At 36.1% G+C, this 57671-nt stretch carries 57 protein-coding genes and 4 tRNA genes (2 of these 61 cut by a window edge); 14 read left to right on the forward strand and 47 right to left on the reverse strand.

Annotated features, from left to right (window positions below; genetic code table 11):
* A protein-coding gene (locus tag LKL37_RS14570) for a GH3 auxin-responsive promoter family protein (RefSeq protein WP_431611254.1) crosses the window boundary here: on the forward strand, window positions 1–520 show its final stretch. The gene continues 995 nt to the left of window position 1, outside the view; only the last 520 of its 1515 coding nucleotides appear in the window; the start codon falls outside the window, past its left edge; the stop codon is at window positions 518–520.
* Window positions 521–587: 67 nt separating this feature from the next.
* Here the strand turns inward: LKL37_RS14570 and LKL37_RS14575 are convergent, their stop codons facing one another.
* The 10 genes from LKL37_RS14575 to LKL37_RS14620 form a co-directional block, all read right to left on the reverse strand.
* Window positions 588–1031 (reverse strand): hypothetical protein, encoded by a 444-nt coding sequence (locus tag LKL37_RS14575; RefSeq protein WP_431611255.1) that lies wholly within the window; start codon window positions 1029–1031, stop codon window positions 588–590.
* A gap of 26 nt (window positions 1032–1057) precedes the next feature.
* Window positions 1058–1420, reverse strand: a complete 363-nt coding sequence (locus LKL37_RS14580) for a hypothetical protein (RefSeq protein WP_431611256.1) — start codon at window positions 1418–1420, stop codon at window positions 1058–1060.
* A gap of 4 nt (window positions 1421–1424) precedes the next feature.
* Window positions 1425–2396 (reverse strand): endonuclease/exonuclease/phosphatase family protein, encoded by a 972-nt coding sequence (locus tag LKL37_RS14585; protein WP_431611257.1) that lies wholly within the window; start codon window positions 2394–2396, stop codon window positions 1425–1427.
* A gap of 74 nt (window positions 2397–2470) precedes the next feature.
* Complete coding sequence (locus LKL37_RS14590) at window positions 2471–3463, reverse strand: endonuclease/exonuclease/phosphatase family protein (RefSeq protein WP_431611258.1); 993 nt, start codon at window positions 3461–3463, stop codon at window positions 2471–2473.
* Window positions 3464–3472: 9 nt separating this feature from the next.
* Window positions 3473–4201, reverse strand: a complete 729-nt coding sequence (locus LKL37_RS14595) for a rhomboid family intramembrane serine protease (protein ID WP_431611259.1) — start codon at window positions 4199–4201, stop codon at window positions 3473–3475.
* Window positions 4202–4206: 5 nt separating this feature from the next.
* Window positions 4207–6003 (reverse strand): DNA mismatch repair endonuclease MutL, encoded by a 1797-nt coding sequence (gene mutL / locus LKL37_RS14600; protein WP_431611260.1) that lies wholly within the window; start codon window positions 6001–6003, stop codon window positions 4207–4209.
* A 315-nt stretch (window positions 6004–6318) separates the two neighbouring features.
* Window positions 6319–7146, reverse strand: coding sequence for a YoaK family protein (locus tag LKL37_RS14605; RefSeq protein ID WP_431611261.1), 828 nt, complete (start codon window positions 7144–7146; stop codon window positions 6319–6321).
* Between the two features lie 30 nt (window positions 7147–7176).
* Window positions 7177–7671 (reverse strand): hypothetical protein, encoded by a 495-nt coding sequence (locus LKL37_RS14610; RefSeq protein WP_431611262.1) that lies wholly within the window; start codon window positions 7669–7671, stop codon window positions 7177–7179.
* A gap of 234 nt (window positions 7672–7905) precedes the next feature.
* Window positions 7906–9318 carry a sensor histidine kinase gene (locus LKL37_RS14615; protein WP_431611263.1) on the reverse strand — a complete coding sequence of 471 codons (1413 nt, stop codon included), beginning with the start codon at window positions 9316–9318 and terminating at the stop codon, window positions 7906–7908.
* Between the two features lie 3 nt (window positions 9319–9321).
* Window positions 9322–10029, reverse strand: coding sequence for a response regulator transcription factor (locus LKL37_RS14620; RefSeq protein WP_414846374.1), 708 nt, complete (start codon window positions 10027–10029; stop codon window positions 9322–9324).
* A gap of 194 nt (window positions 10030–10223) precedes the next feature.
* Here LKL37_RS14620 and LKL37_RS14625 point away from each other — a divergent pair, with 194 nt between their 5' ends.
* From LKL37_RS14625 to LKL37_RS14650, 6 genes are all read left to right on the forward strand, one after another.
* Window positions 10224–10793, forward strand: a complete 570-nt coding sequence (locus LKL37_RS14625; RefSeq protein ID WP_431611264.1) for a helix-turn-helix domain-containing protein — start codon at window positions 10224–10226, stop codon at window positions 10791–10793.
* 599 nt (window positions 10794–11392) lie between these two features.
* A complete protein-coding gene (locus LKL37_RS14630; protein ID WP_431611265.1) occupies window positions 11393–14218 on the forward strand; it encodes a TonB-dependent receptor in 2826 nt (941 codons plus the stop codon).
* Between the two features lie 9 nt (window positions 14219–14227).
* Window positions 14228–15532, forward strand: coding sequence for a DUF5690 family protein (locus LKL37_RS14635; protein WP_431611266.1), 1305 nt, complete (start codon window positions 14228–14230; stop codon window positions 15530–15532).
* A gap of 11 nt (window positions 15533–15543) precedes the next feature.
* On the forward strand, window positions 15544–16698 hold the full coding sequence (locus LKL37_RS14640; RefSeq protein ID WP_431611267.1) for a TIGR03364 family FAD-dependent oxidoreductase: 1155 nt from the start codon (window positions 15544–15546) through the stop codon (window positions 16696–16698).
* Window positions 16699–16705: 7 nt separating this feature from the next.
* On the forward strand, window positions 16706–17374 hold the full coding sequence (locus LKL37_RS14645; RefSeq protein ID WP_431611268.1) for an HAD-IA family hydrolase: 669 nt from the start codon (window positions 16706–16708) through the stop codon (window positions 17372–17374).
* Window positions 17375–17772: 398 nt separating this feature from the next.
* Window positions 17773–19626 (forward strand): LamG-like jellyroll fold domain-containing protein, encoded by a 1854-nt coding sequence (locus tag LKL37_RS14650; protein ID WP_431611269.1) that lies wholly within the window; start codon window positions 17773–17775, stop codon window positions 19624–19626.
* A 74-nt stretch (window positions 19627–19700) separates the two neighbouring features.
* Here LKL37_RS14650 and LKL37_RS14655 read toward each other — a convergent pair whose 3' ends face one another.
* The 8 genes from LKL37_RS14655 to LKL37_RS14690 form a co-directional block, all read right to left on the reverse strand.
* Window positions 19701–20186: a GNAT family N-acetyltransferase gene (locus LKL37_RS14655; protein WP_431611270.1), complete on the reverse strand. Its 486-nt coding sequence runs from the start codon at window positions 20184–20186 to the stop codon at window positions 19701–19703.
* A 14-nt stretch (window positions 20187–20200) separates the two neighbouring features.
* The gene (locus tag LKL37_RS14660; protein ID WP_431611271.1) at window positions 20201–21616 is read right to left on the reverse strand and encodes a PLP-dependent aminotransferase family protein; all 1416 of its coding nucleotides are present in this window, start codon (window positions 21614–21616) and stop codon (window positions 20201–20203) included.
* A gap of 41 nt (window positions 21617–21657) precedes the next feature.
* Window positions 21658–22026, reverse strand: a complete 369-nt coding sequence (locus LKL37_RS14665; protein ID WP_431611272.1) for a hypothetical protein — start codon at window positions 22024–22026, stop codon at window positions 21658–21660.
* Between the two features lie 210 nt (window positions 22027–22236).
* Complete coding sequence (locus tag LKL37_RS14670; protein WP_431611273.1) at window positions 22237–22941, reverse strand: hypothetical protein; 705 nt, start codon at window positions 22939–22941, stop codon at window positions 22237–22239.
* Window positions 22942–23100: 159 nt separating this feature from the next.
* Window positions 23101–23184, reverse strand: a tRNA-Leu gene (locus tag LKL37_RS14675).
* A gap of 76 nt (window positions 23185–23260) precedes the next feature.
* A tRNA-Leu gene (locus LKL37_RS14680) sits at window positions 23261–23342 on the reverse strand.
* A 121-nt stretch (window positions 23343–23463) separates the two neighbouring features.
* Window positions 23464–23547: transfer RNA gene (locus LKL37_RS14685), tRNA-Leu, on the reverse strand.
* A 76-nt stretch (window positions 23548–23623) separates the two neighbouring features.
* Window positions 23624–23705 (reverse strand) — tRNA-Leu (locus LKL37_RS14690).
* Between the two features lie 180 nt (window positions 23706–23885).
* Here LKL37_RS14690 and LKL37_RS14695 point away from each other — a divergent pair.
* The 4 genes from LKL37_RS14695 to LKL37_RS14710 all read left to right on the forward strand — a co-directional run bounded on the left by LKL37_RS14695 (window position 23886) and on the right by LKL37_RS14710 (window position 26754).
* Window positions 23886–24263 carry a DUF3127 domain-containing protein gene (locus LKL37_RS14695; protein WP_089693608.1) on the forward strand — a complete coding sequence of 126 codons (378 nt, stop codon included), beginning with the start codon at window positions 23886–23888 and terminating at the stop codon, window positions 24261–24263.
* Window positions 24264–24324: 61 nt separating this feature from the next.
* Complete coding sequence (gene aat / locus LKL37_RS14700; protein ID WP_431611274.1) at window positions 24325–24978, forward strand: leucyl/phenylalanyl-tRNA--protein transferase; 654 nt, start codon at window positions 24325–24327, stop codon at window positions 24976–24978.
* The gene (locus tag LKL37_RS14705) at window positions 24965–25843 is read left to right on the forward strand and encodes a DMT family transporter (protein ID WP_431611275.1); all 879 of its coding nucleotides are present in this window, start codon (window positions 24965–24967) and stop codon (window positions 25841–25843) included. The genes aat and LKL37_RS14705 overlap by 14 nt, the downstream gene beginning before the upstream one ends.
* 47 nt (window positions 25844–25890) lie before the next feature.
* A complete protein-coding gene (locus tag LKL37_RS14710) occupies window positions 25891–26754 on the forward strand; it encodes a hypothetical protein (RefSeq protein WP_431611276.1) in 864 nt (287 codons plus the stop codon).
* 45 nt (window positions 26755–26799) lie between these two features.
* Here LKL37_RS14710 and LKL37_RS14715 read toward each other — a convergent pair whose 3' ends face one another.
* From LKL37_RS14715 to LKL37_RS14755, 9 genes are all read right to left on the reverse strand, one after another.
* Window positions 26800–28182 (reverse strand): tetratricopeptide repeat protein, encoded by a 1383-nt coding sequence (locus tag LKL37_RS14715; RefSeq protein WP_431611277.1) that lies wholly within the window; start codon window positions 28180–28182, stop codon window positions 26800–26802.
* A gap of 207 nt (window positions 28183–28389) precedes the next feature.
* Complete coding sequence (locus tag LKL37_RS14720; RefSeq protein WP_431611278.1) at window positions 28390–29358, reverse strand: quinone oxidoreductase family protein; 969 nt, start codon at window positions 29356–29358, stop codon at window positions 28390–28392.
* Between the two features lie 103 nt (window positions 29359–29461).
* Window positions 29462–30040, reverse strand: coding sequence for a Crp/Fnr family transcriptional regulator (locus tag LKL37_RS14725; RefSeq protein WP_431611279.1), 579 nt, complete (start codon window positions 30038–30040; stop codon window positions 29462–29464).
* A 47-nt stretch (window positions 30041–30087) separates the two neighbouring features.
* The gene (gene glmM / locus LKL37_RS14730) at window positions 30088–31470 is read right to left on the reverse strand and encodes a phosphoglucosamine mutase (RefSeq protein WP_431611280.1); all 1383 of its coding nucleotides are present in this window, start codon (window positions 31468–31470) and stop codon (window positions 30088–30090) included.
* Window positions 31471–31534: 64 nt separating this feature from the next.
* The gene (locus tag LKL37_RS14735) at window positions 31535–32551 is read right to left on the reverse strand and encodes a DUF4421 family protein (protein WP_431611281.1); all 1017 of its coding nucleotides are present in this window, start codon (window positions 32549–32551) and stop codon (window positions 31535–31537) included.
* A gap of 66 nt (window positions 32552–32617) precedes the next feature.
* Window positions 32618–32770 carry a hypothetical protein gene (locus LKL37_RS14740; RefSeq protein ID WP_431611282.1) on the reverse strand — a complete coding sequence of 51 codons (153 nt, stop codon included), beginning with the start codon at window positions 32768–32770 and terminating at the stop codon, window positions 32618–32620.
* Window positions 32770–34803 carry a ferrous iron transport protein B gene (feoB, locus tag LKL37_RS14745; protein WP_431611283.1) on the reverse strand — a complete coding sequence of 678 codons (2034 nt, stop codon included), beginning with the start codon at window positions 34801–34803 and terminating at the stop codon, window positions 32770–32772. The genes LKL37_RS14740 and feoB overlap by 1 nt, the downstream gene beginning before the upstream one ends.
* Window positions 34803–35057 (reverse strand): FeoA family protein, encoded by a 255-nt coding sequence (locus tag LKL37_RS14750; protein WP_034693968.1) that lies wholly within the window; start codon window positions 35055–35057, stop codon window positions 34803–34805. The genes feoB and LKL37_RS14750 overlap by 1 nt, the downstream gene beginning before the upstream one ends.
* A 133-nt stretch (window positions 35058–35190) precedes the next feature.
* Window positions 35191–36117, reverse strand: a complete 927-nt coding sequence (locus LKL37_RS14755) for a GLPGLI family protein (RefSeq protein ID WP_431611284.1) — start codon at window positions 36115–36117, stop codon at window positions 35191–35193.
* A gap of 152 nt (window positions 36118–36269) precedes the next feature.
* Between LKL37_RS14755 and LKL37_RS14760 the strand changes: the two genes are divergently transcribed.
* Entirely contained in the window at window positions 36270–36767 is a 498-nt protein-coding gene (locus LKL37_RS14760; RefSeq protein ID WP_431611285.1) for a DinB family protein, read from the forward strand.
* A 57-nt stretch (window positions 36768–36824) separates the two neighbouring features.
* Here LKL37_RS14760 and LKL37_RS14765 read toward each other — a convergent pair whose 3' ends face one another.
* Window positions 36825–39536 carry a hypothetical protein gene (locus LKL37_RS14765; protein WP_431611286.1) on the reverse strand — a complete coding sequence of 904 codons (2712 nt, stop codon included), beginning with the start codon at window positions 39534–39536 and terminating at the stop codon, window positions 36825–36827.
* Window positions 39537–39988: 452 nt separating this feature from the next.
* Here LKL37_RS14765 and LKL37_RS14770 point away from each other — a divergent pair, with 452 nt between their 5' ends.
* Window positions 39989–40870: a cupin-like domain-containing protein gene (locus LKL37_RS14770; RefSeq protein WP_431611287.1), complete on the forward strand. Its 882-nt coding sequence runs from the start codon at window positions 39989–39991 to the stop codon at window positions 40868–40870.
* 58 nt (window positions 40871–40928) lie between these two features.
* Here LKL37_RS14770 and LKL37_RS14775 read toward each other — a convergent pair whose 3' ends face one another.
* From LKL37_RS14775 to LKL37_RS14845, 15 genes are all read right to left on the reverse strand, one after another.
* Window positions 40929–42653: a hypothetical protein gene (locus LKL37_RS14775; RefSeq protein WP_431611288.1), complete on the reverse strand. Its 1725-nt coding sequence runs from the start codon at window positions 42651–42653 to the stop codon at window positions 40929–40931.
* Between the two features lie 123 nt (window positions 42654–42776).
* The gene (locus LKL37_RS14780; RefSeq protein ID WP_431611289.1) at window positions 42777–43505 is read right to left on the reverse strand and encodes a metallophosphoesterase family protein; all 729 of its coding nucleotides are present in this window, start codon (window positions 43503–43505) and stop codon (window positions 42777–42779) included.
* A gap of 1 nt (window position 43506) precedes the next feature.
* Window positions 43507–44049 (reverse strand): RNA 2'-phosphotransferase, encoded by a 543-nt coding sequence (locus LKL37_RS14785; RefSeq protein WP_431611290.1) that lies wholly within the window; start codon window positions 44047–44049, stop codon window positions 43507–43509.
* Window positions 44050–44059: 10 nt separating this feature from the next.
* Complete coding sequence (locus LKL37_RS14790) at window positions 44060–45001, reverse strand: ADP-ribosylglycohydrolase family protein (protein ID WP_431611291.1); 942 nt, start codon at window positions 44999–45001, stop codon at window positions 44060–44062.
* Window positions 45001–45687 carry an SIR2 family NAD-dependent protein deacylase gene (locus LKL37_RS14795; protein ID WP_431611292.1) on the reverse strand — a complete coding sequence of 229 codons (687 nt, stop codon included), beginning with the start codon at window positions 45685–45687 and terminating at the stop codon, window positions 45001–45003. The genes LKL37_RS14790 and LKL37_RS14795 overlap by 1 nt, the downstream gene beginning before the upstream one ends.
* On the reverse strand, window positions 45684–46268 hold the full coding sequence (locus tag LKL37_RS14800) for a hypothetical protein (protein WP_431611293.1): 585 nt from the start codon (window positions 46266–46268) through the stop codon (window positions 45684–45686). The genes LKL37_RS14795 and LKL37_RS14800 overlap by 4 nt, the downstream gene beginning before the upstream one ends.
* A gap of 15 nt (window positions 46269–46283) precedes the next feature.
* Window positions 46284–46919 carry a DUF4291 domain-containing protein gene (locus tag LKL37_RS14805; protein ID WP_431611294.1) on the reverse strand — a complete coding sequence of 212 codons (636 nt, stop codon included), beginning with the start codon at window positions 46917–46919 and terminating at the stop codon, window positions 46284–46286.
* On the reverse strand, window positions 46916–48148 hold the full coding sequence (locus LKL37_RS14810; RefSeq protein ID WP_431611295.1) for a TIGR02452 family protein: 1233 nt from the start codon (window positions 48146–48148) through the stop codon (window positions 46916–46918). Before LKL37_RS14810 ends, LKL37_RS14805 begins: the two co-directional genes overlap by 4 nt.
* Before the next feature lie 12 nt (window positions 48149–48160).
* Window positions 48161–48637, reverse strand: coding sequence for a macro domain-containing protein (locus LKL37_RS14815; protein WP_431611296.1), 477 nt, complete (start codon window positions 48635–48637; stop codon window positions 48161–48163).
* Window positions 48638–48706: 69 nt separating this feature from the next.
* Window positions 48707–49777 carry an adenylosuccinate synthetase gene (locus tag LKL37_RS14820; RefSeq protein ID WP_431611297.1) on the reverse strand — a complete coding sequence of 357 codons (1071 nt, stop codon included), beginning with the start codon at window positions 49775–49777 and terminating at the stop codon, window positions 48707–48709.
* Between the two features lie 56 nt (window positions 49778–49833).
* Window positions 49834–50688 carry a hypothetical protein gene (locus LKL37_RS14825; RefSeq protein WP_431611298.1) on the reverse strand — a complete coding sequence of 285 codons (855 nt, stop codon included), beginning with the start codon at window positions 50686–50688 and terminating at the stop codon, window positions 49834–49836.
* 2 nt (window positions 50689–50690) lie between these two features.
* Window positions 50691–51026, reverse strand: a complete 336-nt coding sequence (locus tag LKL37_RS14830) for a hypothetical protein (RefSeq protein WP_431611299.1) — start codon at window positions 51024–51026, stop codon at window positions 50691–50693.
* A gap of 77 nt (window positions 51027–51103) precedes the next feature.
* Window positions 51104–51652 carry a 2OG-Fe(II) oxygenase gene (locus LKL37_RS14835; protein WP_431611300.1) on the reverse strand — a complete coding sequence of 183 codons (549 nt, stop codon included), beginning with the start codon at window positions 51650–51652 and terminating at the stop codon, window positions 51104–51106.
* A gap of 28 nt (window positions 51653–51680) precedes the next feature.
* Window positions 51681–52223 carry an NADAR family protein gene (locus LKL37_RS14840; protein ID WP_431611301.1) on the reverse strand — a complete coding sequence of 181 codons (543 nt, stop codon included), beginning with the start codon at window positions 52221–52223 and terminating at the stop codon, window positions 51681–51683.
* Between the two features lie 312 nt (window positions 52224–52535).
* On the reverse strand, window positions 52536–53231 hold the full coding sequence (locus LKL37_RS14845) for an NUDIX hydrolase (protein WP_034694004.1): 696 nt from the start codon (window positions 53229–53231) through the stop codon (window positions 52536–52538).
* Window positions 53232–53354: 123 nt separating this feature from the next.
* On the opposite strand from LKL37_RS14845, the gene LKL37_RS14850 reads away from it, so the two are divergent.
* Window positions 53355–53999, forward strand: coding sequence for a DUF1579 domain-containing protein (locus tag LKL37_RS14850; protein ID WP_431611302.1), 645 nt, complete (start codon window positions 53355–53357; stop codon window positions 53997–53999).
* Window positions 54000–54054: 55 nt separating this feature from the next.
* Here LKL37_RS14850 and lepA read toward each other — a convergent pair whose 3' ends face one another.
* From lepA to LKL37_RS14870, 4 genes are all read right to left on the reverse strand, one after another.
* A complete protein-coding gene (lepA, locus tag LKL37_RS14855) occupies window positions 54055–55851 on the reverse strand; it encodes a translation elongation factor 4 (protein ID WP_209916879.1) in 1797 nt (598 codons plus the stop codon).
* A gap of 130 nt (window positions 55852–55981) precedes the next feature.
* Window positions 55982–57019, reverse strand: a complete 1038-nt coding sequence (locus LKL37_RS14860) for a hypothetical protein (protein ID WP_431611303.1) — start codon at window positions 57017–57019, stop codon at window positions 55982–55984.
* 97 nt (window positions 57020–57116) lie between these two features.
* The gene (locus LKL37_RS14865) at window positions 57117–57632 is read right to left on the reverse strand and encodes a hypothetical protein (RefSeq protein WP_431611304.1); all 516 of its coding nucleotides are present in this window, start codon (window positions 57630–57632) and stop codon (window positions 57117–57119) included.
* 5 nt (window positions 57633–57637) lie between these two features.
* On the reverse strand, window positions 57638–57671 hold the 3' portion of the coding sequence (locus LKL37_RS14870) for a hypothetical protein (RefSeq protein WP_431611305.1). Its footprint extends 449 nt past the window's final position; only the last 34 of its 483 coding nucleotides appear in the window; the start codon falls outside the window, past its right edge — the gene reads right to left on this strand; its stop codon occupies window positions 57638–57640.

The following is a 57671-nucleotide window of genomic DNA, read 5'->3' on the forward strand; positions in this document are numbered from 1 at the left end:
CGCAATGGTAATCACTACCAACGGCGGACTGTGGAGATATCTTATTGGAGACACGGTGGTCTTTACATCTACCAATCCGTTCAGAATAAAAATAACAGGAAGAACAAAACATTATATCAATGCCTTTGGGGAAGAACTAATGATTACTAATGTGGAATCTGCCCTTTCAAGAGCATGTGAAGCAACCGGAGCGCAGATTACAGATTTTACAGGAGCTCCTGTTTTCATGAAAGGAAACGAAGGCGGTGCTCACGAATGGATTTTTGAGTTCAGCCAGCATCCCGATAATCTGGACAATTTTGTTGATGCTTTTGATAAGCATTTAAAGACCATCAATTCAGATTATGAAGCAAAAAGATACAACAATATAACTTTAAAAAGACCTATTGTTCATATCGCTAAAAATAATCTTTTCTATCACTGGCTGGAAGCTAAAGGCAAGCTTGGTGGGCAAAATAAAGTACCAAGATTAAGCAATGACAGAGAATATATCGATCCATTACTGGAAATGAATAAATAAAAGAGAAATAATCTCTTTACAGCTAGAAATAAAAATCCGTAATTCTAATTGAATTACGGATTTTGTTTTATTTACTTAAATCTTCTTTTACTTTTTTCGCAGCTTCTTCTACTTTTGAAGCTCCTTTTTTGGCAGCATCCTTAGCATCCTTCCCTACTTCCTGGGCTCCGGTTTTAATATCTTTTCCTACTTTATTTGCTTCAGTTTTGATATCTTGTCCTGCTTTGTGTAGATCCTGTTTCGTTTTATCTGCTGTTGCGTCAATTTTATCTTTTGCTTTCTGGGCAGCATTGTCAATCTTATTTCCAGCTTCGTCTACTTTTGCTTTCACATCCTCTTTTGCATTGTTGATCTTTGCAGTATCAACAGCATTTGGGGTGTCTGTAACTGTAACTGTCGTTGTGGTAACTGATCCGTCAGCATTTTCTACCTGCTCTGTTTTTGTTGTTGATTTTGTGCATGCTACAGCGAATACCGAGATCGCTACTGCAGCAAAGATTTGTTTTTTCATATTGTCTATTATTAATGATGTTTGTTTTATTGTGTTTTGGTGTCCGGAGCTGATGATGTTTCAGAAGTTTTTTGTTTCTTTTCTGTTTCAGCTTTTTTCTTCTCCTCTTCCTGTTTTGCTTTGTTTTCTTTTTCCAGCTCTGCCTTTAGCTTATTCTCTTCTTCCTGAAGCTTTTTAGCCTGTTTTACAGAGTCCAGATATTGAGGGGATGACATTCTTATCTTTCGGGCAATATCTACTGAAACAGCTCCTGTGGAAAAGGAATCAATAGCAGCAGTATCATACTTCATTTTAACCTCCTGCTCAACAGCGAATCCCGGAGATTCTTTCTTGGAACAGGCAGTAAAAAGGAGGGTAAAAATAAAAATTGCTGACAGTATATTTTTCATGGAACTAATTTAGCAGAAATTCTGCAATTACAGGATAGTGATCCGATAATTTCACAGACTGATCTACCTTATAGCTTAAAGGAATAATAGATTTCGAAGTAAAGATATAATCAATTCTCAAAGGAACCTTATAATCATGAAAACTGCTTGCACTTCCCTTTCCTGCTACCAAAAAGGCATCCTGAAGGTCTTTTCCAAGATTATAATACTCATAAGAATTGGGAACAGAATTAAAATCTCCCGCTAAAATAACCGGGTAAGGTGATAAATCTACCATTTTTCTAATTCTTTTTACCTGATCTTCATGAGCCTGAAATGTAGGGGTCATGTGAGACAATAATGTCGAAACATTTCCAAAACCAAGCGCATCCAACTTCGTAAACATTGATTTATGAAGTCTGAACGGTTCAAGATAAACATTAATAATTCTGATGACTTTTCCATTGATGTCAATATCCGCGTAGAATGAATTTCCACGGGCTTTTTCATCAATCAGTTCTGCCTGTCTTACAATTTTATGTTTTGTTTTCAGAATAACAGAAGGATATTTTATAAGATCCCTCTTGATAGCGCGGTTGGTATCTTTTTCCTGCACAAGGATGATATCCGCATCTTGTTCCTTAATGTAATTTTTTACTTTATCCCAACCATATTCTCCATATTTCACATTGAATGTCAATACTTTAATATCACGTATTGTTTTTACATTTTCTGTTTTGGGTGAAAAATTGATCCATCGTCTGATCGGATTATAGAAAATAAGAGTACCCAGAGCAAAAGCAATTGCTATTTTTTGTTTTTTAAAGATCCATATGAGGGTAAGAATTACATGCGCCAATATCAGATAGGGAAAACCAAGCGACAGCAAATTAAGATTGCCTAAAAGATTAGGCGGAATCCATGCATTCCCCAGTGTGCACAACAGCAAAACAGCAACGGCGATATGTATAAATAGTAATATCTGATTCAACTTCATGAAAAAAACGGTCTTGGTACGGTTTTCTTTCAACAAAAATCCTACCAAGCAGATAACTTTAACTCTTTTTATGATTATTTGCCCTCCCTGAAAAGTTTTACGATGACAGGATAATGATCTGAAATATGTATAGAACGGTCAACTTCATAAGATATTGCCTTTAATGATTTTGAAGAAAAAACATAGTCAATTCTAATGGGAAATTTATAGTCGTGAAAACTAGTAGCACTTCCTTTTCCAGCTGCTAAAAATGCATCTTCAAGCCCGTCTGACAGATGGTAATATTCGTAAGAATTTGGAACAGAATTAAAGTCTCCGGCAAGGATAACGGGATAGGGCGAATTTTCAACAGACTGTCGAATAAAATTTATCTGCTCCTGATGTTTTTTAAAGGTAGGAATCAGTCTTTTAACTACATCTTTTACCTTTTGCTCATTGGCATCGGTATTTCCGTTAAGTCTTACCATATCTTTATCAAAGCGGAATGGATGAAGGTAAACATCAATAAAACGATACACTCTGCCATTAATTTCTATATCCGCCTGTAGACCGGGAACTCTTATATTTTCATCTTGTGGGTCTATTGCTTTCTGGCTGATGATTTTATATCTGGTTAAAATAGCAAAGCCCCCAGCTGGATTCGTTTTTTGATATCCTTCAAACTCATATGACGCTCCGGAATCTTCCTGTAAAAAAATAACATCTGCATTCTGAGATTTCAGGTAAGCTCCGATCTCTTCTACTCTACCACTATTAGCTCTTGTGTTGAAGGAAACGACTTTTATCTCAGAATCTCCATTTTTAGGAGAAGAATAATTCACCCACCTTTTTACCGGATTGATAAAAGCTAAGCCCATAAACATGAATACAAAAGCTCTTTTTTTCCAGCTGAACACCCAGAATACTGTTAAAATGATATAAGAGATCATAAGTACCGGAAAACCTAAAGAAAGCAGATTAAACCACGGAAAAATCTTAGGTGGAACATAGGCATTCAGTAAAGTCCCCAGCAGCAGAAAAAGAATTCCAAGATGCAGGATGAAAAGTATGAGTCGGAAAATTTTCACAAAATTATTTTAATTGAATCTGTACAAATGCTTTTTCCAAATTCGTGCCAACACCCATCCAACCAAAGCACCACCTACGTGGGCAAGGTGAGCAATACCCCCGCCATTGCCGGAAACACCAAGATATATGGAACCAACAACAATAATAGGCAGCAGATATTTTACTTTAATCGGAACCGGAATAAACATGATTCCGATTTTAGAATCCGGATATAAGGTTGCAAAGGCAGCCACTACTCCGAAAATTGCTCCGGACGCCCCCACCATAGGTGTCGCGACGATACCTTTTAAGCTTTCCAGTAATTCTTTTTGTTTAAGAATGGAACCCGTATTTCCAGCAAATTCAACACTTGCGCCGGACAGATATGCATTTACATTAAACCCCAGCTGTTCCAATTCATGGGAAATTTGTTGAACTTCCACAAAGTTCCATGCATTAAATAGGAAAAATGCTCCAAGACCACTTACAAAATATAAAATCAGATATTTTTTATCTCCTAATGTCTGTTCCAGAATGGGGCCAAAGCTAAAAAGTGTCATCATATTAAATAGAATATGCATAATACTTCCATGCATAAACATGTGAGTAATAACCTGCCATGAATGGAAAAAAGGAGAGAATGGATAAAAACCTGCGAGATAACCAATTACCTGGTTTCCCATAAAGTAGGTAACAATAAATACTATAACATTAATGATAATAATATTTCTTGTGATGGGCGGTATATTGTTAAACATATTTTTTAAAATTTGTTTTTAAAGTCGTTAAACGGAACTTCATAAAAGCATCTTTTGCCGTCCGGTAAAAATTCCGGAAAGCCTAATGCTGTAAAGTCTTTAATAAGTTGTTCCGCATCTTTTTTATAAATAAAGTCAAATCTTGACTTCGACTGCATTTTATTCCATTGATTATGGTAATACTGCAAAAATTCTTCTTCCGTCTTATATTCCAGAATCTCAAAAAGGTTTTCCAAGAACTTCATCGCCTGAGTTTCTTTCAGTCCTTCGGGAAGAGAATCTATTCGAAGTACACTTTCATGAGCAATTTTCATGTCAAACCCTAATTCCGGAAGATATTTTTTTATCGAATTATATTTTGTCTTTTCGATTTCATTCATATGATACTCCAGAGAGAAAAGAAGAGCATGGCTGTTTGTATTTGATTTTCTGGTAGATTTATTACCTTCAGAAACCAATAACCTGTGCATTCTTCCCAAATCCAGCATGAGGGTAACGTCTCCTTTATTGAATAGCCAATAACCATTCGGAAGTCTCATCAGATCTTCGTCAAAGTCTTCATCTTCAAATAAATTGATCTTTGAAGGTTCTGCTGTAATATTCTGATGATACATTTCCGTAAGGTTCTGAATTTCCTCCGGATGTACTACATTTTTCTCCTCCAAAAATGGATTGTAATCTTTATCTACAATGATCTCGGGCATTTTGATAATTCCTCCGCTTCTTCCCCCTCCGTTTCCTTTGCTTGGAATCGGTTTATTCATCATTTCATCCAATTCCGGATCTCTATCAAAATCAAGGCTTGGAGAAACATTATAAATTCCCAAAGATCTTTTAATCGTTGAACGAAGCAAAGCAAAAATAAGATGCTCGTCCTCAAATTTCACCTCTGTTTTCTGCGGATGAATATTCACATCTATTTTCTCCGGATCAAGTTCCAGAAAAAGGAAAAACGAAGGCACATATCCTGGCTGAAGAAGTCCTTCAAAAGCCTCCTGTACTGCTTTATTGAAGTAAGGGCTTCTGAAATATCTTCCATTCACAAAAAGAAACTGCTCACCTCTTGCTTTCTTAGCCCCTTCAGGCTTCGCAACGAAACCATGAAGCTTACACCAGATAATATCTTCTTTAATAGGAATCAAAAGTGGCTGAAGTTTTCTTCCGAAAACATCTACAATACGCTGCATCTGACTTCCTTTTCTCAGTCTGAAAACAGCTTCATCATCATGGAACAGGGAAAACTCCAGATTCTCATGAGCCAGCGCAACACGCTGAAATTCATCGATTACGTGTCTGAATTCAATATTATTATTTTTCAGAAACTTCCTTCTTGCAGGAACGTTATAGAAAAGATTTTTTACTAAAAAATTTGATCCGTCCGCTGTCTGAGCCGGGTCCTGAAACTGGAATACTCCGCCTTCGATATAAATATTGGTTCCGATGGAAGTATCTTTCTGTTTTGTTCTGAGCTCCACCTGGGAAACGGCAGCAATAGAAGCCAGCGCTTCACCACGGAATCCTTTCGTAGCAATCTTAAAGATATCTTCTGTCCCTTTGATTTTGGAGGTAGCATGTCTTTCAAATGCCATGCGGGCATCCGTTTCGGACATTCCTTTTCCGTCATCTACCACCTGAATAAGGTTTTTCCCGGCATCCCTGATGATCAGTTCAATTTTCGTTGCATCTGCATCTATAGCATTTTCCAAAAGTTCCTTCACGATGGATGCAGGCCGCTGCACCACCTCTCCCGCTGCAATTTGGTTTGCTACATGATCCGGTAAAAGCTGAATAATATCTGACATAAAAACGTAAATCAACTTACAAAAATAGTCAATGAAAATGGGAATTAAAATACCAAAACCGTGATTTAATATTTAATTATCAACATTTTTGCCTATTTATCCCCAACTGTTTTTTTTAATGTTTGTAATGAAGGGCTTTAGCAAGTTTATTGATCCAATCTGGAATTTTTCATTTCAGTAACCGTGAAAAACAGGACAAAAAGCAATTAATTTATAGATTTTTAAGTTCATTTTTAATAAAAACGCCCTTATTCTATAAAAAAATAAGGGCATTTACAGCTAGTTTATACAAAAAATAATAGTGTGTTTTATATTCTAATCCTCAAAGACAAGCTTTCTTTTCTTCTCTTTTGTAGGAATTCCATGGATTTTCTCATACAGGTAAGCAAAAATATTGGCCTTTCTGTAAATCCTGTTGTATCTGTATTTCGTATTAAAGTGACGGATATGAATTTTATACGCATCGTACCCAATAACAATCAGCAGACATATACTGATGACATAGAACACTCTGAACTCCAGATAGTAATAAGTTAGTCCGGAAAACACCGCTCCCATTACATATGCAAGCATAATACTCATCAGAAGTTTGGCTCTGCCAATCAACTCTCCATTTCTTCTGTATTTTTTCTGTGTAAACATTGATGCCAGGATTCCTAAATCGGTGGTTGTGCCGGTAAGGTGGGTCGTTTTCACAGAGAAGTTGGAGATACTTGCCGTTAATCCGTTTTGAAGCCCGGTAGCAAAAAGCATCAATGCTACTAAATATTCTGTTTCTTCTAATGTTTTCTGGTAATAAAACTGCCCGTATACTCCTACAAAAAGAAGACATATGATTTCCAGCACAATCGGCATAGAATGGGCAAAATATTTACTTTTCTTATTAAAATTGATGACAATAAAGTTGGACAGGAAGCTTCCGAAAAAGAACAAAAAGATCCATCCTCCCACTACTCCTACCTGCGTCCAGTTTCCTTTACTGATCTCAGCGGCTAAAATAGCGTAGTGTCCCGTTACGTTCGACGTAAAAGAGAGGAATATCAATAGGGAAGCAATGTTTATAGTACCTGCCGTGAAGGCAGTCAGCGTCCCCAACCTGATATTGTCTCCCAGTGTCCTGCTGTTACTATAATTTCTTAACATTTTTTATCGTTTTTAAATAGTGTTTAATTTTTAGACCTCTACAAAGATCTCTGCCAGCCTTCCTCTTTCCGGAAGCCTTTCTCTTACTTCTACAGTAATCTCATGAGACTTCAGTTCTTTGCATTTTTTGATATAAGGAATCAGATCAAATTTGCCCTTTCCTTTGCTTTTGATGGATGGAGAATAATAAGCTTCCTCAATATTTTCCGCCTTTACATACTGATTGAATGTTCTTTGGAAACTTCCTGTAAAGACATCACAGATGATTTTGTTAACCAGATGAGGATATTTATTACTGATAATTCCAAAGGCATCACAGAATTCTGCCGGTCTGATTTTATTGAAAACAGATGTTTTGGTGCTGAATAAAAGATCTCTGATAGAATCTCCGGAATCATATCCGGAAGTCAGAAGGATATTATATTGGTTCTGATCTTCTGCTGCATCTTTCTCTTTAAGTACTTTTTTCAATATATTCAATGACTCAAGAGAGTAATCTGTTGCAATTAAAATTGTTTTAGTCATGTTCTTATTATTTTGTATTGTGTTAATCTTTTTTGATGATACAAAACTAGAACGACCATATTAGAAGATCTTTGGAATGAAATTAAAATGTGATTAAAGAGATTAAAATGAGATTAGAAAATTGTTAAGAGAAATTAATATATAGAAAAAACAAAATCAAAAAAAAGGAAATAACATCCTTTTTTTCAGTACAAAACATATTGAAATGATTAAAAAACACTGAAATAGAGATTCTTATTTGTTTATTTCTTCCCCTTTTTGAGTGCTGTAGAAATTAGGAAAACGCATTTGTACGGTTGTTCCTTGATTCTCGTGCGAGCTTACGATCAGTTCACCGTGGTGCATTCTTACGATATTTCTTGCCAGCGGAAGTCCGATTCCGTAGCCTTCATAATTATTGGTATTGGAAGCTCTGAAGAACGGATCATAGATTTTGTTCATTTCTACTTCCGGAATTCCGATACCATTATCTTTTACAATGATATAAACGTCTGTATTTGTAGCCCCAAGTGAAACCTTAACCTGCTGGAAATTAGAATATTTACATCCATTACTGATGATATTAGCCACCGCAAGATGCAATAGCTGTTCGTTCCCCTGTACTTTCAGTTTTTTCGGATTATCAGGAAGCATGCTGATATCAAGATAGATATTATTTCGGGAATCAATTCTTCTGAGGGTTTCAATAACATCCCAAAGCAGCTGGTCAATTCTTACCTTGTCCATTTTCTGAATCTTTCCATCGAATCCGGTTTGGGCAATCATGAGCAAAGCTTTGATTTTTTTGTCCAGCTTTTCGGCTTCATCCAGAATGATTCCAAGAGTTTCTTTGTATTCGTCTGCCGTTCTGCTGATAGAAAGCGCTACATCAGCTTCTCCCATAATGGATGTAAGAGGAGTTCTCAACTCGTGGGAAACATTTCCGATCAGGTGATTCTGGGTTTCGAAAGAAGTTTCTATACGGTTGAGCATATCATTGAAGGTATCTACCAGTTCATTAAGCTCTTTATTATCAGGCTGAGATTCCAGTCTTAAGTGAAGATTTTCAGAACTGATTTCCTTTACTTTTCCGGTAATTTTTAAGATGGGCCTGAATAAAGTTTTAGACAGATAAAAAGAGAAAATCATACTAAAGAAAAGCGATAGCACTATACAGGTAAGCAGCGTTCTTTTTAAAAAGCCCAAATAATAAACAACATAATGGTTTTTGGCGGAAGCGATGGCTATATAATCTTTATCATCATATCTGAAACTCTGCCCTATATAATAGAATTCTTCGTCATTATAATTGGATTCTCCTTCTTTGATAATGTTTTTGAAGAAATATGAAGGAATATGAACCTCCTGAGATATCTTTTTGAAATTGGAATCCGTTGGAACAGCAAAAACATAGTCTTTTTCCATCGGAAGCTCTTCGTCATTCAGGCTGCTCAGAACATAGTTTTCCGGAAGATCAAGATGATCTTTGCTCTTTTCGATCTGGACAATAGTTGCAGTCCTGATCTTCAGCAGTTCATAAAACCTCTGATGTGAAAAATTAACGATAGAAAAGTACACCAAACCACTGAACAGCAAAATGATGGCAGTAAAAACCAACATCAAAAGCACCATCGTTTTGGTCTGATTTGTAATGACTTTGTTAAACATTCATTATGTCTTTTTCAATACATACCCCATTCCTATCACGGTATGAATCAATTTATTATCGTCGTGACTGTCCAGTTTTTTTCTTAAATAGTTCACATACACATCTACCACATTGGTTCCCAATTCGTAGTTTACGCCCCAGACCGCATCCAGAATTTCTGCTCTTGAAATTACTTTTTCCGGGTTATTCAGAAAATACAGCAGCAATTTATATTCTGTTGATGTGAGGGAAATATCTTCTCCGGCGCGGGTTACTTTCTTGGTATAATCATTCACCATCAGATCCGAAAACTGAAATACATGCTCATTATCCGGCTCCGGTTCTGCGATTTCCTGGGGACCGTTATTGTTGCTTCTTCTTAACAGAGACTTCACACGGGCCACCAGTTCGATGAATTTAAAAGGTTTCACCAGATAATCGTCACCTCCGCTTTCCAATCCGAGAACGATATTTTCAGAAGTTCCCAAAGCTGTCAAAAATAAAATTGGAACGCTCTGATTGGTTTTTCTTATTTCTTTGCACACATCCAGACCATTCATTTCCGGAAGCATAATGTCTAAAATTACCAGATCGAAATCATTAGCCTGCACCAGCTGTACTCCTGTACGCCCGTCAAAAGCCACAGAAATTTCATATCCATTTTCCTGAAGTCCCTTTTTAATAAAGGAAACTACACTGGTTTCGTCTTCGATAAGAATAATTTTTTTCATAGATGAAATAAGGAGTTTTACAAAAATAGGGAAATTTTCCTGGGCAGAAAAGGCAAAGGAATCCAAGAAAGCTGAGAAGGCAAATAATAATTTTCAATGAATTGATTCCCTCCCATATCCAAACTCTATAGAATAATATTACCTTTGTTTCAATATAATGATGATAAAATAATTCAGGTTAAATTGCACACAGTATGAATGACTTTTTAATAGGTATCGGCAAGAGATTAAAGGATATTAGAAAAAAGAATAATTTAACCATTAATGATCTGGCTTTCAAAGCCAATGTGAGCAACGGCCTTGTTTCCAGAATTGAAAACGGAAGAACAATTCCTTCACTTCCTGTCCTGCTGGATCTGATCCAGTCGCTTGAAATTGATGCCAGTTATTTTTTTGAAGGGGTTGAGAAAAAATCCAACGCCAAATTCATCTATGTTCCGAAAGAAAATCAGCAAGTTATCGAAAAGGAAGTAGAAGCTGAAGGATTCAAGTATATGCATATTTTCAGCAAAAGTCTCCATTCTTTAGGATTTGAAGCTGTATTGCTGACTCTCGAACCGAATTCTAAGAGAGAAAAGGTAATTACAGATGCCTGGGAATTCAAATACATTTTGAAAGGAGAAGTGAAATATGTGATTGATAATGAAGAAATTCTTTTAAAAGAAGGTGATTCTCTTTATTTCAACGGGAAGTTTCCCCACGTTCCGGTAAGCATCAGTGATGAAAGCTGTGTGATGCTTGTTCTTTATTTTTATACGGCTTAACAGCAATTTTTTAACGCAAAGTTTTTTATGATTTTGCTTTTGTCATTCTGACGAAGGAAAAATCTCTTATTTGCATTAAATAACTTGAGATTCTTCATTACATTTCACTTCATTCAGAATGACAATTGCAGTGTAGATTCGCTATAAATACGCATATAATAATCACACTTCATCAACGACAACGTCGCAATCTTTGCATCCTCATAATATATCCTGTGATTTATTAAACCTTGCGTTTAAATAATCATCTTATTTTTATGCCGTTCATCAATTTTTGATTTTCCGAAACGCACAAAAGTTTACAAATATGCAACTTTTGTTTTCCCGTTTTCTTCCAAGATGAACGAAATATTAACTAAAACAGTCCTGTTTTCAGGAAATTTCTATTTCTGTTATTTTCTGGAAAGATTTGTGAAAAGTATTGAAATAGTGAATTTAAACCTTGTTTCAACTTGTTTTCAAAGATAAACATTAATGATTTTAAAAGTAAAATAAGCGTAACAAATAAGTCTTATTTGTTAAACAATACTTAACACAAAATATTTATATATATTAAAATTATTAGCGTGATTTGCATAAAAAATTTAATATATGTAAAAATGAAAACAAAATTAGAGAAATTACTTACCCTTGTTTTTGTCTGTTTCATGGTCTTTGTTTCAGCACAAAAACAGTTAATTATAGGAACTGTTCTTGATGACAGCCAGCCTCTCCCCGGGGCAACAGTCAAAATAAAAGGCTTATCTAAAAATACAACGACTGATATTGAAGGAAAATTTACCATCAACGATATCAAAGAAGGCCAATATACTTTACAAATCAGCTATATTGGATATGAATCTTCAGATATCAATGTAGATCTAAAACCAGAGCAAACGGTTGACCTGGGAATCATCAAACTTTCCCAGTCCCGAAAAAACATTGATGAAGTCGTGGTTACCGGAACGTTGAAAAATACAGAAGCAAGAGCTTTAAACCTTCAAAAAAATGCCATCAATATTACCAATGTAATTGCCTCAGATGGGATTGGGAAGTTACCAGACAGAAATGCAGCAGAAACAGTACAGCGTGTACAGGGAGTTTCTATTGAAAGAGACCAGGGAGAAGGAAGATTTGTTTCCCTGAGAGGACTTCCGCCATTCTGGGCATCCACAACCATCAATGGAAACAGACTTCCCACTGCCGAGGAAGAAACGACTTCCAGAGCTACTGCATTCGACTTCTTTCCTACGGAACTGATCTCCTATGTACATGTAAACAAATCATTTACCCCGGATATCGAAGCTGACGGAATAGGCGGTGGTGTCAATTTTATCACCAAAACTCCACCGATGAAAACAGAGTTCAAAGCCACTGTGGGAAGCGGTTATAATGCAAAGTCTGATAAGGGAGTTTACAACCTTGGATTCTTGTATGGAGGAAGAACGAAGGATAAAAAATTCGGGTATTTATTCAACTTTGCGCATTTCATAAGAAACTGGTCTACAGATAATTTTGAGGCAAGAAGAAGTGGTGACGAAGGGGTTTTCAGACTGGAACTTCGTGATTACAACGGGGTCAGAAAAACAACAGGAATCAATACCGCTTTTGAATATGTACTCTCTCCAAAAACGACTTTCTATTTAAAAGGAATGTATGGTACATTATCAGATGACGAGACCCATTATAAACACAGAATACGTTTTGATAAATTCAGCAGTACTAATAATACCGCAAGAGTAGAGCTTCAGAATATCCACAACTTACTGATTACGGAACTTACTTCTGTTTCCCTTGGAGCTGTTCATCAATTAAACAAAGGAAAAATCGACTGGGATTTATCGTATTATGACAACAAATTCAAGTATGGAAATATTCCTGATAAACAGAACAATTCTTACTATGTCATCAAGTACACCCAATCTGGTGTAGGCATCAATCCTGATTATATTTCAAATCATGGAAATGGCCCAAGAGCTTACTGGAAAGCAGATGGTGGAAAACTAGATTATAAAAATCCGGATGCATTATTTGGTTTTTACAGTGATCCGAACTTTAAAATGGATGCGTCCCAGATGAGATTTACAGATCTTGAATTTTATAAGGTCTTTGTAGAGGAAAAGGATAAAATCGTAGCGGCTTTCAACCATGAGATCAATGCTTCTGATAATTTGACTTTAAAATATGGTTTTAAATACCGCGATAAAGAACGTAATGCAAAATTCTCCGATATTTTCTACAACTGGAGCACCGGAACAGCGCCTCTTCTGTCTGATTATTCTCAATACATCACGACACAACCTAATGGACCGAAATATTTAAGTGAAATGAATGCCCATATCGGCAATACTTTTGGTCCGGTGCTTTCTACTAAAGGAATGAACCAATTCTGGTATGATCATCAGGGAAATCTGAAAATCAATACTGCAGATTCTGAAGCGCTTGAGTATAATAAAGCATTAGGAAGAAACTTTGATGTATTTGAAAAACATGCTGATGCTTATGGAATGGCAACCTATAAACTGAATGATAAGATTACCATTTTGGGAGGAATCAGGCTATCCAATACCAATACAAAAGTGAAAGGTTACAGCGTGAATGATGATGTATTGACTCCTGTAGAAAATACCAAAAACTATCTGGCTGTTCTTCCGATGATTCATTTAAAATATACACTGAACGATAAAACCAACCTTCGTTTTGCAGCAACAAGAACATTCTCAAGACCGAATTTTGGTGATCTGACTCCCGGAGGAACTTATATTGAGGCAGACAACGAGTTCAAAGGTGGAAACCCTAATCTTAATCCTACCTATTCTTTGAATTTTGATCTGATGGGAGAATATTATTTTTCCAACGTAGGGATTCTTAGTGGCGGCGTTTTCTATAAATCCATTACAGATCCTATTTTTCAGGACTCATTTATCGGAAACTATAACGGAATTACCGGCGTGCAGTTTACAGCTCCCAACAACGGAAAAGCAGCATGGCTTGGAGGTATTGAATTGGGAATTAATAAAAGATTTGATTTCCTTCCGGGAATTTTACAGTACTTCGGAGTACAGTTGAATGCCACATTCATGACTTCAGAAATGGAAAAGCCAAGCAGAAGAACGGTTGCTCTGCCCTACCAGGCAAAGGAACTGTATAACGCACAGCTTTTCTTTGAGAAAAAAGGATTTAATGCAAGATTGGCTTACAACTACAAAGGAAAATATGCTGTAGAATATGCCGAAGAGGATATCAATGATTCTTATTATGGCAAATACAGCAATCTGGACTTCGGAGGTTCTTACCAGTTTACGAAATACCTGACTTTGTATGCGGATGTAAACAATATTCTGAACAAACCTCTGATCTATCACTTCGGTAAAAACGAAGACCGTCCGGAACAGGTGGAATACTATGGAGTACGATTTAATCTAGGAATAAAACTGAACTTCTAACCCATTACCATGGCAAGAACTATCAATAAAAAAACACTGGTAACACTGAAGGCCGCTTTTGCTGCTTTCGGTGTTTACTTCTGCATGTACGGTTTCAGGAAACCTTTTACCGTAGCTTCTTTCGAAGGACTCTCCTATTTCGGAGTTGATTATAAGATTCTGATTATCATCGCTCAGGCAGTAGGTTATTTTATCTCAAAATTCATCGGGATCAAGTTTATTTCCGAGCTGAAACCTCAGAAAAGGATCACTTATCTTTTTACTTTCATTGCTATTGCAGAGCTTGCCCTGTTAGGATTTGCAGCCGTTCCTGCTCCTTACAATATTCTATTTATGTTTATCAATGGGATTCCGTTGGGAATGATCTGGGGAATTGTTTTTTCTTATATCGAAGGACGCAAAACCACAGAAATCATTGGACTTTTTCTATGTTCAAGCTTTGTAGTTTCTTCGGGGTTTACAAAATCTGTAGGGAAATTTTTAATGGATACTTTCTCCATTTCAGAATTCTGGATGCCTTTTTCAGCCGGACTTATTTTTATCATCCCTTTACTGCTTTTCGGACTGCTTTTAAATAAAATTCCAAAGCCTACAGACGAAGATATTTTGCTTAAAAACAAGCGACAGCCGTTGAATGGTTCAGAAAGAAAAGCTTTGATTCAACAGTTTTTTGTACCCATCGTTTGTATCATCTTTTTATATATCAGCTTAACAGTTTTAAGGGATTTCAGAGATAATTTCAACCGTGAAATCTGGGACGGGCTGCATTTTACTTTTGACAGTTCTATTTTCACCCTAACTGAAATTCCTATTGCCATAATGGTTCTCGTGATTTTAAGCTTTATGGTAAAAGTAAAAAACAACAAAAAGGCATTTTCGTATTATCATTACATTCTTTTTGCGGGAATTCTTACGGTAGGACTTTCTACTTATCTGTTTCAACAGGGTTCTCTGTCTCCTTTTTTATGGATGACCATTTCTGGCTTCGGAATGTACATCTGCTATATTCCTTTTAACGGAATTTATTTTGACCGGATGATCGCTGCATTTGAAATCAAAGGGAATGTAGGTTTCCTGATCTATATTGTAGACTCATTCGGGTACCTTGGAAGTGTCTTGATTCTACTTTACAAAAACTTCGGATCAGCTCAGACTTCATGGCTTAATTTCTATATCAATTTAAATTATATTATAACAATCGCTGTTTTAACTCTCTCGATGATTGCTTTTCTGGCTTTCAGAAACAAATCAAAGCCGAAATCAAACACAAATTCTAACCAATTCATCAATTTCGATACGTCGAAAATTTTATAAATTATAGTACAATGACAACAAAATTTGATTTAATCGTTGTAGGAGGTGGAATCTTAGGAACATTCCATGCTTATCATGCGCTGAAGAAAAATCTTAAGGTGGCTTTACTGGAAAGAAATTCTGTTCCTCAGGGTGCCACGGTAAGGAATTTCGGACAGGTAGTGCCTTCCGGAATGGATCTTAAATGGCAGAATTTCGGAAGAGAAAGCCTGAAAATATACAATGAACTTCATGATCAGACAGATCTTACCATCAGACAAAACGGCTCCATCTATATTGCTTCTAATGATGAAGAACTTCAATTGATTGAAGAGCTATATGAAATCAACAGAAATAATGATTATGAATCTGTTTTATTATCAAAAAACGACTGCATCAAAAAATTTGACGGTCTTCGTTCCGACTATTGCAAAGGTGGTTTGTTTTTCCCACAAGAGCTTTCGGTAGATTCTGCAGAGATGATTATAAAGCTTCATAAGCTGCTTCAGGAAAAAATGGGCTTACAGATTTTCTACAATACAACAGTTCTTGAAACCCATGAAGATGATCAGAAATGTACAGCTATTACTGCCGATGGAACAGAATTCAATGCTTCCAAAATCATGATCTGTGGTGGGCACGAGTTTAAAACTTTATATCCTAAAGTATTCAATGACAGCGATCTGGAGGTAAGCAAACTGCAGATGCTTCAGACCAAGCCGCAAGGGATCTATTCACTTCAGGGAAATATTCTTACAGGTCTTTCTGTAAGACGATATGAATCATTCAGCGAATGCCCTTCTTTTCAGAAAATCAAAGCCTTAGAAGACCCGAACTCATTTGAAAAGAAATATGGTGTTCATATTTTATTCAAACAGGCGCTTGACGGTTCTGTCATCATAGGCGATTCTCATGAGTATGCGGATGCTAAAAATGCGGATGATCTTGGGTATGATCTTAATATGGAGATTGATGAATTCATGATTCATGAAGCTAAGAAAATCATTGATCTTCCTACGTATGAAATTCAGAGAAGATGGTTCGGAATTTATTCCCAGTGCAAAACGAAAGATATTTTTGAGCACAGCCCATCTGCCAATATTCATATTGTAACGGGTATCGGAGGAAAAGGAATGACGGGAAGCGGTGGCTTTTCTAAGTTTAATATTGAAAAAATTTACGCATAAAATTGAAATGAAAAATATAGAATTATTAGTTCTGGATATGGCCGGAACAACGATTGATGAGGATAATGTAGTCTACAAAACACTTACCAGCGCTGTGAATGATTACGGTTATGTAGTAAGCCTGGAAAAAGTATTATCCAGTTGTGCCGGAATGGAAAAACTGGAAGCGATCACAAGTCTTTTAAAAGAAATTAATGGAAATGAAGAGGATGCTCCTGCTATTTTTGAGAATTTTTCGGACCAGCTAAAGGAATCCTATAAGAACCTTGACGTAAAACCCATCAACGGAACTGAAAATTTCCTGCTCAGCATGAAGTCTCAAAACAAAAAGATTGTTTTAAATACAGGGTATACATCGGAAATCGCTCAACAGCTTCTAGATAAACTCAACTGGAAAGAAAGTATTCATTTTGATGCTTTGATTACAGCGGACGATGTTTCAGAAAGCCGTCCAAGCCCTGAGATGATTCATCTTGCAATGAAGAAATTCAATATCACTGAAGCCAATAAGGTTTTAAAGGCAGGCGATTCTGTTATTGATATTGAAGAGGGTAAAAATGCGGGATGTGGACTAACAGTAGCTGTTCTATCAGGAGCCCAGACCCAATCAGAACTTGAAAAGGCAGCCCCCGATTATATTCTGAATACCATTTCTGAAGCTGAAGGTATTCTTTAGACTTTTTTCAACTTATTTTTTAATACTTCTTGACACAAATGTTTTCATGGTAATCCATTGGAAATGTTTGTGTTTTTACCACCCCGTCAAAAATTCTTTGAATTTTCGACACCCCTCCGGAGGAGGGGAATATCGTACGTTCGATTGAATATTTGTCAAAACCGGAGATTTTCGGATGCTTTTGTTAACTTAATTTTCGTAAAGACTATTACTTAAAATAAAGTCATTTTTCTTTTGTGACTTTTGTGGTTAGTATTTAGCTTTTTTTGTGACCTTTTTAATTATCAATTAATTAACTTTCAGTTTACAAATATTTACAAATAGTAAATTAATTTTACAATAGTTAAAAATAAATTACTATTTGTAAACTTTCATAATTTCCAAAAACCTATTTCCCTATGAAAACAAAACTATTCTCAATGGTTGTTGTAATGAGCTGTTTCCTTGGAGCTCAGACCAAAAAAGTTCTTTTTATCGGTATTGACGGATGTCGGGCAGATGTAATGATGTCTACCCCTACACCTAACATTCAGAACCTTATCAGCCAGTCTATTTATTCTATCGACGGGCTTTGCGCTGCCACTACCTGGAGCGGAAACGGATGGAGCACCATGCTTACCGGTGTATGGCATACCAAGCACAATGTACAGGACAATAACTTCACCAGTCCGAACTACATCAATTATCCTGATTTTTTAACAAGAGCTGAGACTTATAATCCAGCTTTAAAAACAATTTCTCTTGCACACTGGGCACCTATTAATGATAAAATTGTGAACAATGCTGATGTAAAGACCAATCTGGCAACAGATCTTGCTGTAAAAAATGCAGCGGTAAACGCTTTGCAGAATGACAATCCTGATATTCTTTTTGTAGATTTTGATGATGTAGACCACGCAGGACATTCTTATGGTTTTGCTTCAACCGTTCCTCAGTATGTTTCTTCTATTCAGACCACGGATTCTTACATCGGAGAAATTGTTTCAGCAATGAAAAACAGACCTTCTTACAACAATGAAGACTGGCTGGTTGTATTAACCACCGATCACGGAGCAATTGAAAGTTCTCATGGAGGCGGAAATCTTACGGAAAGAAATATTTTTACGGTCTATTCTAATCCAGGATTTACTCCGCAACAGATCAGCAAAACTGTTTTGGAATCCAATAAAACCTTTAACCAGCTGAATTTTCCAGCAGGAACTTATGCAAAACCAACCAATCAAACTCCTTTTAATTTCGGGGCGAATCAGGATTTTACCATTGAATTTTGGGTAAAACCTAATGCATCCTATTCCAGTGATCCGGTAATGATCAGTAATAAAAACTGGGCGAATGGGAAAAATAAAGGCATTGTTTTCTCAGGATATTCCGGGCAGACTTTTAAGATGAATATTGGTGACGGAACCAACAGAATTGATTTAGTTGGCGGAAAAGTAGAAACCAATAAGTGGAAACATATTGCCGCAAGCTTTGACAGAGATGGCCTTGTAACATTATATGAAGATGGTGTTCCTGTAACTTTTGCTAAAATGAGTACCATCGGAAATATTGATTCCGGACTTCCTTTGACCTTAAATCAGGATGGAACGAATACTTACGGCATCAATCTGGCGGCTTCTTATAAAGATGTAAGAATCTGGAAATCCGCTCTTCCAAATGATGTCATCGTGAATTGGGCTAATCAGGATATTACATCTTCCCATCCCTATTATTCTCAATTACTGGCTAATTGGAGATGTAACGAAACTTCAGGAAATACTTTGACAGATTCCAGTCCGAATGCTAATAATATGACAGTAACAGGTTCTCCGACTTATAATGCAAGCACAGTGAACAATTTTAAAGTGTTTGATTATACTTCAACAACGAGAGAAACAGATCACTTTCCTACAGTATTAAACTGGCTTTGTATTCCGGTACAGTCTTCATGGGGAATTGACGGAATCAACAGAATTCCGGCATGTTCTAACGAAGTATTAGCAGCAAAAGAGACGAAGGTAATCGCTGATGATTTTAAAATATATCCAAATCCAGTTTCAACATTCATTGGGATCCAGTACAAGTCTGAGGATAAAGAAATTAAAGCAGATATCATCGACAGTAAAGGAGCTCTTGTTTCAACGTTGCATTTACAGTCTTCAAGAGGATATTACGATGAAAAAATCAATATCGGAAATCTTCCGGCAGGCGTATATTACATTAAAATCAATGGAAGCAAAAAGTCACTGACCAAGACTTTTATCAAGAAATAAAACAGTAAAGCAATTAGATTTAATTTTAATATTAGAACAAGGATATTCGTATCCGAGTTCTAATATTTTTTTGCTTATTTATTGAAAATCAACTCCATTCGCACATCTGCACGGTCGTACTCAGCATGACCGATAGGTGTATGAATAAAGCCCAGCTTTTCATAAAGTTTAATAGCAGGAACCAGTATTGAATTGGTCACTAAAAAGACTTTTCCTGCATTGAGTTCTTTAGCTTTTTCAACCAATGCATTTCCTAGCAGGTAGCCCAACTTTTTACCTTGAGCTTTAGGACTTACTGCCATTTTTGAAAGCTCAAAAGTAAGGGGATGGTCCTCCGTTTTTACTAATGCACATGTTCCTACTACTTCTCCATCCAGCAAAGCAAAGGCAATGTGTCCTCCTTTATTTAAAATCTCTTCTTCCGGATGATCCAGCAGTTTATAATCTCCCGCTTCCATCACAAAAAATGTTTTGATCCATTCTTCATTCAAAGCTTTGAAAGCTTCTTTATACTGAGGTTCGTAGGCTACAATTTTTACTTCATTCTTATTATCATTCATCACTATAAGGTTTATTAAATTCTGTTTTTTATCATTTTCCCCAGCTTTTCCAGATCACTTTCCACTCTGTCTGTCCATTCTAATGCATAATTCAGACGCATACAGTTCTGATACTGGTTATATTGTGAAAACATTCTTCCAGGGGCAAAGTTTACTTTCTGACTGACAGCCAAATCATAAAGATCTTCCGTACAGATCCGCTTATCCAGTTCCAGCCAGAGCATAAAACCTCCTTTAGGTTCTGATATTTTTGTATTATCCGGAAAATATTCAATCACCGATTTCTGAATCTGAAGGTAGTTGGCGTACAATTTTTTCCTGAACATTCTCAAATGGTGATCATAACGTCCGTGGGCGAGGAAATCCGCAATCACATCTGAAAACAAAGAAGGTCCGCTTACGGTCTGAACCAATTTTTGGCGGATGATTTTTTCTTTAAATTTTCCCGGAGCCACCCATCCTACTCTAAAACCCGGAGCCAATGTCTTAGAAACTGAGCCTACCCACATCACAATTCCTGCTTCATCATAAAACTTACACGGTTTCGGCCTTCCTGCACCGAAATAAATATTTCCGTAAACGTCATCTTCCACTAAAGGAACATTGTATTCGGTAAGCATTTTCACCAGCTCTTTTTTGTTCTCATCAGGCATTTGAAATCCCAGTGGATTATTATAGTTTACCACAAAACAACATGCTGATAGCTTAGGAAGCACTTTTTTTAAAGCATCCAAATCCACTCCAGTAATGGGATGGGTTGGGATTTCTACAGCCTTCAGTCCTAATAACTGAATCGCCTGAAGAATTCCGAAATATACAGGACTTTCCACCGCCACTGAATCCCCCGGCTGGGTCACTGCCATTAAGCAATTATAAACAGCATTCATCGCTCCTGAAGTAATGACCAGATCTTCTTCTGTGATTTTCCCCTCCATGACCATTGACCATTTGGCAATTTCCCGACGCAAAACTTCGCTTCCCTGTACAGGTTCGTAATTGGTTCCGCTGTCGCTTTTCCTCTTCATTACATCAATCATACATTTCTTCATCTTGGCTACCGGAAGAAGACTTTTTCCGGGAATCCCAAGGGCAAACTGTGTGACATCTGTACCTCCGATACTCCCGAATACTTTGTCAATCAGATCCTGGGGGGTATTTTTCCCTTCTGAAACCTTCATCTGAGCTACGGAAGGCAGCGCCAGTTTTCGCTGGGAAGTCTGGCTTACATAGTATCCGTATTTAGGGCGTGATTCTACGAGGGAACGGCTTTCCAGTTCCATATAAGCCTGCTTTATGGTATTAAGGCTTACATTGTATAATTTCTGAGCACTTCTCAATGAGGGCAGCCTGTCTCCAAACTGCAGGGTTTCACTTTTAATCTGCTCTGTGACAGAATTGGCTATTTTAAGGTACAGAACATCTTTAGACATAGAATCGGGGTTTTACGTAAATGTACAATTTTATCCCGTCTTTATTCGGGATTCAACCAGCTGATCATACTGCTGATACTGCTTTTTAACTGTTCCGGATCCTTGAAATTGGGTGTATTATTATTTTTAAAATATCTTTCAGCACGGGAAAAGAAGTTTCTCTTTTCGGCTTCTGTCATTCTGCTTTTATCATAGATTTTAAAAGATATCTGATCTTTTTCATTCACGATAAGGCTGGCAAAAGCTACGGCTTCTTTCCCATTTTTAGCCAAAAGAAATGGAAGTCCGAAATTTTGGTCTGCGATCTTCAAATTCTGTGTTTCCAGAAAAATGTTTTTCAGCACCAACATGTCTGATATATAAGCCTCAGCATATTGAAACTGTTTCTGATGTTGAGTGATTGTTTCCATATTTTCTTCTTTAGCTAAACAAAATTATGGAGTATTTAATATTGGATACAGATACAGAACTATAGAATATTATGGGTACAGAATTTTTTATCTAATTAATTTTATATCTCGCGGATTAAACAGCTTGCACAGGTCATTTGACATATAAAAATCCCTATGCAATCAAATACATAGGGATTTTATTAGCTAAATTGCTTTATAATTTAGATCTTATTTAAAATCTTTATCCTCAATATTTTTATTGTAGTACAAATCGACAAGAGTAACTTCCTGATTTCCATTTTCAGAAAGAAAAGTTGATTTAGTAGCATACCAAAGATCCCCGAATTTTTTATAATCACTTTGTAACACTGTTGAAAAGGTATTCTTTTCTCCATTCTCAACCGTTTCTTCTTTACTTAAAAAGAATGATTTTACATCATAATAAAGGTAGGTTACTTTACCCGTTACATAGGTTGCTTTTATTTTATAATAAATTTTATCTGGATTTTCTTCAATAAGTTCAATCTTGTATAGCTTGGGGTCTATATAGGCAAGCTCATTCATGATATACTTTCTGTCGGCCTTATCCTTAAACTCAGCAGGATCGGCAAGCTTTCTCTCACCGTTAACCAGTTCATAACCAGTTTTCCCATCAAACCACGATCTGTATACAATCCTTCCCTGATATTCAATTTCAAAACTGCCTTTATTGGGCACCATTTCTTTTGTGATCCAATTCACATTTCGGCCGTCCATTACCGTTTCTGATTTGGAATAAAGCGTTTTTATGCTGCTCAGAAGTTTTTTTCCGCCTTCTGCCTGAATCGCTTTTTCAATAATTTCTTTGGCCTTGCTTTCGCTGGATGTTTGTGAGAATAATGGGTTAGAAGCAGCTATCATGCTTACGACTACGATGGTATTCAATAATTTCATGGTTTTGTTTTTTCTGAAGCAAATTTATCAAAAGAAATTTTAAGTCTTCCTTTTGTGTTCAATATTTTAAAGTTATAATGAATTCAATATAAAACAGGGAGATAATATTTACGTTGAAAAAACAAAAAAGCCCTCTGTAAGATGTTACAGAGGGCTTTGTACCCCAGACGGGACTTGAACCCGTACGTCCTTGCGGACACAGGATTTTAAGTCCTGCGTGTCTACCAGTTCCACCACCAGGGCATGGTGTGGGTAAAAAAAAAGATTCGAACCAGAGGTTCCAACCTTCTCAATGATTCTAAAAAATCTTTTAGAATAGTGCGGATGAAGGGACTCGAACCCCCACGCCTCACAGCACCAGATCCTAAGTCTGGCGTGGCTACCAATTACACCACATCCGCTGATTTGCCAATCTCCTTTTACAGATTCAGGCTGTATTTCTTACAAATATAAAATATTTTCTTTAAAGAACACTCTCTATTAAAACAAAAAACCCTCCGTAAGATATTACAGAGGGTCTTGTACCCCAGACGGGACTTGAACCCGTACGTCCTTGCGGACACAGGATTTTAAGTCCTGCGTGTCTACCAGTTCCACCACCAGGGCATGGTGTGGGTAAAAAAAAAGATTCGAACCAGAGGTTCCAACCTTCTCAATGATTCTAAAAAATCTTTTAGAATAGTGCGGATGAAGGGACTCGAACCCCCACGCCTCACAGCACCAGATCCTAAGTCTGGCGTGGCTACCAATTACACCACATCCGCTGGTTTTTTTTATACTGTAAGTTTTAAAGAGCTTGCTTCGTTTTTGTGAGTGCAAATATAGGACAATTTCCTTTAGCACCAAACTTTTCAGAAAAAAAAATTAAATTTTCTACATTTTTTTTTCACGGCACCTTTTATTACATTTCATTTTCTTACTTTTACATCGTTAATATTTACGATATGGAATTACAAGGAACGGTAAAGAAACTTTTTGATGCTCAAACATTTGCGAGCGGGTTTCAAAAAAGAGAAATGGTTATTTTGACCCAAGAACAGTATCCACAGCCGATAAACATAGAATTTTTATCTGATAAAATCAGTTTATTAGATAACCTTAAAGAAGGAGAAAACGTAAAAGTAGGAATCAACATCAGAGGTAGAGAATGGGTTTCTCCTCAGGGTGAAACTAAATACTTCAACTCTATTACAGGGTGGAGAGTAGAGAAAGTTTCTGAGAATGCTTCAGAGCCTACTCAGGCTATGCCTCAGCAATCAGCATCTCCTGTTTCTAATGAGAATCCGTTTGCCGGAGACGATGATGATGATTTACCTTTTTAATTAAAGAATAAAAGATCAAATATAAATCCTGCTTTTTGAAGTGGGATTTTTTTTCTAAAAAATGGTTCGATTAGACGAAAACGAGATTTCATTTCCTGACCCAGAGCTATATGATGGTCATGAGGGAGTGGTTGCTTTTGGAGGTGACCTGTCTGTAGAGCGTATTTGGTTTGCTTATCAACTGGGGATTTTCCCCTGGTACAATCCTGATGAAGAAATTCTCTGGTGGTGCCCTGATCCAAGGTTTGTTTTGGTTCCTGAAGAATTAAAAGTTTCAAAATCAATGAGAAAGATTTTGAATAAAAATATTTTTACTTTCTCAGAAAATCAGAATTTCAGAGAAGTGATCAGGAATTGTCAGCAGGCAACCCGAAAAGGACAATCAGGGACATGGCTTTCTGATGAATTGATGAATTCTTTTATCCAGCTTCATGAATATGGGCTGGCCAAAAGCATTGAAGTATGGCAGGATGGAGAACTTGTAGGAGGCTTTTACGGATTGCAGATCGGAAATGTTTTTTGTGGTGAAAGCATGTTTGCCAAGGTGAGCAATGCTTCCAAAGCAGGGTTTATCCATTTTGTAGAAAGCAACAAAGATAATATTGAACTCATTGACTGTCAATCTCATACCGAGCACCTCGAAAGCTTAGGTGCGAAAATGATTCCTAAAAAAGAATTTCTAAAAATCTTACACGAAAATAATGAACGCAGATAAAGAAAAATGGGTTCTTCTGATCGTCCTTAGTATTATCTGGGGATCATCATTTATTTTAATCAAAAAATCCCTGGAACATTTTAATCCGTTTCAGGTAGGATCTTTGAGAGTTCTTATTGCCGGAATTATCTTACTTCCGGTTGCGATTTCCAATTATAAGCTTTTCCCCAAAAAACACCTGAAATGGTTAATTCTGGCAGCTTTTACTGGAAATTTCATTCCTATGTTTCTGTTTCCGATTGCAGAAACTGAAGTGAGCAGCAGTATTGCAGGGATTATCAATTCTATGATGCCCATTTTTGTGATTATAGTAGGCGCGTTGGTATGGAAGTTCGAAACAACCAAAAAACAGATTATCGGGACCTTAATAAGCTTCACTGGAGTCTGTATTCTTGCATTCGGAGGCGGTGACAGCGGAGAACTGAAAATGATTCCGATCTTATTGTTATTATTGGCTACTTTATGCTATGCAATGAGTACAACGACAGTAAAATCAAAGCTTATGGAGGTTTCATCTACCATCCTCTCTGCTTTTGTTTTCTCATTTGTCTTATTATTTCCTTCTATTATAGCCTTAACAAGTACAGGCTTCTTTTCGGAATTCAGCTTTTCCAGAGATAATCTAATGGGGCTTATGTTTGTGAGTCTTTTATCTGTTTTCGGAACCGGACTGGCAATGACGATGAATTATCGTTTGCTGAAGGTTTCCTCTCCTCTTTTCGCCTCTACGGTTACTTTAGTGATGCCTATTGTGGCTATTATCTGGGGAATATTAGATGGTGAAAAACTGACTTATTTACAGTTTATAGGAGCAGGAATCATTATTGGCGGACTCATATTTTTAAGAACAAATCCAAAAAAGTAAGATTATATTATAAATTAAATTATATTTGGGTGATTTAACTTATAACTATGAAAAAACTTCTACTTTTGGGGTCTATTGCCCTGTCTACACTTTCTTGTTCCAATTCTGACGATACTCCTTTTGACAACAGTGACCCATCTGTTCAAAGCGTGATTCTTCCTACCAGAATGACTATGGATGGTATTGTAATGAAAATCAATTACAACGGAACCAAAATCATCAGCATGATTAACAACATTAATCATGGGCAGAGAATTGAATTTACTTATACTGATGACTATGTTACCGGTATTAAAAATTACGAAAATAATGTTCTTGAAAGTGCGGTTGAATACAGCTATTCTAACGGACGTATGGCAACAGCAGTTACGAAAGAATACTCTACTACCGGAACAATACAGAACACGGTTTCATTTACTTATACTTACACAAGCACCACGGAAATCAGTGTAAAAAGACAAACGAATTCGGGAGCTGCAGGAACTTCTACCATCAACAGTGTATTTACTTATAACAATGGAAATATGGTAAGCAGCGTAGGTTCGGGAACGGGAATGGTAAATGGAAATACAGTTACCTATACTGAAAAAGAGACTTATACTTACACAGATAAAAACTATCCTTTTAAAAATGTAAAAGGTTTTGATAAAATCATATTCAATGGGAATGAAAGTGACGGGGTAAGTATGCTGTTTTCGAATATAAAGAACAGCTTAAGCACTTATAAAGGTGAATTTACCAATACTACAGCTGGTGGAGGAACCGGAAGCGGGACCAGCGCCCACAAGTACACCACAACCTTTAATACTGCCGGCTATCCATCCGTAGAAGACAGACAAACCCTGGATATCAATGGAAACCCTACCAGCAGTGCTCCTGACAAATTTATCTACGAATATAACTTTCAATAAAAAAAACCTGCATTTCAGCAGGTTTTTCTCTTATTTTAGGGGATTCTAATTTTTTCTCTTCACTTTACTGGCTTTTACTTTTTTCACCTCATCTTTAATGAAAGGATATTTTTTCTGCATATCCTTAGCTAAAGACGGATCAAGCTCTAATGCCTTTTGAAGTGATTCCATTCCTTTATCCTCATCTTTCAGATTGTAAAAACAATTACTCAGCTGATAAAAAAGTTCAGCTCTATGATGTTTTTTCAGGGCACTGTTCAAAACAGTGACTGCATCTTCGTACTCTCCTACCAACATCAAAACTTCTGAATAGGCATACCAGTTATAGAATCTGGATGGCTCTGCATCCACCAGCTTTTTAAGACAGGAAAGACTTTCTTCAAACTTCCCTGAATCTATGAATAAAAACGCCAGTCTTTTCTGATAGTCAAGATTGTTTTCATTCAGCTGGGTAGCTTCTTTGGCATAATGCAATGCTTCAGACATTCCGCCCATTTCTTCGTAAAGATAAGACTGCTCCATCATGGCAAGATAAAACTGAGGGTCTTCTCTCAATGATTTCTGGAATGCATTTAAAGCTAAAATAGGCTGTTTCAATGCCTTATTGCACAATCCGATCTTATAAAAAGTAAATGCTTTCGTATATTCCAGCTCCAGCATTTCCTCATAAGTCTCAATGGCCTTCTGGTATTGTCCCAAAGCTTCATAACAAGCCGATTTATTAGCATATACTCCCACAGAGTTTGAGTTGATTGCTAACAGATAATCGTACCCTCTTATGGCTTCATCATAATTTTTTCTGTTGAAATAGAATTGTCCGTATTCAAACCAAGCGGTTTCAGAATAAGGGAATTCGTCTAAATATTCATTAAGAAAGGCAATCGCCTCCTCACTCTTATTCAGGTCACTGAAACACACCATAGCGTTTTCCAGCGAATATTCATCCGTTGGATCTTCCTTCAGTGCTTTTCTGTAATGTTTAAGAGCGTTAAAAGGATCTCCAAGATTCACATATTCATCCGCAATAAAGTTGTGGAGAAAGTTTTCTTCTTCCTCTAATGTCAAAGCTTTTTTGCAGATTTCAATGGATTTTCTGGGATTTCCTAAGTTCGAATAATACTTGGCGTAGCAAACCAAAAAGTCTGTATGCTCCATAGAAGCACCTTTCAGTTCGTCAATAAGTTCTTTCGCCGTATTATACTCTTCCCACTCCAAAAGGATTTCAAGTTTTTTGATCTTGATATCCAACGAATTGGGATGAAGCTTCAGACCATAGCTTACCGCCATATCAGCGTAATTAAAGTCACCCAGCTCCAAATAATAAACGATGATGTCTTCTAACTCTTCGGTATCGAAGTAGAATTCGTCATTGTTTTCCATCATTTCCTCGAACTTTTTTACAAGTTCATTTCCAAAATACTCTTCCAATAGTGTCCTCTTTGTCGGCCCAACGCTTGAATTTACTTACAAACCTCGGCAAACGTTTAGTTAATAATACATCTGAAACTGATATTCAAATATTTATGCAAAGTTGCAACTTTTTTTTGAATTTTCCATTTCATAAATTTCTATTATAAAAATAGTAAAAAAAGAAAACCGATAAAAGGATTGTGGATAAAAAAACGGAAATTGGGGTTAAATTCTTATCACAAGGCGTTTTCCGCTTTGTATCTCAGCATCCCATACGGCTTCGATATTTTTTATATCAACTTCCTGAGTCTCCATTTTAATTTTTCCTTCAACGGCTGCCTGAAACATTTCCGGGATGATTTCTGAAAAAAGAAATACAGATTCTTCTTTCGTCCAGCTTCCCAGCCCAGATCCTGAAATCTGAATATCCGTGCCTCTGAGAATCTGTGAAGACAGCTGAATAGTATCTCCGCTCATTCCTCCTATGTTTACCAGTTTGGTTTTATGAGAAAAGGAACCATCACCTTTGAAAGCAGACAAGATCATTTCTACAGAATGTCCCCAGATATAATCCAAAACGATATCTATAGGGGCTTCTTTATGAAATTCTTTTATTCTTTGCTTAAAATCATGATCTTCCAGCTTGAGAGAAACCACCTCATCGGCACCCAATTCGCGTAAAGACTGCAGAGACTCTTCATTTCTTCCGGTAACGATAATCTTTTTAGCTCCGTATAATCTGGCAATCTGAACAGCAATTCTTCCGGTAATTCCTGTTGCTCCATTGATCAGAACGGTATTTCCCTGTTGTATTCCTGCCTTAAATTTTAATGCCATGGCTGATCCCATTACAGCATTAGGCAATGCGGCGGCTAAAGAAAAGTCCAGCTCTTCAGGAATCGGAATGATCATTTTTTTATCTGCTGCGGCTTTTTCGGCTACGGTTCCTTTTTTGCTGAAAAAATAGACTTTATTTCCATTTTCCAGATATCCTGCTCCATCTGTTCCGATAATTGTTGGCTGATGTTCCTGATTTTCTGTAGAATAATGATTCCCTCCTGCTCTGGCTCTGTCCAGGTTTTTAATAGAGGCTGCTTTTACTGAAACTAAAATTTCATTTTCCTGTACTTCTGGTTCCGGAAAATCTGCATATTGAGGAATACTTCCCTTTTCAAATACTGCTGCTGCTTTCATTCTTTTAATTTTTATACAAAATTAGGAGGGATAAATGCTGTGGAGCGATAACATTTGTTATGAGTTTCAGGAAAGAGAGCTTAAAGAGGGAAGCTTGGAGTTATTAAAGCCCCTCTTTCAATATCTTGCTTTTGATCCTACTGAGATGTACTGTTGTAATTCCGAGATAAGATGCAATATAATGCTGTGGAACCCTTTTAATGATCTCCGGCTTTTGCTTAACCAAATTCAAGTATCGCTGCTGCGGCGTGTCTTTAATGAATGAAAAGAAGTGTTTCATATAGTCGAATACCCTTTCGAAGAGAGCATCCATAAAAAGGTTTCTGAGTTCTGGATTTTCGTAAACTTCTTCCAGAAAAGCCTCCACATCAGGTTTGTTGATTTTGTATAAAATACAGGGTTCTATCGTCTCAAACGATACCATACTCGGCAACCCTTTTTTAAAGCTCTCAAGGGAAGAGAACATAGTGTTTTCGAGAAAAAACTGGAATGTTACGTCTTTCCCGTCATTATTATACCATGCTCTTACGATGCCTTTTTCAATATAATAGGCATTATAGGAAACCTCATCTTCTTTTAAAAGTAAAGTTTTGGCAGGAACTTCCATACGTTCGAAGCTGCCAAGAAATTTTCTCCATTTTTCTTTGGGGAAAGGAAATCTTTTTTTGATATGTTCAAACATTCCTGATATAAAAAAGAACGGACAATGTGTCCGTTCTTCATATGTTTTTAGATTAAACTCTTGATTTTGGCAATGATATCATCTCCTAACTGATCTGCTTCTTCCTGGGATTTCGCTTCAGTATAGATTCTGATAATCGGCTCTGTATTGGATTTTCTAAGATGAACCCAATTGTTTTCAAAGTCTATTTTAACACCATCTACGGTAGAAACATCTTCATTCTTATATTCCTGCTCCATTTTGCTTAAGATAGCATCTACATCAATTTCCGGTGTCAGTTCAATTTTCTTTTTACCCATGAAGTAGCTTGGATATCCTGCTCTTAGTTCAGAAACAGTTTTGTTTTCTTTGGCTAAATGAGTTAAAAACAAGGCTACCCCTACTAAAGAGTCTCTTCCATAATGCAATTCAGGATAGATAATTCCTCCGTTTCCTTCTCCTCCGATCACTGCATTTTTCTCTTTCATCAAAGTAACAACGTTTACTTCTCCTACAGCACTTGCAAAGTATTCTGAATCGTGGGAATTTGCTACATCTCTCAATGCGCGGCTTGAAGAAAGGTTGGAAATTGCAGCCCCTTTTTTATTTTTCAACAGGTAATCAGCCACGGCTACAAGTGTGTATTCTTCACCAAACATTTCCCCTTTTTCATCAATCAGAGCCAGTCTGTCCACATCCGGATCTACTACAACTCCTAAATCGGCGTTTTCTTTTTTCACCAATTCACAAATATCTCCCAAGTGTTCTTTCAACGGTTCAGGATTGTGTGGAAAGTGACCTGTAGGTTCACAGTATAATTTGATCGTTTCACAGCCTAATTTATCCAAAAGCATAGGAATCGCAATTCCTCCTGTAGAGTTTACCGCATCAAGAACTACTTTAAAGTTTTTCGCTTTGATAGCTTCCACATCTACCATTGGTAAATCCAGAATCTGCTGAATATGGATATCAAAAGCATCGTCTCTTGTTTCGTATTTTCCAAGATTATCTACCTCTGCATAGTTGAAGTCTTCACTTTCTGCCAAGGCCAGCACTTCTGCACCGTTTTCACCAGTGATAAATTCTCCTTTTTCGTTTAATAACTTAAGGGCATTCCATTGTTTTGGGTTGTGGGAAGCGGTAAGGATGATTCCTCCGTCTGCATTCAGCTCAGGAACCATTACTTCAACTGTTGGTGTTGTAGAAAGTCCTAGGTCTACCACATTGATTCCCAATCCCTGTAAAGTAGCTGTTACCAGGGAAGAAACCATTTGTCCAGAAATTCTGGCATCTCTTCCGATCACAAGGGTAATATCTTTTTTATTTTTATTGTTCTGAAGCCAGGTTCCGAATGCGGAAGCGAATTTTACCACATCCAGTGGTGTTAAGTTATCATTTACTTTTCCACCGATGGTTCCGCGAATTCCGGAAATAGATTTTATTAACGACATTATGTTTTTAATTTATAGTTTTTCTAAGTTTTCCTGAGCAAAGATACTTAAAAGACCTTTCAACTTATAGAATGGGAATCTTTTTTTGGATTTTATCATAGGTATTTTTCACAACTTTCGGTGGTGCAAAACGATATCCTATGTATAAAAGGCCATAGAGGTTATTATTCTCTACGGTCTGGTTGTTTTTCTGATCATAGGAATTGGCATTAAAATTCATTTTTCCTCCGAATAAAAAGTGATCTGTATTAAAACCTACATGCAGCCCTCCCTGCATTCTTATAGTAGCGTACTGCGCATTTTCTTTTACTCCTCCATTCTGAGAATCCTTGTAGCTGGAGAACTTTCCTCCGATACCTACAGCTAAATAAGGTGAGATATTTACTTTTGTTCCGATGACCCAATTGTAGAAGTATCCGATATTACCTCCAATATTGTATTGGGTTTCTTTGTCTTTTACTCCGTCAATGGTATTTCTGAAAATAGTAAGGTCATAATCTACAAAAGGAACCCAGCTTCCACTGCTTTTCTTTTGCCATTCGCCCTGAGTGTAGATCGTTCTTGCTGAAAAATTTTTGTTAAGAATATAAGAGGTAGAACCTCCAAAACTTTGCACTCTAAGATCAGGAAACTGAAGATATGGATCTCTTCCTTCCTCCCATTGCGGGAAAAGGTCTTTCATATTTTCCACATAAAAGCCTCTTACATTTTTATAATATAGATTTTGGATGATTCTTCCGGGAAAAAACCTGAAGCTGAAATCGGTATAGGAACTTTTCCCTTTCATATAATCGTCACTATTTCCATCTAAAAATCTGGGAGCAAATGACAATGTTGCACTTATAATTCTATAATCTACTGAAACGGATGTTTTTGTTTTATTATTGATGGATAGGATGGTCTTATTGGCATTTTTGCCTTCTCCTTCTGTAAAGACATAACTCTCAATATTGGTATCAAGATTCACACGAATCATTACCTGGTCTGCATAAGACTTGGTATTTGTTGTATCAGACTGTGCCTTTATCTGAAAGGCAAATAAAGAAAATAGTACAGGCAGCCCTGCTTTAAAAAAATTCAAACCGAATAATTTACATTAGAAAAATGAAATTACTACATTTTTTTCAATTATCCGATGAATACAATATTAAGAGCAACCACAGTCTTTGTCGCAGTTGGTTCTTTTGGAGCTGAATTTCTTGGGAGCAAAATTCTTTCTAAGTACTTTAAATAAAGAGTAGCAGGCAAATGCTACAATTAATGCAATAAGTACGTATTGAATGATTAATGATGAGTCCATTACTTTAGAATCTGATATACTATCATCGACACAAAATATGCCAAACCTGTCATCATGACCACCTGAAAGCCGGTCCATTTCCAGCTTTTGGTTTCTCTGTAGACTACTGCAAGTGTAGAAACACACTGCATTGCAAATGCATAGAAAAGAAGAACTGAGATTCCGGTTGCAAAACTGAAGACTTTTTCTCCGTTAGGTTTTACATCTCTTCTCATTTTATCAATTACTTTTACTTCCGGAGCATCATCTTCCAAACTGTAAAGGGTAGACATTGTACCTACGAAAACTTCTCTCGCTACGAAACTTGTAAGGATTCCTACGCCCATTTTCCAGTCGTAACCAAGGGGAGCGATTACAGGTTCTATTCCTTTACCCATTTTAGCAAGGTAAGAATGATCCAGGTGAACGTCTGCAGCCACAAATTCGTTTGTTTTCTGGCTTGGTCCGAAATAGCTCAGGAACCAGATGATGATACTTACAATGAAAATTATTTTTCCGGCTCCGGTAATGAAATCCCAAACTTTACCTAAAACCATTTTAAGGTCATATCCGAAAAGTGGTTTTTTATAGGCAGGAAGATCCATCACCAGATATGTTTTTCCTTTACTTTTAATAAATCTTTTAAGGATAGCTGCTGAGAATAAAGCGACAAGGAAGCCAAGGAGATACATTCCCATCAAAACCAGTGCTTTATATTTTATTCCCAAAAATGTTCCTTCTGAGATAATCAATCCAATGATGATACTGTATACCGGAAGTCTCGCAGAACATGTCATAAAAGGTGTTACTAATATGGTCAGCAGTCTTTCTTTTACGTTTTCAATATTTCTTGTGGAGATTACTGCGGGGATAGCACAGGCCGTTCCTGATACCAGCGGAACAATACTTTTCCCATTAAGTCCGAACGGACGAAGCAATCTGTCCATCAAAAATACAACTCTCGCCATATATCCTGAATCTTCCAACAGATAAAGGAAATACAACAGGATTCCGATTTGAGGTGCAAAAACTACAATTCCTCCAATTCCCGGAACAATTCCGTTTGAAATCAAAGAATTAATGGGTCCTTCGGGAAGGTGTTCGCTGGTGAATGCTGCAAACCATGAGAATGTACTTTCGATCCAGTTCATCGGATATTCTGCAAGGAAGAAAACACTTTGGAAAATCACCAGCAGGATAAGTAAAAAGACTACATATCCCCAGAATTTATGAACTAAAACTTTATCGAGTTTTTCGGTTAATAATTCTTTGAACTGTGCTTTTTTAGAAATAACATCAGCCAGTATTTTGTCTACGTTCTGATATCTTCTAACGGTTTCCTGAACCTGTAATCTTTTTGGTACCAAGCTTTTAGAATCCGGTTCATTCAGCTGTTCCATTACAGAACTTATCCTTCCCAGATCTCCGCCCAATGAAAGGCTCATCCAGGCTTTATATTCATTGTCGAAGCCTTTGTGTGCCGCCAGTTTCTGAATAAAATCTCTGTGTTCGTTAGGGGTTTCAAAAGAAAGGGTATTTGTTTTTACAAACTCGTTGTTGTAAACCGCTTCTCTTACTTCATCAATTCCGATCTGCTCTTTGGCATTGGTCTGAATAATTTTAATGCCTAATGCTTCGGAAAATTTTTGAATATCTATTGTGATTCCTCTTCTTTCTGCCTGGTCAATCTGATTAACAATCAAAATCATTGGAATACCAAGATCCTGAATCTGCTGAAACAGAAGCAAACCTCTTTTTAAACTTAATGCTTCAAGAATATAAACAACTCCTGCATAGTTTTTCTGCTCGTCGATAAGGTATTTGGAAAAAATAGCCTCATCTTCTGAGCTCGGATATACACTGTAAGAACCAGGAAGGTCAATAACCTCTACTTCTTCGTTTTTATAAGTATAGTTCCCCGAATGACTTGCAACGGTAACGCCGGCATAGTTTCCGGTCTTCTGCTTTTTGTTGCAAAGCGTATTAAAAACCGTTGACTTTCCTACATTAGGATTTCCGACTAAAAGTATCTGTTTTTTCTTGTTTTCCTGCATTAATTCAATTCTTCAACAATGATGTAATCTCCTTCTTCCTCACGAAGAGCAATCCGGCTTTTTTCTGCTCCAAACTCCACATACATAGGCCCATTGAACGGCGCCTGATACAAAATTCTGAAAGTGGTTTCCGGAAGAAGCCCCATTTCAATGATTTTATTGGGCATTTTAAGATGGTCGTTATCATACCCCAATATCTTCCCCATTTTGTTTTTAGGGAATCCACTTAATTTATGTAATCCTTTCTCTTTCAAAGCCTAATTTTTAGTCCTGCAAATATACGCTATTTAAATTTAATCTAAATAACGTTTTGGTACAAAAGAAATCAACCCAAATACATTGCTGTATCTGGGTTGATTCAAAATATAATTTAGTTGATATGAATGCTTATTTTTTCTTCTTTTCAGAAGCTTGTTCTTTTTCTATTGGATTGTCATTAGCATTAAAAAAATCTTTAGCCATTTTTTCTTGCTTTTTTGCCATTTCTCCAATTGTTATATCAGATCCTGGCATTTTCATGTTCATCATTTCCGGAGTAATCTTTTGACGAAATTCAGCCATAGGGTCTTGTTTAAAGCTAGCATAAGCCTTTTCAAACTTATCTTTTGTTGTAGGAGTTACGGTTTGAGGAACTCCATATTTTGCATTGATCTTATCTGAATTGGACATTTCTTCATAGTTTTCAATCTTTTTATTTCCACTTAGTTTCCAAGAGTAGTTTTTCTCTGAGTCTTCAATTTTAACAATTAACCCAGGAAGTCCATAAAATTTGTATGGCCCATCTTGAAAAGGAATATCTGTACTAAACCATGCTATCCATTTTCTTCCTCCAAATTCTGTAGTTGCTTTTTGCGTATTATATTCTCCTACTTTTTCTTTTTCTGATAAAATGTTCCAATTGAATTTAATATCATCATCATAACCAAATAAATTCATACTCACTCTATCAACATACTTTTCCTTCATTTCAGGATAAGTTTTAATAATCTTATATGAAAATTTAGGCATTTTAATAAGCTTCGTTATATCCTTCCAGCTTTTTGTTTTTTCCATTTCGTCAACTGCAACTTTAATAATGGAATCTTGAGCTGGAATTGTATAATCCTGGTATATTGATTTTTTTGGAGTAATATCAAGGATAGTAATGATCTTATCCAGTTTTGCCGAATCTTTCTTGGGTTTAAAAGTAAGTTCATAAAAGAAACGATTGGCGGTTTCTTTTGATTCCTGAGCTCCTGCAAATACAAAAAGAGCAATAAGAAATATGGAGAATAACTTTTTCATTATTTCAAGTTTTATATAATTAGTTATCACATGTCTTCTTTTGTTACACTTTTTTTAAATTTTATTTTCTGGGCAACATATTTCTCCAATTTATATTTTGTGATGATTAAAAAATTATGATTCTCTTAAAACAGTTTCATTTTTAAAACGCTTACCTTTAAGTTTCTAAAAAACAAAATATTATGGATACCTTATCTCAATTAAAATCTGAACTGGAGGGAGAATTCCAAACCACGAAAAAATTTATTGAACTGTTCCCTGAAGGAAAAAATGACTTCGCTCCTCATGAAAAAAGTATGAAACTGATGCCTCTTGCTACTCATCTTGTGGAGGTTTTTGAATGGCCGAATACCATTTTAAATACTTCCGAGCTGGATTTTGGCAAAGGAGACTACAAACCAACCATACTTTCTACAAAAGAAGATCTTATGAAAAAGCTGGAAGATGATTATCAGGCTGGCAAAAAGGCTCTTGAAAGCAGTACAGAAAACGATCTGAACCCCAGCTGGACTATTAAAAATGACGGCCACGAACTGGCAAGCTGGAGCAAATATGGAGCGATCCGCCATGCTTTAAACCAGATTACCCATCACAGAGCCCAGCTGGGAGTGTATTACAGACTGAACAATATTCCTTTGCCTGGAAGCTATGGGCCTTCAGCAGACCAGCAAAGTTTTTAATTTTAATACATCAGTATATCTCAACAAAAAACCAATCCGAACGGATTGGTTTTTATTTTATTTAAAGTTGAATTTTACGGTAAACATTACCTGGCTAGGGCGGAGCTGCATTGTCGTTTGTGTAATTGTTGCATCCCCAACGTTTATTTTCTCAAATACTTTCCTATCTGCAATATTCATCCACTTCAGTTCAAAGTCAACTTTTTTCTTAGTCCAGCTGAATTGGTATGAAACATCAAAAAATCCATTGTTTAGTTTTGTTTCCCCTAGTTTCGAATTGATTTGATCCCAATAAAAACCAATCGTATGATTTTCTAAAGGATAGAAGAATACATTTAAATTATGAGTGTAACCTTCTGTTTTTCCAAGATCATTTTGGATAATTCCATTACTTTGTTTGTTCCACGATTTCGTCATATTGAAATCAACACTCATCCACGAGAAATAGGTGTTATTGAATTTAAAACCTAATGTATTCCCATTATTTTTCGTGTTAATATCCTGATCATTTCTTCTTGACTGTGATTTTGACCTTGTATCATTAAATGTTAATGAAGCATTGGTTTTGAATTTTGGAAAATATTTTCCAATTTCCGCATAGAAGCTATTATTTGTTCTTTTATTTTCGCTTTCTATATACTCAATAACGCTAAATCCTAATTCATTGACAGCACTTGAGGCCAGTAAGTTATTTTTTGTATCAGTTAACCGGTATCCTACATTAAAAAATAGATTGTTCAACGGGTTTCTGTATTCCAATCTTATTCCTCCATTTTTTGTATTGGTTTCAGGTATTGGATTTTTAGGATTCATCACGTTAAATCCTCCTGGACTTGTTAGAATATATCCGGCATAAGCTGTTTGGATATCTCCAAAATTATTGCTGATTCCGGCATTCACACTTGCTTTAAAGAATGAAGCAAATGAATATTGGGCAAAAATATTAGGCGTAAATGTTACTTTACTTAATGATTTGGAAACATTTCTAAATGCATCTTCAGCTTTGATATTATTAAAATTAACAGGGAAGCTTGAAAATAAGCTCCATGATTCAGATTTATAATTAATTCCCACTGAAGCTGATGGATTGATTCTTGTAAATTTCAGATCATTTTCATAAGCTAAACTTGCAAAATCCGGCTTATTCCCTGCTGTACTTCCATCGAAGTTTGTTGTCAAATTATCTGTTGATAGATCAAATCCTACTTGTGGTGTAAATGTCCATCCTTTTGTAGAGAAACTGATATTTGCAGAATGTGAAGTGTCTAAAGATTTGATTCTAAAATATTGTAAAGCTGTACTTCCAGGTGTGAAATTAATGGTAGATAATGTTGTACTAGCTGGATCTTTATAAGGAAATTGTAAATAATCAGCTGGAGAAATTTCTAACATCTGCTTGTCATTTTGATAGCTGATATAAGACTTAAAGTTTACCATTTTTTCTTTCCACGGAATGATTGTGCTCAAAGAGTTCTGGAATGAGGTTGTAGGTGATTCCAAAGCTTCGTTCCCAACTCTATATCCGGTTTTATCGTTTCTTTCTGCAAAAGCTCTATCTGCGTTCCAGAATTGAGAAAAAGTAGTTGTATTTTTAAAGAATCCTTTTTTGGCATTTTTAGTAAATATCAATTCTCCTTTCAATTTGTCTGTATAGAAATTGTTTAGAAATCGTGTATTATACTGTGTTCCTTGCTGGATATCTCTAGTAATACTGTTAGATTCTCTTTCCACTGCATTATTAGTATAGTTTGCATTAGCCTTAAGTTCCCATTCTTTCTTTTTATCAATATTTGTAAGATAATTGGCTGACAGATAATGAACACTGTTCATCAAATAGCGTTTTACAGGAAGATCAGGTACAGTAGCGTTTTCTACATCTAACCAGTTATTTTGAGAGATATTGCTTCTTTTGCCTTCCCATGAGCTGCCAAAAGCCAGAATATTCCCTTCATTTTCCACCTGCTCACCCATATTATTGGTTTTATAATTGACCACCCATTGGCTTTTCTGTCCGAAAAACATTGGGGTCAGTTTTACATTCCAAAGCCATGGATCTCCGAAGCCTGTTCCTACTTCCCCTCTCCCTGTCATAGTAACGGAGTTCTTCAGTTTGATATTGATGGCTGCCTGATCTGAAGGCACTTTATCCTGAAGGATTTTTACCGGCTGGTGATTTTCCAGAACTTCTACTTTCTGTACTGCATCTTTCGGAAGAGAATTATTGATCGTTCCGTAGCCGCCTTCCATAAGGTCTTTTCCATTTACATAAAATTTATTGATGGCATTTCCCTGGTAAAGAATTGTTCCGTCCGTATTCACTTCAATTCCGGGAATCTTTTTCATTACATCTGCCAGCGTTCTGTCGTTTTTGCTGTTAAATGCTTTAAGGTCATAAGAAATGGTATCTCCTCTCGCCGTAATCATTTTTGTTTTCAGCTGTACTTCTTTAATTTCTGTAGCTTCAGACTGCATTTTGAAATTCAGGTTCTGATCACTATTGCTGATTTGCTTGGTAAGAGGTTTCTGATTGAAAGCTTTCACTTTAAGATCTACATTAGATTCTGCGGAGGTGAAAGTTACTTTATATTCTCCTTTGGAATTGGTAATTCCGTAAGCCAGAATAGCATCTTTACCAGGTTCTTCTATAGTCACACTGGCACTTGGTATGGCTACCCCGTCATCATCTGTGATTTTTCCTGATACCGTTTTCTGTGCAAAAGTAAGCACAGTAAAGAAAAGCATCAGAAATAAAGAAATATTTTTTTTCATACTTATTATTTGCTCAATTAGTTAATCATTCTCGTTTTTTGTTACACTTCCTATAAAGATGAATTTTATAGATAAAGGTTAAATCAATATCACTACAAACATAGTTATATTTTTTAAACTGTTGAATATTTTTCAAAAATGATGTCTCTTTTTTATCAATTTTAATTCTGTCTGTTAATTTTTATACAGCTGATTGTTTTCTTTCAAAAATTATATTTGGCATACAAAATCTTCAAAATTTTTCATCATTTATTTTTTTAAAATTTGATAACAAAATCTGGATGAACATTATCATATTGAGCATGATAAAAGCAATTTTCAGCAAAAGAGAAAATACTAAAATTCTTATTTAGACTAGATAGTAAAATCTGATTTGAATCATAGATTAAAAAAAAATTAAACGCTATTCCATAAATATATATTTAATAATTTTGTAACATAAAATTTATAAAATGGGAATTATTTTAAAGCCTATAGATGTTGTAGAGGACATTTCGAAAGAAGAATTCTACGAAAAATATCTGAAGCCTAGAAGGCCCGTTGTCATCAGAAATATGGCAAAAAACTGGCCGGCTTACCAAAAATGGACGATGGAATATATGAAGGAGGTTGTAGGAGATGTGGAAGTTCCGCTATATGACAGCTCAAAGGCAGATCCTTCTGCTCCCATCAATGCAGCAGCGGCAAAAATGAAGTTTGGAGATTATATAGATCTTATACAGCGAGAGCCTACCGATCTTAGAATATTTCTTTTTGATCCTATCAAATATGCACCCAAGCTTTTGGAAGATTATATTTCTCCAAAAGAATTAATGGGAGGCTTTCTGGATAAATATCCCAATATGTTCTTTGGTGGAAAAGGATCAGTAACGTTCCTTCACTTTGATATTGATATGGCTCATATTTTCCATACTCACTTCAACGGAAGAAAGCATATTCTTCTTTTTGATTATAAATGGAGAGAAAGACTTTATCAAATCCCCTATGCAACATATGCACTGGAGGATTATGATATAGAAAACCCTGACTTTACAAAATTTCCGGCACTGGATGGTGTAGAAGGAATTGAGTGCTATCTTGAGCATGGTGATACTTTATTCATGCCTACAGGATGGTGGCACTGGATGAAATATCTGGACGGAAGTTTCTCTATTTCTTTAAGAGCATGGGACAAATCATGGGCAGTAAAAGCACATTCTTTGTGGAACCTTACGGTACAGCGTAAATTTGACGATATTATGAAGTCCAATTTCAAAAAGAGTTACATGGACTGGAAAGAGAAAATGGCCGTTAAAAGAGCAGAAATGGCCTTGAAGAGAGGCTTACCAAGATAATTAAAAAGACGTTTCAAATGAAACGTCTTTTTTAGTTTATTCACTAAATATCAATAATTTACAACACTCTGTAAACCGGATACTGCCTGAACGTTTTTTCTTCAAAATAAGGAGAATGTTTATATACCCAATCCAATTGTGCCTCTCCATCTTCAGATAATTTTTTATCCGATGCTTTAGCTGCTTCAAAGGCATCTTTCAGTTTTTTGTCTTTTTTCAAGAGTTCTGCAGCCGTATCTTCGAAAATATAGGCGGAATAATATTCTTTCTGAGCGAGAATTCCATCAAAGAAATTCCAGTTGAAAAATGAATCTAATGCTTCAGGTTCAAGGGTTTCTATAATATATTTTACGCCAGGCTGATTGGTAGAAACCAGATAGTCTCCGGCAGTAAATTTTATATTTTTTGAAGAAGTATCAACTGTAGTTTCAAAATGTAGATAATGTCCTTCATATGGGTTTTTAACGGTTTTAAAGTCTTTGATTTTATAGGACTCTACCGCCAGAGTACTGTCTTTCTGTATCGGTTTCATCAGAATTTTATTTCTTTTAAATTCTTCAATCACACGATACTGTGACTGTGGAATTACATAATATTTAGGAATGGTAATATATCCTGTCGGAACAGCTGTTGTAAAAAGTTTTATATTTTTTGTAAAGGGTTTATTTCTGTCATAATACAGTCTTGGTTTCCCTGAAACTTCACTGGGTTTGTATTTTCCTTCATATCCTTTAAAATCCATGGTAGAGAACTTAGTAGAATCTATTTTCCAGCGAATTCCATATTGTTTTCCGGCTTGGTATTGCTTTAAATTTTCTATGCGAAACTGCTTTATTTTCTGGTAATCTTTGTCTAAATTTTGTAGATTGACCAGCATATATTTATAAGTAGCATCTACTCTTTTGTCATAAGGTTTCAGCATATGGGTTTCAGGAACGGTTCCTAAAGAGTTGAAAAGAGAAGTATATCCTGTAGAATACCTTGGAGAGTCTTCAAATGAAGCAAACCCTACTTCGGGAACATCTCCGTGAATGTTGACATAAGGAGTGCTTTCGTAGCCTATTTTCTTCATATCCTCAAGATTTTTAGCCTGATAATCATTATAGAAATAATTTCCAAGGGTATTTCCCAGACGTTCTTTAAAGGTAGAGATATAGGTGAATGTATATTGATAATCTGCTCCGTTGCTGACATGATTGTCTATGAAAACATCTGGTTGTAACCACTGATAGATTTCCTGGAAACTTCGGGCATTTTTAGAATCTGTCTTGATAAAATCTCTGTTCAGGTCATAATTCCTTGCATTTCCCCTGAAACCATACTGTTCCGGACCATTTTGATTGGCTCTGGAATAGGATCCTCTGTTCAGCATTCCGCTTACATTATAAGCTGAAATAGCAGCAATGATAAAATTCTGTGGAGTTTTGATCTTTTTAGTGGCTAGATCTCTCATCAGCATCATCGTAGCATCAATTCCGTCCGGTTCTCCCGGGTGAATGCCATTATTGACGAACAGAATCGCTTTGTCTTTTCTTAATTTATCAAGATCTTTTTCAGGAAAAGGGTTGTAAACCACCACATAAATGGGTTTCCCATTGTCATCTTCCCCTTTTTTAAGATATTGAATGGTATTGAAGTTCTTAGCTAAATCCTGATAGTAGCTGTTCATTTCATCGTAGGTAACGGTCTGGTTCCCATTCCCTTTTTCAAAAGGGGTCTGAAATGATTTCTGAGCCAAAAACAAAGTAGAACTCAGGGTGAATAAAAGATATTTCAGTTTCATTGAAGTCATATTTTCAGACTTTAAAATTAATCATCTTTTGTGAAAGGGCGAATAAGCGAAATTGTTTTTAAAATAAAAACCTCACAGATTTTGAAACTCTGTGAGGTTTATTTCTCTCGTTTTTTAATTTCTTCCATTTTCATAGGGGTACAAGGATGGAAGCGGATCGCTTTGCCAGAATTGTTTGGAGTCAACATCCATGATGGATAAAGATCCGGTATAAGCTGCTCCGGTATCCATGTTCCAGATATTGGCTTTATTGGCTGGTATCTTAATTCCAATATCAAGAGTGGGCGTATGCCCGATGAATATTTCTTTATATAGAAGCAGTCTTTTAGGATATAACTCTGAATTCTTATTCAGCTTTTTATCCATTGCTACAGCGGTTTCCCAGAGCGTTCTGTCCCACCGGTAATTGCTGGAATAAACTTCTTTTTCCGGCCCGTGCATGGAGGCATATCCTGCATGAATAAACAGCCTTTTCTGATCATCAATATGATAATTTTTCATCCTTTGAAAGAATTCCAGATGAATATCCAGGTCTTCCAGAATGTAGTCTGCATAGCTTTCTACTGTTTTCTGTCCACCATTAAAAAGCCATACATCCGGTTTTTGTCCCAATGCCAACCAGTCTTCGCACCATGCATCATGATTTCCTTTGATGAAAATACATTTTTGTTTTTCGGAAAGTTCGATTAAGAACTGTATGATTTGTGAAGACTCACTCCAGCCGTCTACGTAATCTCCGAGAAAAATCAGTTGATCATTTTCTGTCACGCTTGCTCTTTCAAGAACCTGTTTTAAAGCTTTAAATCCTCCGTGAATGTCTCCTATAACTAATGTTCTGCTCATGTTACTTTGAAATATATTTTGCATCTACAAAATCTGTGAGCCAAACACCGTTTGCAGATTGGTAGAAAGATAAACCTTCCTGATGCATTGTTCCGGTTCTGATGGTCAAAACCACAGGTTTGCCGTGTCTCACTCCGACCTTTGTAGCAGTCTCTTTATCAGCACTTAAGTGTACATGCTGGCGTGTTCTTTTTTCAATTCCTTTTTCTAAAATGGAAGAGATATTTCTTTCTGCTGTTCCGTGGTAAAGAAATTCAGGAGGCTGTTTTGCTTCCAAATCCAGATCCACATCAATAGAATGTCCCTGACTTGCCCTGATCATGGTTTTATCTTCGTTAAAAGCAAAACGCTTCTTATTGTTGGTTTCTACCACCTCATCCAATTCTTCGGGAGTAAAATATATTTTTCTTTTGGCTGATTTCCCTCTCAGCTCTTCTACATCTGCCCAACCGTTTTCATCCAGCTTAAGGTCTATGCTTTCCGGCTGATGCCGTAAGATCAGGCTTAAAAATTTACTTATTTTTTTCTTCTCTATTTCGTTCATGGTTTGTTTTTTAGTTCATTAATTTTTGGTGCAGTTTCTCACATAGTTCTTCAATATCATCTTTCCTCGCCAGTTCAGCAATCCATTCTTGTGGAATACCTTCATATCCGTAATAAATTCCTGCAATTCCTCCGGTGATGGCTCCTGTGGTATCTGTGTCTTCTCCCAAATTTACTGCTTTTAAAACAGCTTCAGAATAGCTTTCGGAGTTCAGAAAACACCATAGAGAAGCTTCCAGGCTGTGGAGAACATATCCGCCACTCTTGATTTCATCTTCAGGATATTGGGAAACATCATTTTTTAGAATTCTTCTGAAAAGCTCAATCTCATTTGGATTAAATCCCTGTTCTTCAGAATAATCTAATGCAATTTTTTGTGTATAAGCATATGCTTCTCTTTTGCTCTTCCCTTTCAACAATTGAATAGTAAAAATAACATAGATGAAACAGGCAAAAACAGAACGGAAATGCCCGTGAGTTATTGCTGAGACTTCTTTTACTGTCAGATAGAGTTTCTGAATATCATTTTCATTTTCAAGATAAAAAGCAAGGGGAAGAATTCTCATTAAAGAACCATTCCCGTTGTCTTCTTCAAAAATATTTCCTGAAAACTTAGCACTTTCACCTTTGATTAATCTTGCCAGAGCATGTCTTGTAGTTCCTCCGATATCGAAAAGCCTTCCATGGGCAGTCCAGTGACCATATTTATTCCACTTCACAAAACTTTGTCCAATGTTTTCCAGATCATAGCCTTTGGTAAGCTCTTCAGCGAGACAAAGTGTAAGAGAGCTGTCATCACTCCACGTTCCTTTGGGCTGATTCCAGGACATGTATTCCAGCATTTTTGTTACCGGAGAACGTTTTAAGTCTTCTCTTTTTTTAAATTCCACCGGAACTCCAAGTGCATCTCCAATACACACACCCATAATTCCCGCTTTTACTTTGTTTTCCATCAGGCTAAATTGACTAATTTATCAAACAATAATTTCATCCCTTGAGTGGCTGTTTCTTTCATTACAACGGCTCTCTGTCCGTATCCAAATCCTGTTTCATTAGGATTGATGACGATTAAAAGACAATCATCTTTGATGTCATGAATCAGTCCGGCAGCCGGATATACCTGCAAAGAAGTTCCGATTACCAGCAGAATATCCGCTTCTTTTACAATTTCTTTTGCTTTTTGATATAAAGGAACATCTTCTCCAAACCAAACGATAAAAGGTCTTAGTTGCGCCCCATCCTCTGCTTTGTCACCGATATTGATATCCTCTTTCTGTTCATAAATCAGGCTTTTATTATTACAAGAACATGACTTGAACAATTCTCCATGAATGTGAAGGATATTGGTAGATCCTGCTCTTTCGTGAAGATCATCTATATTTTGGGTAACAATCTGAACTTCAAAATGCTTTTCCAACTCTGCCAATAATTGATGAGCCTCGTTAGGTTGTACTTCATGCAGCTGGCGTCTTCTCTGGTTGTAAAATTCCAGGACTAAAGCTCTGTCTTTTCTCCATCCTTCCGGACTTGCCACATCCGTTACATTATGATTTTCCCAAAGACCGTCTCCGTCTCTGAAGGTTTTTATTCCGCTTTCGGCGCTGATTCCTGCGCCGCTTAATATGGTTAGTTTTTTCATGGGTTTTTAATTTTTTCTATTAAAACTTGGACTGCAACAATAAGCAGCACGATGATAATAAAAGGTGCCAATAGGATCCCTAAAAAGATATTTCCTATTTTTTCAAGTAGTTTTGGTCCAAATTTCTTTTTCGTTCTATCATTAATAAAATCTACAAAATTTTCTTTATTTGTAAGCTCTTTAGCATATCCCTGCCAGTCATAATTTGTGATAAAGTCTCCGAAAACATAAAGATCAGGAGATTTAGGATCTGATAAATTAAAAAAATAAAAGATTTCAAAATCCCGACAAACAAGAGGTTCGTAATCATTATTATACTGAAAACAAAAAAGACTTTCTGTACTTAACAAGTCGTTTTTCTTCAAAGCCTCTTTTAATTGTCTCTGGTATTTTTTCAGCTTTACAATATCATATTCTACAGGAAAGACATTTGATCTTTTCCCTGCATTCTGAAGATAATAAATATAGTTTTCAGGAAACCGCAGATTCAATTCTTTCTGAAGAAAAGTAATTTCCTCATTTGTCAATCCTACATTCGGATCTTCAGGTTGATCTACGAATCTGAAATTATATTTTTTCACTTTTTAAAAATTCTTTTATCTTAAGTTGAGTTTTTTATTTAAAACCTCATCATCAAATAATAGCGGCTTTTCTTCAGGAACTATCAGATTATCTAGATCATCATTCAATACAAACTGATATTGTTCTGCCACAAAATCAGAAATATTTTCAATCAGAAGAATATCATCCTTAGCAAAAGTCCGAATAAATTCATTCCGTAAACCAATCTGTATGGCTCTTCGTTCCAGTTTATTTCCAAAAGGATCATGATCCGGATCCCACTGCAGCCTCACTGAAGATTCTTTTATCTGCTTCTGCCACTCATCTCTGGAGATCCCAAAACCTTTATTGTAAGAAGAATATACCGCATTTTCCAGATATTTTATGAAAGCATCTTTCTTTAAATGAATAGCCAAAACACTTTCCTGACCTTCTTTTCTACCCCATCCATTTCTGTACATCATCCAAAGAAAATTTGGCTTTATCCACGTCATTCTTTCGAGGCTGAAACCTCCGCCAAAGAATTGATTTTTAACTGCAAATTCTCCAATTTCTTTTCTATAAGACTGATACACTATAATTTTCTCATCATCATATTGAGCCATGATGTGATATCCTTGCTCAGGCCAATCCTGCAGTTGTTCTTTATATTTTTTTAATTTGATTTTCATTGTATTTCTTCAAACGGCTTCAGCATTTCTTCTTTTTTCGTAAGCACGGCGAAAACCACTCTTTTAAATTTATTTTTATATTTCCCCTGGATATATTTTCTGAATAATCCTGCAATTTCTTTTGGGTCATTTTTGAAAACACCACATCCCCAAGCGCCTAAAATCAAGACTTCATTTCCCTGCTGTAGAGCCAGTGAAAGCATTTTATCCATTCTAAGATCCATTGCATCGAGAATTTCATGTGCTCTTTCCGGTTCCTGACGTTTTACCACGCCTGCATTGACTGCCGGAGATGTAATGAAATTACACAGAACAGGTTTAGAAAGCAGTTCTCCCTTATCTTTCCTGAAAACGGGAACTTTGGGACTATAAATCATGGTATCAGTATAAAAACAGGATTCCATTGCCCGGTGAATCGTGTAATAATCCCATGCCTGAAGTAAGCTTTCATATAAACCTGAAGTTCTTGCCAGACTCTCTTCCTGTGCTTCTGCTCCGTTGATAAATCCTCCACCCGGATTTTTTGCTGATGCAAAGTTCAGGCACATGATCTTTTCCTGATTTTCTTCTTCGGCTAATCGTAAAATTGCTTTTAAAGAGCTGCATTTCCATGTTTCAATTTTTGTTTCAAAACTGGCTTCCGGCATCGGAGATTCTTTTATTTTAGAAAGTTGTTCCGGAGTAAAAAGGAAGGTTTCTTTTTTACTGATTTCCAGTTCATTTTCTATATTTATTTTTTCGTTGTTTTCGTTTATATAATATTTTTTGGCGAGGATATCCAAGGTATCTTTTGCCATTCCTTTATTTGTCATAGTTAGTTTTTTAATGTTCAACATCAGTTCTTCCAGTTCAGTATTTGCAGCTTTTTCAAAATGATCTCCTATAAATACTTGGGTTACTTTGATATTTCCTACAATTGCTTTATTAAAACTATCTAGTTCTTCTGACGGAACCCATAGCTCATTGTGGTTTCTTGCTCCTACATTCTGAGCAGGATATTGATCTGCCATTTCTTCCAATACATCAAACTGGGTTACAAAACCAAGATAGTTTCCAGCTACGTCTCTGGTATTCCATTTTTCTGCAATCTCAGAAGCATATTCTTGGTTAAGAACTGGATAAAAAATGGGCTGCCAATCGAGTCTTGGAGGAAATTTTTTAAATCCACTTTCTAAGATTAGAATCATTTCCTTTTCTCCTACTGGTCTATATAATGTTGTTGTTTTCATGGTTTTCATTTTTTATTCAAAATCATACACATACACATACACTTCCACATCATTTGCAAGCAATGTTCTTTCAATTAAGGGCTCTATTTCATCCCATTTTCCTCCTGCTAATCCACATCCGATTCTCGGCATATGTACTGAAGCCTTTTGCTGTGAAGCTTCATGAGTGAGTTTCAATAAACAATCTTCCACTGCATCATATCTTATTGGTGGAACATCTGAATGTGTAATAATCTTATGCTGAGCAATCATATTGCAGACCCAAATATCCTCTTCCGTCTGAACTAGTTGGATTTCTCCAAGGTTAAAATGTTCTTTAGTTTTAAACCACTCTCTGTATCCTTTTTCTGGCTGTTTCCATCTTTTTGAAATGGCAGTTACAAAACCTTTTCCCCAACCTCCAATATTATTACAGATATGAGCAATTATTTTATTCCCTTCAGCATCAGGACGGGTAGCATCACCCTTTATATAGTGTATTGTTTTCATGGTTATTATTTTCTATCATTAAATATAAAAGTAATGCTTTTATTCTATGCCTGATTTCTTCTTTTGAAATTAAAAAATCTGTTTAAAATCTCTTGAATATGGAGAATAAGATCCGTAAACAGCATTAAATTCAACATCCAGATTTTCTAATTTAAATTGTTCATCAATCTGATCTAAACAGGTAATGACAAGATTCTTTTTAGTTGGAAATACATACGCTCCATCAAGCTTTAAGGCATAGTTCAGCAGTTTGTAATCTATCTCTCCGGTTCTTAATTCCTTCTGATATTCATTAAATGTACAGGTTTCTTCTTCATTATTTCTCAGATTCATTTCTTTTTCATTGCTCATCCAGCCGCTTCCGTGGCGGGTTGAGTAGCTTCTGGTCACATAATACATTTCAATGTCTTCAATTTTTAAAAGCTTACAGATTTCGCAGGCATTTTTTGAAGTGGTATGCGCATAGGTCACATTGGGAAAAACGCCGTGATCCATATCGAGTAAAATACCCTGGCTTCCTTCAAAAATAAGGTGGTCGAACGAAGTCAGGTAGTTATAATCATTTATTTTCCAGTCAATGGCTTCAATGGCATCTAAGAAAGGTTTTAAAAGTACATTGATCTCATTTTCATCCACAAAACCATAGTAATAAGCAATTCCTTTCAACTTTTCTATCAGCATCTCTTTGGGTGCTATGAGGTCTATGGCAAATAGTTTATAAGGACTTTCGTTTCTTTTCATGGTTGCTCCCACTCCTTTTCCGCAGGTTCCGTGTTCCAGATTGCGGGTATTTGTTCTGTTTTGCCATACATCAAAAGGAGTTGTCACTTTAGCCAATGGATGAATATGCAGTTCTGTATTTCCATCTTTTGCTTTTAATTCTTCCCTCTCATTGAGCAGAAAAACCGGATGTATGGTACAATGCTCGGTGAAGTAAGAAGGCAGGCCGCGAAATGCACCGCTCGCAAAACTGGAATGTACATGCTTTCTTTCATCAATCATAACGGTGTGTGCTGCCTGCTGTCCTCCTGAAAATCTAATCACAACAGCCTCCGGATTCTGAGAAGCCAGAAAATCTGTGGTAATTCCTTTTCCTTCATCACCAAAACCAAGTCCTATTACTATTTGTGCCTTTTTCATGTCCTTTTATTTTTTAATCCTTAATCACAACAATTTCCAGTGATAATTCCAGATTTCTAAAGCATTTGAAACTGATCTAAACCTCCTGTTTCTATTGTTCCGAAACTTTGATTTTTAAACTTATCACAAATGATTCCTTTGATAACGTTTGGAATTTCTCTGTGATCTTTTATGGATACACAGTTTTGTCCTAATAATTCTTTCCAACCTTTATCTGCTCTCAATGCCTGATCGGAATGCAAAACACTGATATGGTACACTTCATATTTTTTCTTTGCTTCTTCCAGCAATTCAAAATGGGTATAAGTTTGCTGTCCTTTTCCCATAATTTCTCTGATTGCAGAGGCAGAAAGCGTTTTTAAACAAGGTTCATCACCTACGGTAAACAGCAATCCTTTTTGTCCCCTTTTTTCAAATGCATCCGTTCTGGTGTGAAATGCTGCAAAATACCACGCCAAAAGATAGCTTTCACCCGCGTTTCCACCACCTCCGGACTCAATATAAGTTCTAGTAAGCCACATATCCAGTTCTTCATCTCCTGACTCGAATTGTCCCACCTGAAGCGGATAACCATCACATTCATGATCTCCAATTCCAAGGAATAATAAAGCTGGATCTGGAACACCTCCCTGGATAATTCCACCCATTAATTTGGGTAATCCATCTCTGATCAGTTCGTGGGGAATATGTCCCATGCTTCCGGTAACATCCAATCCTAAAATAATAGGAACTGAATGAGGATGAATTTCTGAATCTCTGGATTCTCTGAAAGAAATTCCGTGAGGATTCATAGATTCATGAGCCATTCTTTTGGCATTCTGGGTGAAAATTTCTCCCGCGGATTTTGTTCCGTAACCTGCTTTGCTTGCTCTGTCATAACGAGCGTCTAAATCGTATCTTGTACTTCCCATGACTACATTTTTTTTCCAAATAAATATTCAAATCTCTTTTGAGTCACTTCGAGCTGAATATTCAGATTTCTGATTGTTAATGATAATTCCATATCTTTCTGAACGAATGCCTCCGGATTAAAATCCGCAAAAGTCAGACTGTTTCTGTCTAAAGGACTGATATCAATAAGCCCTTCCTGTTCGCGCTCGAGTTTTTTAATTTTTAATTCGATATCTTCCACTCGGCGTCTGTAAATCAATTCGGAATCTCCTCCGATGATCTTTGCTCTATCTTCTCTGATCTGATCATTATTTCTTTGTAATGATTCGATAAATCTGGGTTTTAACTCATCTTCCATGATCAAATATTTTTATTTGTGTTAATATTACGCTAATTAAACAAGACATAGTAATGCCTTTCTTTTATATGGATGATTTATACTTTTGAATACATGACGTCTGTTCTCAAAACATATTTCAATCCACTAATCAGGGTTTTTCCTTCATGTCTTAAAGGATGATGAAAAATAAGTGCTGTTCCTTTCTTTGGAGCTACTGTAAACAGGTTTTCAAATTCTGTTTCTCCACCTTCAAAATCATCATTCAGATAAATCATAAAAGTGTAGAAACTTTTCTCTTTCTCATTTCTGATATAGCTTCCATCTCTGTGCATTTTAAATTGTTGTCCGGGAGCATATTTATAAACCCTGAGCATTTCATTAAAGTTAAGAAGTTGATATCCATCGTGTTCCTGAGGCAGAAATACTGCAGCCTTGTTGAAAAGCTCTTCAGCCAGTGTAGTATCGAAAATCATCAGCCGGTCATTATTTCTGATCCCTTTATTCATCTGCTGGCGTCCGAATACATTGATTTTTGCTTCTTCAAAAACTTTTTCCTCTGAAAGACTGATATAATGATCACATTCCATTTCATTCAGAAAATCTTCAATCAGAAATATCTGTGGGTGCAATTCTGTTTTTTCCATAATACTATTCTGTGTCTGGTTTGTGTTTTTACCTTCTTAATTCATCCCTTACCTCCATCAAAGCAAATCCTAAAAGGTTTTCTCCGTTCCATAATAAAGGGTTTTCTGCTCTGTTATCTGTTTCCAGCATCCCGATTCCCCAGATTCTATCATAGGGACTTGCCTCCACCAGAACTTTATCTCCGGTTGATAAAAGAAAATCTTTAAATTTTTGATTTTGAGAGAATTTTAAAAGATTTCCCTGAGTTACAATCTGATATTTATGCTCATCCCAAAGTATTGGATTAAAGTTTTTTACTTTTCTACCAAGCGCTTTTGCCTGATTGGGAGTATTTGCACTTAAGATTTCCTTTTCTGTTTCAGGATCATTAAATAATCTGGCTTTTCCTGCCATCATATAATGTTCTGCAGTCTTATAAGTAATCCCGTTTTCTTCAAAACTTCCCGGAAACCATTGGCTGAAACATGATTTGGTAACCATATCTTTTGCCGTATGTCCCCAGAAAAAAAGAAACTTAATCCTTTCTTTTTTCTGAAATCGTTCTGTAATATTCTGTAGGGTGTATTTCATGATTGCGTTATTTTGACACAAATTTAAAAGAATATCATTTTATTAACCAAATTTATTTGCGTTAATTTTACGCTAATAAATATAAACAACTGATTACCAGTTATAAAAATTTAGTTCTATTAAACATTAAAGACACAAATTTTGATCACAAATAACACTAATTTTTAATATGTTTTGGCTAAAGCCGATGGAATTTGTCCATAAAAAACGGGCTAAAGCCCGTTCCTATTGAATATATTCTGCTATTTTTTGCTTCAAGATATTTGTGAAAGTTAGTGCCAAATTATTCGTGAAATGTGTGTTTAAAAAAATCTATTTAATTTCAAAATAAAAGCCTTGCTCTTCTAGCTCTTTATATTTTTCTTTATTAAATGTAAAAAGCTTTCCAGGTCTGCCACTGCCTTCTTTTTTAACGTTATTGGTTTCGTTAAGAAGACCATAGCTCATGATTTTCTTACGGAAGTTTCTTCTATCAATTTCCTGTCCGACAATAGTTTTATAGAGATTTTCAAGGTCTGAAAAAGGGAATTCTTCATTGAGAAGATTGAAACCGATCGGCTGGTACTGAATTTTCGTACGAAGTCTTTTTAGGGCAGTCTCAATGATTGTTTTATGATCAAAAGCTACTGAAGGAAGTTTATTAATACTGAACCACTGCGCATCTTCAGCATCTGAATCAGCAAACAGTTCATGATAAGAAGGGTTCACAAGCCCCAGATAGGCCACAGAAACCACTCTGTTTCTTGGATCGCGGCCCAGATTACCAAAAGTATACAGTTGCTCCAAAAAATCAGGCTTTATGCCGGCTTCTTCATAAAGTTCTCTTTTTACGGCATCATCTACACTTTCATCATCAAGAACAAGTCCTCCAGGAAGTGCCCAACCTCCTTTAAAAGGTTCAATATTTCTTTTAATCAGAAGGATCTGAAGATCTTTTTTATCAAAATATCCGAAAATAACGGCATCTACAGCCACTTTTATATCCTGTAATTTTTTTGGAGACTCCATAAATTGATTTGCGTTACGAATACACAAAGTTACGATTTATGCCTGTATTAAAAAATAATTTTGATTATAATAAAAGTTCTTATCTTTAAGTTATCATTATAAACATCTTAAAACTAAACAATTATGAAAAATTTATTAACAATTCTTTCTGCAGCTTTTTTATTAATAGCTTGTGAAAAAGGAAAAACAACAGCTGCTGCTGGTTCTGATAAAACAGATTCTACAGCTTCAAATTCTGAGTGGAAACCTGTAGATTCAGCAACGGCTATGAAAGACTGGATGGCATACTCAACTCCGGGGGAAATGCAAAAAATGCTTGCAAAATCTGATGGAACATGGAACGGAGAAACTTCCATGTGGATGGAAAATGGAGCAAAACCTATGATCAGTAAATCCGAAGCTACCAATAAAATGATGTTTGGCGGACGTTATCAGATCACTAATCACAAAGGTGACTTTATGGGAATGCCTTTTGAGGGGATGAGCATCGTAGGATACGATAATTCAAAGAAGAAATTTGTCAGTACATGGATTGACAATATGGGAACCGGAATCATGCATAGTGAAGGTGACTGGAATGCTTCCACAAAATCGGTTGAATTTAAAGGAAAAATGACAGATCCTTCAAGACCTGGCAAAGATTGTGATTTCAGAGAAGTATTCACGTTTGTGGATGATAATACTCAAAAACTGGAAATGTATGGCCCTGATTCCAAGACGGGAAAAGAGTATAAAACAATGGAAATAAAATATACCCGTAAAAAATAAATCAATAAAAAAACCGCTTCTGATGAAGCGGTTTTGTTTTATAATGAATTATAAATTAATCATTTAGCTTTAATACAGCCATGAACGCTGATTGCGGTACTTCTACTCTACCGATCTGCTTCATTTTCTTCTTACCTTCTTTCTGCTTTTCCAATAGCTTACGCTTTCTGGAAATATCTCCTCCGTAACATTTTGCGGTAACGTCTTTTCTTAGGGCTTTAATAGTCTCTCTTGCGATAACTTTTGTTCCTAATGCAGCCTGAACAGCAATATCAAACTGTTGTCTAGGGATCAGCTCACGAAGCTTTTCACACATTCTTTTACCGATGTAATAAGCATTAGAATCGTGAATCAGTGAAGATAACGCATCTACCATATCACCATTGATCAGGATATCCATTTTTACAAGTTTGGAAGCTCTGAATCCGATTGGGTGGTAATCAAATGAAGCATATCCTTTAGAGATTGATTTTAGCCTGTCATAGAAGTCGAATACAACCTCAGCAAGCGGCATATTGAAAATTAATTCAACTCTTTCAGATGTCAGATAACTCTGGTTAACGATTTCCCCTCTCTTTTCGATACATAAAGTCATTACCGCTCCTACGAAATCAGATTTTGTAATGATTGAAGCCTTAATGAAAGGTTCTTCTACTCTGTCCATCGTTGAAGGATCCATCATTTCAGATGGGTTGTTGATCAAAATAGGAACTTCAGGTTCTTTTTTAGTATAACCAAAATAAGAAACGTTCGGTACTGTTGTGATCACGTTCATATTGAACTCTCTGTCAAGACGTTCCTGAACAATTTCCATGTGAAGCATTCCTAAGAATCCGCAACGGAAACCAAAACCAAGAGCTGCAGAACTTTCCGGCTCGAAAACCAGAGAAGCATCATTCAGTCTTAATTTTTCAAGAGAGAATCTTAATTCTTCAAAATCTTCAGAATCAATTGGGTAAATCCCGGCAAATACCATTGGTTTTACTTCCTCAAATCCATCAATAGGCCCATCAGCCGGCTTTTCAAAAGAAGTGATGGTATCTCCTACTTTTACTTCACGGGCATCTTTAATTCCGGAAACAAGATATCCTACATCTCCACACTGGATAGTCTTCTTCGGAACCTGCTTCAGTTTCAGAGTACCTACTTCATCAGCTCCGTATTCTTTTCCTGTAGCGAAGAATTTGATCTTTTCATTTTTAGTAATACTTCCGTTCACTATTTTGAAATAAGCTTCAATTCCTCTGAAAGGGTTGTAAACAGAGTCAAAAATCAAAGCCTGAAGCGGACCATCAGGATTTCCAACTGGTGCAGGAATTCTTTCAACAATCTGCTCCAAAAGATGGTGAACCCCCTCTCCTGTTTTTCCTGAAACTCTTAATACATCTTCATATTCGCATCCAATCAGATTCATAATCTCATCGGTTACTTCTTCAGGATTTGCAGATGGAAGGTCAATTTTATTCAAAATCGGAATGATCGTCAAATCATTTTCTAATGCCAGATACAGGTTACTGATGGTTTGTGCCTGAATACTTTGTGCAGCATCCACGATAAGAAGAGCACCTTCACAGGCAGCAATAGAACGGGAAACTTCATAAGAAAAGTCAACGTGTCCCGGGGTATCAATAAGGTTTAAGATATATTTTTCTCCTTTATACTCATAATCCATCTGGATCGCGTGCGACTTGATTGTAATCCCACGTTCTTTCTCCAAATCCATATCATCAAGCGTCTGAGACTGCAATTCTCTTTGGGTAACGGTATTCGTGTACTCCAATAGACGGTCTGCCAGGGTACTTTTACCGTGGTCGATATGAGCGATTATGCAAAAATTTCGTATGTTTTTCATTTAAGAATCTTGTAATTTGCAAAGATAAAAAAAAGCGAGAGATTATTGTCTTTCATTATCTTATTGTATCAATTTATTTATTTTCCGGCAAGAAATACTTTATTTTCCAGCCAATAAATCTTTAAACGTTTTATTTTTCAAAAACATATCCTCCTGTCAAAGAATCAAGATAGACATTAGACTCCATGGTAGATCTGAATCCAACACCCTGAACTGCTCCTGCATTGGCATCGGACGAAGAATCAATTGCAGCACCAATTAATGCTCCTACTAATCCTCCAGCTACTGCTCCTACAAATAATCCTCCGGTTTGGGATGCTGCAAAAAGATTAGTTCTGGAAGAATAGATGTAAAACCCTTTAGCATCTTTATTCATTTCGTCAAACCCTACTGGTGTCGTTTTATATGCCTTTCCATTTTCTACATAACAGTACATTTTATAAAGAGAAGCTTCAAGGTCATTATAGATGAGCTGTACCACTTTTCCTTTTTTGTTCTTTTTTAAAGAATAATCCGGATCAGGTTCCTGGTTATGAAATTTCTGAAAACTAGTGTAAACTCCATCTTTAAGAGCCTCATTATTAAATGCTTTATACCCTTTATTTAAATATTCTTCATATCTATTGATTTCACTTTCAGGGATAAAATACCCGGGAGTAATATTCGGATAATAGGAAGCCTTTATAAATTGAGCGAATATTTCAGCAATCTCGCCGGCCAGGAATATAGAAGGGTGTACTGTTATATTCGGGTTTGAAACAATCACATTATTGTATCTCCCAATAAAGTAATACTTATCATTTCTTTTAATAAAACTTGAAAGTTTAATTCTCACTTTCACATAAGGAAATGTTCTGTTGCTATCCTTTTCTTCATAAATTTTCAGCTCTTCCAGCATCAGAACGATATCATTGTTTCCTAATGTTTTATTATCTTCTTTAAACCAGTTTTCAATAAATCCTTTAAGATCATCATTCGCAAAAGTAAGCTCAACAATGTCTTTTTTATCGTGAATAGCGCCTATATTTTTATCCGGTCTATTATCGATAAAAGTGAGTGATCTTGTAAGCCCCTTTCTGTCTTTGATATTATCTTTAAGCTGTATTATTTCTTTCTTTTGAGCTACGCATAAGGATGAGAGCATAAAGAAGAAAAATAATTTTTTCATTTCTTAATTTTTGGCAAAAATAGAGATTTAGAATAAAAATTAAACGGCTCTCACAGAAAGATCTGTAAGAGCCGTCCAACATTAAAAAAATAAACTATTATGGGTTTTGCTTAGGTTCCGAAGCATTATTATTATTATGTCCGTGAGGGTTTCTTTCATTCATTTTATCTCTCATCATTTTCTCGGAATAAAATAGCTTCAAGACTTTCTGGCAGGGAATTACCTGCTGCATTTTATCTGCATATTTTTTTCTATCTTCTAACAGTTTTTTTCCCAACTCAAAACTTTGTTGTAATTTTAGTTTAGCTTCTTCATCTGATAATGTTTCAGGATCAATGTCAAAATTAAACTGTTTCTTAATTTGTCTCTGGCTTTCCAGATATTCATTGTATAACTGTGTAAATTCAGCTTTATCACTAGGAGCTATATTCAGATTTTCCATAATCATATCATTCCTGAATTTCTTGAGGAGATCTTTTCTCTCTTCCGGAGAAAGATTATTGATGACTTCTTTCCTTTGCTTAGCATCCATTTTTTTCCAGTCATAATCCGTCCTCTGGGCATTTAAGCCAAAGCCGTAAATAATCAAAAACGCAAATAATATCTTTTTCATCTTTTTTAATTATATATATCCAAATAAACGTCCTGAGTT

This window comes from Chryseobacterium sp. 'Rf worker isolate 10' (assembly GCF_050753305.1).
Lineage (GTDB): Bacteria > Bacteroidota > Bacteroidia > Flavobacteriales > Weeksellaceae > Chryseobacterium.

What these genes read in the sequence shown, in the direction of transcription:
- LKL37_RS14575 (WP_431611255.1), bottom strand. Translation starts at nt 1,031, where the DNA reads ATGAAAAAACAAATCTTTGCTGCAGTAGCGATCTCGGTATTCGCTGTA.
- LKL37_RS14580 (WP_431611256.1), bottom strand. Translation starts at nt 1,420, where the DNA reads ATGAAAAATATACTGTCAGCAATTTTTATTTTTACCCTCCTTTTTACT.
- LKL37_RS14585 (WP_431611257.1), bottom strand. Translation starts at nt 2,396, where the DNA reads ATGAAGTTGAATCAGATATTACTATTTATACATATCGCCGTTGCTGTT.
- LKL37_RS14595 (WP_431611259.1), bottom strand. Translation starts at nt 4,201, where the DNA reads ATGTTTAACAATATACCGCCCATCACAAGAAATATTATTATCATTAAT.
- mutL (WP_431611260.1), bottom strand. Translation starts at nt 6,003, where the DNA reads ATGTCAGATATTATTCAGCTTTTACCGGATCATGTAGCAAACCAAATT.
- LKL37_RS14605 (WP_431611261.1), bottom strand. Translation starts at nt 7,146, where the DNA reads ATGTTAAGAAATTATAGTAACAGCAGGACACTGGGAGACAATATCAGG.
- LKL37_RS14610 (WP_431611262.1), bottom strand. Translation starts at nt 7,671, where the DNA reads ATGACTAAAACAATTTTAATTGCAACAGATTACTCTCTTGAGTCATTG.
- LKL37_RS14615 (WP_431611263.1), bottom strand. Translation starts at nt 9,318, where the DNA reads ATGTTTAACAAAGTCATTACAAATCAGACCAAAACGATGGTGCTTTTG.
- LKL37_RS14620 (WP_414846374.1), bottom strand. Translation starts at nt 10,029, where the DNA reads ATGAAAAAAATTATTCTTATCGAAGACGAAACCAGTGTAGTTTCCTTT.
- LKL37_RS14625 (WP_431611264.1), top strand. Translation starts at nt 10,224, where the DNA reads ATGAATGACTTTTTAATAGGTATCGGCAAGAGATTAAAGGATATTAGA.
- LKL37_RS14630 (WP_431611265.1), top strand. Translation starts at nt 11,393, where the DNA reads ATGAAAACAAAATTAGAGAAATTACTTACCCTTGTTTTTGTCTGTTTC.
- LKL37_RS14635 (WP_431611266.1), top strand. Translation starts at nt 14,228, where the DNA reads ATGGCAAGAACTATCAATAAAAAAACACTGGTAACACTGAAGGCCGCT.
- LKL37_RS14640 (WP_431611267.1), top strand. Translation starts at nt 15,544, where the DNA reads ATGACAACAAAATTTGATTTAATCGTTGTAGGAGGTGGAATCTTAGGA.
- LKL37_RS14645 (WP_431611268.1), top strand. Translation starts at nt 16,706, where the DNA reads ATGAAAAATATAGAATTATTAGTTCTGGATATGGCCGGAACAACGATT.
- LKL37_RS14650 (WP_431611269.1), top strand. Translation starts at nt 17,773, where the DNA reads ATGAAAACAAAACTATTCTCAATGGTTGTTGTAATGAGCTGTTTCCTT.
- LKL37_RS14655 (WP_431611270.1), bottom strand. Translation starts at nt 20,186, where the DNA reads ATGAATGATAATAAGAATGAAGTAAAAATTGTAGCCTACGAACCTCAG.
- LKL37_RS14660 (WP_431611271.1), bottom strand. Translation starts at nt 21,616, where the DNA reads ATGTCTAAAGATGTTCTGTACCTTAAAATAGCCAATTCTGTCACAGAG.
- LKL37_RS14665 (WP_431611272.1), bottom strand. Translation starts at nt 22,026, where the DNA reads ATGGAAACAATCACTCAACATCAGAAACAGTTTCAATATGCTGAGGCT.
- LKL37_RS14670 (WP_431611273.1), bottom strand. Translation starts at nt 22,941, where the DNA reads ATGAAATTATTGAATACCATCGTAGTCGTAAGCATGATAGCTGCTTCT.
- LKL37_RS14695 (WP_089693608.1), top strand. Translation starts at nt 23,886, where the DNA reads ATGGAATTACAAGGAACGGTAAAGAAACTTTTTGATGCTCAAACATTT.
- aat (WP_431611274.1), top strand. Translation starts at nt 24,325, where the DNA reads ATGGTTCGATTAGACGAAAACGAGATTTCATTTCCTGACCCAGAGCTA.
- LKL37_RS14705 (WP_431611275.1), top strand. Translation starts at nt 24,965, where the DNA reads ATGAACGCAGATAAAGAAAAATGGGTTCTTCTGATCGTCCTTAGTATT.
- LKL37_RS14710 (WP_431611276.1), top strand. Translation starts at nt 25,891, where the DNA reads ATGAAAAAACTTCTACTTTTGGGGTCTATTGCCCTGTCTACACTTTCT.
- LKL37_RS14720 (WP_431611278.1), bottom strand. Translation starts at nt 29,358, where the DNA reads ATGAAAGCAGCAGCAGTATTTGAAAAGGGAAGTATTCCTCAATATGCA.
- LKL37_RS14725 (WP_431611279.1), bottom strand. Translation starts at nt 30,040, where the DNA reads ATGTTTGAACATATCAAAAAAAGATTTCCTTTCCCCAAAGAAAAATGG.
- glmM (WP_431611280.1), bottom strand. Translation starts at nt 31,470, where the DNA reads ATGTCGTTAATAAAATCTATTTCCGGAATTCGCGGAACCATCGGTGGA.
- LKL37_RS14740 (WP_431611282.1), bottom strand. Translation starts at nt 32,770, where the DNA reads ATGGACTCATCATTAATCATTCAATACGTACTTATTGCATTAATTGTA.
- feoB (WP_431611283.1), bottom strand. Translation starts at nt 34,803, where the DNA reads ATGCAGGAAAACAAGAAAAAACAGATACTTTTAGTCGGAAATCCTAAT.
- LKL37_RS14760 (WP_431611285.1), top strand. Translation starts at nt 36,270, where the DNA reads ATGGATACCTTATCTCAATTAAAATCTGAACTGGAGGGAGAATTCCAA.
- LKL37_RS14765 (WP_431611286.1), bottom strand. Translation starts at nt 39,536, where the DNA reads ATGAAAAAAAATATTTCTTTATTTCTGATGCTTTTCTTTACTGTGCTT.
- LKL37_RS14770 (WP_431611287.1), top strand. Translation starts at nt 39,989, where the DNA reads ATGGGAATTATTTTAAAGCCTATAGATGTTGTAGAGGACATTTCGAAA.
- LKL37_RS14775 (WP_431611288.1), bottom strand. Translation starts at nt 42,653, where the DNA reads ATGAAACTGAAATATCTTTTATTCACCCTGAGTTCTACTTTGTTTTTG.
- LKL37_RS14780 (WP_431611289.1), bottom strand. Translation starts at nt 43,505, where the DNA reads ATGAGCAGAACATTAGTTATAGGAGACATTCACGGAGGATTTAAAGCT.
- LKL37_RS14785 (WP_431611290.1), bottom strand. Translation starts at nt 44,049, where the DNA reads ATGAACGAAATAGAGAAGAAAAAAATAAGTAAATTTTTAAGCCTGATC.
- LKL37_RS14790 (WP_431611291.1), bottom strand. Translation starts at nt 45,001, where the DNA reads ATGGAAAACAAAGTAAAAGCGGGAATTATGGGTGTGTGTATTGGAGAT.
- LKL37_RS14795 (WP_431611292.1), bottom strand. Translation starts at nt 45,687, where the DNA reads ATGAAAAAACTAACCATATTAAGCGGCGCAGGAATCAGCGCCGAAAGC.
- LKL37_RS14805 (WP_431611294.1), bottom strand. Translation starts at nt 46,919, where the DNA reads ATGAAAATCAAATTAAAAAAATATAAAGAACAACTGCAGGATTGGCCT.
- LKL37_RS14810 (WP_431611295.1), bottom strand. Translation starts at nt 48,148, where the DNA reads ATGAAAACAACAACATTATATAGACCAGTAGGAGAAAAGGAAATGATT.
- LKL37_RS14815 (WP_431611296.1), bottom strand. Translation starts at nt 48,637, where the DNA reads ATGAAAACAATACACTATATAAAGGGTGATGCTACCCGTCCTGATGCT.
- LKL37_RS14820 (WP_431611297.1), bottom strand. Translation starts at nt 49,777, where the DNA reads ATGAAAAAGGCACAAATAGTAATAGGACTTGGTTTTGGTGATGAAGGA.
- LKL37_RS14825 (WP_431611298.1), bottom strand. Translation starts at nt 50,688, where the DNA reads ATGGGAAGTACAAGATACGATTTAGACGCTCGTTATGACAGAGCAAGC.
- LKL37_RS14830 (WP_431611299.1), bottom strand. Translation starts at nt 51,026, where the DNA reads ATGGAAGATGAGTTAAAACCCAGATTTATCGAATCATTACAAAGAAAT.
- LKL37_RS14835 (WP_431611300.1), bottom strand. Translation starts at nt 51,652, where the DNA reads ATGGAAAAAACAGAATTGCACCCACAGATATTTCTGATTGAAGATTTT.
- LKL37_RS14840 (WP_431611301.1), bottom strand. Translation starts at nt 52,223, where the DNA reads ATGAAATACACCCTACAGAATATTACAGAACGATTTCAGAAAAAAGAA.
- LKL37_RS14845 (WP_034694004.1), bottom strand. Translation starts at nt 53,231, where the DNA reads ATGGAGTCTCCAAAAAAATTACAGGATATAAAAGTGGCTGTAGATGCC.
- LKL37_RS14850 (WP_431611302.1), top strand. Translation starts at nt 53,355, where the DNA reads ATGAAAAATTTATTAACAATTCTTTCTGCAGCTTTTTTATTAATAGCT.
- lepA (WP_209916879.1), bottom strand. Translation starts at nt 55,851, where the DNA reads ATGAAAAACATACGAAATTTTTGCATAATCGCTCATATCGACCACGGT.
- LKL37_RS14860 (WP_431611303.1), bottom strand. Translation starts at nt 57,019, where the DNA reads ATGAAAAAATTATTTTTCTTCTTTATGCTCTCATCCTTATGCGTAGCT.
- LKL37_RS14865 (WP_431611304.1), bottom strand. Translation starts at nt 57,632, where the DNA reads ATGAAAAAGATATTATTTGCGTTTTTGATTATTTACGGCTTTGGCTTA.